The organism is Chryseobacterium sp. Marseille-Q8038, assembly GCF_965111995.1.
Window position 1 is genome coordinate 1,153,433 of record NZ_CBCOPN010000001.1, and the last position, 57,671, is coordinate 1,211,103.

Annotated in this window: 55 protein-coding genes and 1 pseudogene (2 of these 56 running past the window's edge); 27 read left to right on the forward strand and 29 right to left on the reverse strand. The window is 35.7% G+C overall.

Features of this window, described 5'->3' with window-relative positions; genetic code table 11:
• The 7 genes from ACWPWS_RS05365 to ACWPWS_RS05395 all read right to left on the reverse strand — a co-directional run.
• Nucleotides 1-20, reverse strand: the beginning of a protein-coding gene (locus ACWPWS_RS05365) for a catalase (protein ID WP_454045782.1). It extends 2,119 nt beyond the left edge of the window; only the first 20 of its 2,139 coding nucleotides appear in the window; its start codon is at nucleotides 18-20; the stop codon falls past the left edge of the window.
• Between the two features lie 59 nt (nucleotides 21-79).
• On the reverse strand, nucleotides 80-457 hold the full coding sequence (locus tag ACWPWS_RS05370) for a hypothetical protein (protein WP_209784478.1): 378 nt from the start codon (nucleotides 455-457) through the stop codon (nucleotides 80-82).
• Nucleotides 458-472: 15 nt separating this feature from the next.
• Nucleotides 473-775, reverse strand: a complete 303-nt coding sequence (locus ACWPWS_RS05375) for a hypothetical protein (RefSeq protein ID WP_209784479.1) — start codon at nucleotides 773-775, stop codon at nucleotides 473-475.
• A gap of 55 nt (nucleotides 776-830) precedes the next feature.
• Entirely contained in the window at nucleotides 831-1,418 is a 588-nt protein-coding gene (locus tag ACWPWS_RS05380; protein ID WP_454045783.1) for a ferritin-like domain-containing protein, read from the reverse strand.
• Between the two features lie 359 nt (nucleotides 1,419-1,777).
• The gene (locus ACWPWS_RS05385; RefSeq protein ID WP_245169705.1) at nucleotides 1,778-2,392 is read right to left on the reverse strand and encodes a Crp/Fnr family transcriptional regulator; all 615 of its coding nucleotides are present in this window, start codon (nucleotides 2,390-2,392) and stop codon (nucleotides 1,778-1,780) included.
• Nucleotides 2,393-2,440: 48 nt separating this feature from the next.
• Nucleotides 2,441-3,037: a Crp/Fnr family transcriptional regulator gene (locus tag ACWPWS_RS05390; RefSeq protein ID WP_454045784.1), complete on the reverse strand. Its 597-nt coding sequence runs from the start codon at nucleotides 3,035-3,037 to the stop codon at nucleotides 2,441-2,443.
• 342 nt (nucleotides 3,038-3,379) lie between these two features.
• The gene (locus ACWPWS_RS05395; protein ID WP_209784482.1) at nucleotides 3,380-4,264 is read right to left on the reverse strand and encodes a DMT family transporter; all 885 of its coding nucleotides are present in this window, start codon (nucleotides 4,262-4,264) and stop codon (nucleotides 3,380-3,382) included.
• A 97-nt stretch (nucleotides 4,265-4,361) separates the two neighbouring features.
• Between ACWPWS_RS05395 and ACWPWS_RS05400 the strand changes: the two genes are divergently transcribed.
• Nucleotides 4,362-5,783 carry an aminotransferase-like domain-containing protein gene (locus ACWPWS_RS05400; RefSeq protein WP_454045785.1) on the forward strand — a complete coding sequence of 474 codons (1,422 nt, stop codon included), beginning with the start codon at nucleotides 4,362-4,364 and terminating at the stop codon, nucleotides 5,781-5,783.
• Nucleotides 5,784-5,922: 139 nt separating this feature from the next.
• On the opposite strand, the gene ACWPWS_RS05405 is transcribed toward ACWPWS_RS05400, so the two are convergent.
• The 5 genes from ACWPWS_RS05405 to ACWPWS_RS05425 form a co-directional block, all read right to left on the reverse strand.
• Entirely contained in the window at nucleotides 5,923-6,519 is a 597-nt protein-coding gene (locus tag ACWPWS_RS05405) for a Crp/Fnr family transcriptional regulator (RefSeq protein WP_089691886.1), read from the reverse strand.
• Nucleotides 6,516-6,896: a bacillithiol system redox-active protein YtxJ gene (gene ytxJ, locus ACWPWS_RS05410; protein WP_454045786.1), complete on the reverse strand. Its 381-nt coding sequence runs from the start codon at nucleotides 6,894-6,896 to the stop codon at nucleotides 6,516-6,518. The genes ACWPWS_RS05405 and ytxJ overlap by 4 nt, the downstream gene beginning before the upstream one ends.
• Nucleotides 6,893-7,354, reverse strand: a complete 462-nt coding sequence (locus ACWPWS_RS05415) for a DUF1569 domain-containing protein (protein WP_454045787.1) — start codon at nucleotides 7,352-7,354, stop codon at nucleotides 6,893-6,895. The genes ytxJ and ACWPWS_RS05415 overlap by 4 nt, the downstream gene beginning before the upstream one ends.
• Entirely contained in the window at nucleotides 7,348-7,884 is a 537-nt protein-coding gene (locus tag ACWPWS_RS05420) for a YfiT family bacillithiol transferase (RefSeq protein ID WP_209784485.1), read from the reverse strand. Before ACWPWS_RS05420 ends, ACWPWS_RS05415 begins: the two co-directional genes overlap by 7 nt.
• 220 nt (nucleotides 7,885-8,104) lie before the next feature.
• Complete coding sequence (locus ACWPWS_RS05425) at nucleotides 8,105-9,247, reverse strand: DEAD/DEAH box helicase (protein WP_454045788.1); 1,143 nt, start codon at nucleotides 9,245-9,247, stop codon at nucleotides 8,105-8,107.
• A 217-nt stretch (nucleotides 9,248-9,464) separates the two neighbouring features.
• Between ACWPWS_RS05425 and pncA the strand changes: the two genes are divergently transcribed.
• Nucleotides 9,465-10,070 (forward strand): bifunctional nicotinamidase/pyrazinamidase, encoded by a 606-nt coding sequence (pncA, locus tag ACWPWS_RS05430; protein ID WP_105682388.1) that lies wholly within the window; start codon nucleotides 9,465-9,467, stop codon nucleotides 10,068-10,070.
• 197 nt (nucleotides 10,071-10,267) lie between these two features.
• Here pncA and ACWPWS_RS05435 read toward each other — a convergent pair whose 3' ends face one another.
• The gene (locus tag ACWPWS_RS05435; RefSeq protein ID WP_454045789.1) at nucleotides 10,268-11,446 is read right to left on the reverse strand and encodes a pseudouridine synthase; all 1,179 of its coding nucleotides are present in this window, start codon (nucleotides 11,444-11,446) and stop codon (nucleotides 10,268-10,270) included.
• A gap of 101 nt (nucleotides 11,447-11,547) precedes the next feature.
• Here ACWPWS_RS05435 and aroB point away from each other — a divergent pair.
• From aroB to ACWPWS_RS05465, 6 genes and pseudogenes are all read left to right on the forward strand, one after another.
• Nucleotides 11,548-12,596: pseudogene (aroB, locus tag ACWPWS_RS05440) on the forward strand (3-dehydroquinate synthase).
• A 276-nt stretch (nucleotides 12,597-12,872) separates the two neighbouring features.
• Nucleotides 12,873-13,508 carry a porin family protein gene (locus ACWPWS_RS05445; RefSeq protein WP_105682390.1) on the forward strand — a complete coding sequence of 212 codons (636 nt, stop codon included), beginning with the start codon at nucleotides 12,873-12,875 and terminating at the stop codon, nucleotides 13,506-13,508.
• Between the two features lie 230 nt (nucleotides 13,509-13,738).
• On the forward strand, nucleotides 13,739-14,368 hold the full coding sequence (locus ACWPWS_RS05450) for a porin family protein (protein WP_454045790.1): 630 nt from the start codon (nucleotides 13,739-13,741) through the stop codon (nucleotides 14,366-14,368).
• Nucleotides 14,369-14,571: 203 nt separating this feature from the next.
• The gene (locus ACWPWS_RS05455; RefSeq protein WP_454045791.1) at nucleotides 14,572-15,156 is read left to right on the forward strand and encodes a porin family protein; all 585 of its coding nucleotides are present in this window, start codon (nucleotides 14,572-14,574) and stop codon (nucleotides 15,154-15,156) included.
• Nucleotides 15,157-15,590: 434 nt separating this feature from the next.
• Entirely contained in the window at nucleotides 15,591-16,289 is a 699-nt protein-coding gene (locus tag ACWPWS_RS05460; protein WP_209784491.1) for a porin family protein, read from the forward strand.
• Nucleotides 16,290-16,652: 363 nt separating this feature from the next.
• Entirely contained in the window at nucleotides 16,653-17,372 is a 720-nt protein-coding gene (locus tag ACWPWS_RS05465; protein WP_454045792.1) for a porin family protein, read from the forward strand.
• Between the two features lie 95 nt (nucleotides 17,373-17,467).
• Here the strand turns inward: ACWPWS_RS05465 and ACWPWS_RS05470 are convergent, their stop codons facing one another.
• The 7 genes from ACWPWS_RS05470 to ACWPWS_RS05500 all read right to left on the reverse strand — a co-directional run bounded on the left by ACWPWS_RS05470 (nucleotide 17,468) and on the right by ACWPWS_RS05500 (nucleotide 24,924).
• Nucleotides 17,468-18,415, reverse strand: a complete 948-nt coding sequence (locus tag ACWPWS_RS05470; protein ID WP_454045793.1) for a glycerophosphodiester phosphodiesterase family protein — start codon at nucleotides 18,413-18,415, stop codon at nucleotides 17,468-17,470.
• Nucleotides 18,416-18,557: 142 nt separating this feature from the next.
• Entirely contained in the window at nucleotides 18,558-20,057 is a 1,500-nt protein-coding gene (purF, locus tag ACWPWS_RS05475; protein WP_209784494.1) for an amidophosphoribosyltransferase, read from the reverse strand.
• 66 nt (nucleotides 20,058-20,123) lie between these two features.
• Nucleotides 20,124-20,483, reverse strand: coding sequence for a four helix bundle protein (locus tag ACWPWS_RS05480; RefSeq protein WP_454045794.1), 360 nt, complete (start codon nucleotides 20,481-20,483; stop codon nucleotides 20,124-20,126).
• 35 nt (nucleotides 20,484-20,518) lie between these two features.
• On the reverse strand, nucleotides 20,519-21,241 hold the full coding sequence (gene purC, locus ACWPWS_RS05485; RefSeq protein WP_065397805.1) for a phosphoribosylaminoimidazolesuccinocarboxamide synthase: 723 nt from the start codon (nucleotides 21,239-21,241) through the stop codon (nucleotides 20,519-20,521).
• Between the two features lie 36 nt (nucleotides 21,242-21,277).
• The gene (locus ACWPWS_RS05490) at nucleotides 21,278-21,973 is read right to left on the reverse strand and encodes a DUF3307 domain-containing protein (protein WP_105682396.1); all 696 of its coding nucleotides are present in this window, start codon (nucleotides 21,971-21,973) and stop codon (nucleotides 21,278-21,280) included.
• Nucleotides 21,974-21,975: 2 nt separating this feature from the next.
• On the reverse strand, nucleotides 21,976-22,581 hold the full coding sequence (locus ACWPWS_RS05495; RefSeq protein WP_454045795.1) for a SatD family protein: 606 nt from the start codon (nucleotides 22,579-22,581) through the stop codon (nucleotides 21,976-21,978).
• Between the two features lie 429 nt (nucleotides 22,582-23,010).
• A complete protein-coding gene (locus tag ACWPWS_RS05500) occupies nucleotides 23,011-24,924 on the reverse strand; it encodes an endonuclease (RefSeq protein WP_454045796.1) in 1,914 nt (637 codons plus the stop codon).
• Nucleotides 24,925-25,114: 190 nt separating this feature from the next.
• Between ACWPWS_RS05500 and ACWPWS_RS05505 the strand changes: the two genes are divergently transcribed.
• The 11 genes from ACWPWS_RS05505 to ACWPWS_RS05555 all read left to right on the forward strand — a co-directional run bounded on the left by ACWPWS_RS05505 (nucleotide 25,115) and on the right by ACWPWS_RS05555 (nucleotide 36,941).
• Nucleotides 25,115-26,254 carry an acyl-CoA dehydrogenase family protein gene (locus ACWPWS_RS05505; RefSeq protein ID WP_454045797.1) on the forward strand — a complete coding sequence of 380 codons (1,140 nt, stop codon included), beginning with the start codon at nucleotides 25,115-25,117 and terminating at the stop codon, nucleotides 26,252-26,254.
• 24 nt (nucleotides 26,255-26,278) lie between these two features.
• Nucleotides 26,279-26,776, forward strand: a complete 498-nt coding sequence (locus ACWPWS_RS05510) for a DinB family protein (RefSeq protein ID WP_079241617.1) — start codon at nucleotides 26,279-26,281, stop codon at nucleotides 26,774-26,776.
• 369 nt (nucleotides 26,777-27,145) lie between these two features.
• Nucleotides 27,146-30,076: a reprolysin-like metallopeptidase gene (locus tag ACWPWS_RS05515; protein ID WP_454045798.1), complete on the forward strand. Its 2,931-nt coding sequence runs from the start codon at nucleotides 27,146-27,148 to the stop codon at nucleotides 30,074-30,076.
• A 189-nt stretch (nucleotides 30,077-30,265) separates the two neighbouring features.
• Nucleotides 30,266-32,494: a reprolysin-like metallopeptidase gene (locus ACWPWS_RS05520; RefSeq protein WP_454045799.1), complete on the forward strand. Its 2,229-nt coding sequence runs from the start codon at nucleotides 30,266-30,268 to the stop codon at nucleotides 32,492-32,494.
• Between the two features lie 470 nt (nucleotides 32,495-32,964).
• Complete coding sequence (locus tag ACWPWS_RS05525; RefSeq protein WP_454045800.1) at nucleotides 32,965-33,678, forward strand: hypothetical protein; 714 nt, start codon at nucleotides 32,965-32,967, stop codon at nucleotides 33,676-33,678.
• 10 nt (nucleotides 33,679-33,688) lie between these two features.
• Nucleotides 33,689-34,099, forward strand: coding sequence for a hypothetical protein (locus ACWPWS_RS05530; RefSeq protein ID WP_454045801.1), 411 nt, complete (start codon nucleotides 33,689-33,691; stop codon nucleotides 34,097-34,099).
• Between the two features lie 105 nt (nucleotides 34,100-34,204).
• Nucleotides 34,205-34,942 (forward strand): hypothetical protein, encoded by a 738-nt coding sequence (locus ACWPWS_RS05535; RefSeq protein WP_454045802.1) that lies wholly within the window; start codon nucleotides 34,205-34,207, stop codon nucleotides 34,940-34,942.
• 98 nt (nucleotides 34,943-35,040) lie between these two features.
• Nucleotides 35,041-35,508, forward strand: a complete 468-nt coding sequence (locus tag ACWPWS_RS05540) for a pyrophosphohydrolase domain-containing protein (RefSeq protein WP_034694493.1) — start codon at nucleotides 35,041-35,043, stop codon at nucleotides 35,506-35,508.
• A 3-nt stretch (nucleotides 35,509-35,511) separates the two neighbouring features.
• Complete coding sequence (locus ACWPWS_RS05545) at nucleotides 35,512-36,075, forward strand: TlpA family protein disulfide reductase (protein ID WP_454045803.1); 564 nt, start codon at nucleotides 35,512-35,514, stop codon at nucleotides 36,073-36,075.
• Between the two features lie 3 nt (nucleotides 36,076-36,078).
• Nucleotides 36,079-36,684 carry a DUF4230 domain-containing protein gene (locus ACWPWS_RS05550; protein ID WP_454045804.1) on the forward strand — a complete coding sequence of 202 codons (606 nt, stop codon included), beginning with the start codon at nucleotides 36,079-36,081 and terminating at the stop codon, nucleotides 36,682-36,684.
• A gap of 71 nt (nucleotides 36,685-36,755) precedes the next feature.
• Nucleotides 36,756-36,941 (forward strand): hypothetical protein, encoded by a 186-nt coding sequence (locus ACWPWS_RS05555; protein ID WP_209784507.1) that lies wholly within the window; start codon nucleotides 36,756-36,758, stop codon nucleotides 36,939-36,941.
• Nucleotides 36,942-37,035: 94 nt separating this feature from the next.
• On the opposite strand, the gene leuB is transcribed toward ACWPWS_RS05555, so the two are convergent.
• Genes leuB through ACWPWS_RS05575 form a run of 4 tightly spaced genes read right to left on the reverse strand, consistent with a single transcriptional unit; the run spans nucleotide 37,036 to nucleotide 41,345 of the window.
• Nucleotides 37,036-38,160: a 3-isopropylmalate dehydrogenase gene (leuB, locus tag ACWPWS_RS05560; RefSeq protein ID WP_454045805.1), complete on the reverse strand. Its 1,125-nt coding sequence runs from the start codon at nucleotides 38,158-38,160 to the stop codon at nucleotides 37,036-37,038.
• Nucleotides 38,141-38,749: a 3-isopropylmalate dehydratase small subunit gene (leuD, locus tag ACWPWS_RS05565; protein WP_454045806.1), complete on the reverse strand. Its 609-nt coding sequence runs from the start codon at nucleotides 38,747-38,749 to the stop codon at nucleotides 38,141-38,143. The genes leuB and leuD overlap by 20 nt, the downstream gene beginning before the upstream one ends.
• Before the next feature lie 15 nt (nucleotides 38,750-38,764).
• Nucleotides 38,765-40,153, reverse strand: a complete 1,389-nt coding sequence (gene leuC / locus ACWPWS_RS05570; RefSeq protein WP_454045807.1) for a 3-isopropylmalate dehydratase large subunit — start codon at nucleotides 40,151-40,153, stop codon at nucleotides 38,765-38,767.
• A 28-nt stretch (nucleotides 40,154-40,181) separates the two neighbouring features.
• Nucleotides 40,182-41,345 (reverse strand): 2-isopropylmalate synthase, encoded by a 1,164-nt coding sequence (locus ACWPWS_RS05575; protein ID WP_209784511.1) that lies wholly within the window; start codon nucleotides 41,343-41,345, stop codon nucleotides 40,182-40,184.
• Between the two features lie 148 nt (nucleotides 41,346-41,493).
• Between ACWPWS_RS05575 and ACWPWS_RS05580 the strand changes: the two genes are divergently transcribed.
• Nucleotides 41,494-43,038 carry a hypothetical protein gene (locus tag ACWPWS_RS05580; RefSeq protein ID WP_454045808.1) on the forward strand — a complete coding sequence of 515 codons (1,545 nt, stop codon included), beginning with the start codon at nucleotides 41,494-41,496 and terminating at the stop codon, nucleotides 43,036-43,038.
• 189 nt (nucleotides 43,039-43,227) lie between these two features.
• On the opposite strand, the gene ACWPWS_RS05585 is transcribed toward ACWPWS_RS05580, so the two are convergent.
• Entirely contained in the window at nucleotides 43,228-44,202 is a 975-nt protein-coding gene (locus ACWPWS_RS05585; RefSeq protein ID WP_454045809.1) for a dipeptidase, read from the reverse strand.
• A gap of 244 nt (nucleotides 44,203-44,446) precedes the next feature.
• Here ACWPWS_RS05585 and thrS point away from each other — a divergent pair, with 244 nt between their 5' ends.
• Both thrS and infC read left to right on the forward strand, forming a co-directional pair.
• Nucleotides 44,447-46,366, forward strand: a complete 1,920-nt coding sequence (gene thrS / locus ACWPWS_RS05590) for a threonine--tRNA ligase (RefSeq protein ID WP_309512071.1) — start codon at nucleotides 44,447-44,449, stop codon at nucleotides 46,364-46,366.
• 165 nt (nucleotides 46,367-46,531) lie between these two features.
• The gene (gene infC / locus ACWPWS_RS05595; protein WP_027372223.1) at nucleotides 46,532-47,032 is read left to right on the forward strand and encodes a translation initiation factor IF-3; all 501 of its coding nucleotides are present in this window, start codon (nucleotides 46,532-46,534) and stop codon (nucleotides 47,030-47,032) included.
• 152 nt (nucleotides 47,033-47,184) lie between these two features.
• Here the strand turns inward: infC and ACWPWS_RS05600 are convergent, their stop codons facing one another.
• Complete coding sequence (locus tag ACWPWS_RS05600; RefSeq protein WP_454045810.1) at nucleotides 47,185-47,745, reverse strand: hypothetical protein; 561 nt, start codon at nucleotides 47,743-47,745, stop codon at nucleotides 47,185-47,187.
• A 160-nt stretch (nucleotides 47,746-47,905) separates the two neighbouring features.
• Between ACWPWS_RS05600 and ACWPWS_RS05605 the strand changes: the two genes are divergently transcribed.
• A complete protein-coding gene (locus ACWPWS_RS05605) occupies nucleotides 47,906-48,976 on the forward strand; it encodes a resolvase (RefSeq protein ID WP_454045811.1) in 1,071 nt (356 codons plus the stop codon).
• A 124-nt stretch (nucleotides 48,977-49,100) separates the two neighbouring features.
• On the forward strand, nucleotides 49,101-49,667 hold the full coding sequence (locus ACWPWS_RS05610) for a hypothetical protein (protein ID WP_309512073.1): 567 nt from the start codon (nucleotides 49,101-49,103) through the stop codon (nucleotides 49,665-49,667).
• 76 nt (nucleotides 49,668-49,743) lie between these two features.
• On the opposite strand, the gene ACWPWS_RS05615 is transcribed toward ACWPWS_RS05610, so the two are convergent.
• The 3 genes from ACWPWS_RS05615 to ACWPWS_RS05625 are packed head-to-tail and all read right to left on the reverse strand — an operon-like array spanning nucleotide 49,744 to nucleotide 55,112.
• The gene (locus tag ACWPWS_RS05615) at nucleotides 49,744-50,373 is read right to left on the reverse strand and encodes a response regulator (protein WP_454045812.1); all 630 of its coding nucleotides are present in this window, start codon (nucleotides 50,371-50,373) and stop codon (nucleotides 49,744-49,746) included.
• A gap of 2 nt (nucleotides 50,374-50,375) precedes the next feature.
• Nucleotides 50,376-52,583, reverse strand: coding sequence for an ATP-binding protein (locus ACWPWS_RS05620; protein WP_454045813.1), 2,208 nt, complete (start codon nucleotides 52,581-52,583; stop codon nucleotides 50,376-50,378).
• A gap of 60 nt (nucleotides 52,584-52,643) precedes the next feature.
• Nucleotides 52,644-55,112, reverse strand: coding sequence for a tetratricopeptide repeat protein (locus ACWPWS_RS05625; RefSeq protein ID WP_454045814.1), 2,469 nt, complete (start codon nucleotides 55,110-55,112; stop codon nucleotides 52,644-52,646).
• A gap of 997 nt (nucleotides 55,113-56,109) precedes the next feature.
• On the opposite strand from ACWPWS_RS05625, the gene ACWPWS_RS05630 reads away from it, so the two are divergent.
• From ACWPWS_RS05630 to rplT, 3 genes are all read left to right on the forward strand, one after another.
• Entirely contained in the window at nucleotides 56,110-56,931 is an 822-nt protein-coding gene (locus ACWPWS_RS05630) for an alpha/beta fold hydrolase (protein WP_209784520.1), read from the forward strand.
• A 221-nt stretch (nucleotides 56,932-57,152) separates the two neighbouring features.
• On the forward strand, nucleotides 57,153-57,350 hold the full coding sequence (gene rpmI, locus ACWPWS_RS05635; protein ID WP_002979658.1) for a 50S ribosomal protein L35: 198 nt from the start codon (nucleotides 57,153-57,155) through the stop codon (nucleotides 57,348-57,350).
• A gap of 119 nt (nucleotides 57,351-57,469) precedes the next feature.
• On the forward strand, nucleotides 57,470-57,671 hold the 5' portion of the coding sequence (gene rplT, locus ACWPWS_RS05640; protein WP_034694451.1) for a 50S ribosomal protein L20. 143 nt of this gene lie beyond the right edge of the window; 202 of the gene's 345 nt are visible here — the first part of the coding sequence; it begins with the start codon at nucleotides 57,470-57,472; its stop codon lies off the right edge, out of view.

The following is a 57,671-nucleotide window of genomic DNA, read 5'->3' on the forward strand; positions in this document are numbered from 1 at the left end:
TCGTTGGTGTTCATATTCATAATCTTTTTGTAGTTGGTGTATTTTCTTTCAAAAGCAGTTAAATAATGGGGCGCAGAAATTACTCTGTCTTATTTCCCAGAATTTCAAGAAGCCTGTTGATATATTCTTCCTCCTTCAGGACTTTATAATAAGCTGTTTTAGCATACAAGGTAAATGCAGGTGATTCAAATCTTATTTCAGCATCCATATCTGTAGTTTTCGTTGTGTTGTTAGAATGAAACTCCTGGATATTGAGGATATATTCTTCGAGATAAGTATCTATAACTCCTTTCAGAACTTCACAGGTAGCATTGTTTTTAATCTTTTCTAAAGACTTAATCAGAAAAGCTGTTACTCCGTAAGAATTCATAATAGACGGAAATAATGACTCATTTTCTATTGCATTATTTTTGTTATTCAATTCGGAATGTTGCAAAGTGTCGTTTTCAAATGTCATAGTCAAAAAATGGTATTAGTTATTGGAAACTTTCAAATATTGTTCAAAATAATGAAGGTCATTTTTATCTTTTATGGATAAATAAAACATGATCTGTTCCGGTTCTTTTAATCCGATACTGCCGAAACAGTCGAAATGAGCAATTAATGCCTGTATATTTTCAATATCAATATCTTTCAGAATGATAAATAAAAGAAAGATATTTTCTCTGATCTCTTTTGCATAAATTGCGGCTCCGTCCTCGAAGCACTTTCCTGTATGGGACACTTTTACAAAATCTTTGTGTCTCAGTGTTTTTATAATTTTCTGACAGTCCATATATTTTGATTTCATGATTAAATAAGCCATAAAGCTACATGGCTTATTGTATAGTTTAGTCTTCTTGTTCTGCATCAAAGTTGATGGATGTTTCTGCAATATCTGTAAGATAAGAATCGGTGTCTTCTTCTTCCTGAAGGGTTCTTTCAAGAAGATCCGCAGCTTTATCATGTCCCATGGTTATGGCTAGCTGGGCCAATCCGCCATAAGTGGCAATTTCGTAATGTTCTACTTTCTGTGCGGCAATAATTAATGCTACATCTCTTGTTGCAGTACCGTCTTCTGTAGCTTTGATAACTTCTTCCCCTTCTTCAATAATCCCTTTGATGGCCTTACATTCTTTCTTTTCAGGCTTTTCATCAATGAGCTGGAATACTTTTTCCAGTCGTTCAACATGTTTTTGGGTCTGAAGATGATGATCTTCAAAAGCATCTTTCAATTCCTCTGCAGTAGCGGCATCCTGCATTTTTTCCAGGGCTTCAAGAATGGCATTTTCCGCATAATAAATATCTTTAAGCGCACTCACAAAGAACTTGTGAAGTGGGGAGCTTTTCATTTCATCCCTGTTCAATGTAGGCTTGTCTGCTTTTCCTTTTTTGGTGGCAGGAACTGCACTATTAGTTTCTAATATTTTATTGGGCATGGTGTGAATGGTGTTTGTTATTAAAGGATTACCTCTTTATACTTGATTAAAGAAACAATCCTTGAAAAAGAATTATGAATTACGTCTCACTCCAAATAATGAGACTTTATTGTCCTTAGTTTCCTGAATTTCTAGTGTTCATAACTGATTTTTTTATATTAATATTAGTGATACGTATTCCAGCCCGTGACTAGTATTAGACGGCAACAGTTAGGTATCGGTAATTTTAAACGATAATAAAAGCAAAATGCTTTTTGCGTGCCTTTTACTAAGGTCTTAAGAATTGTATGGAAAGAATGAATGTCAAATGTACGACAGAATAACTCACTATTTTATGATCTGAGTCATCAAAATGAATATTAATATAAAATTTTTCGATCTTTTAAAGAAAGCATTCCTTCTTTTTCCATCTTTTTTAAGTTTCTGATCACTGTTTCTACACGCAGACCCGTAAGATTGGCAATCTGCTGCCGCGTAAATGCAATATGGTAACACTGATGACAGTCTTCATCGTGATAGCTTTTAAGATAATCAAGTAAGCCTTTCAGCCTCTGCATAGGGTTTTGTGATGCCAGACTCTGCATCATTTTCAATTTATAAAAAATTTCCTGGGAGAGGCAGGCATTCATTTCGAGAGAAAGATCAGGATTCTGCGTGATCATTTCAAAGAAATTATTTTTGGGAAGTCTGATAATCCGCGAATCTTCAAGACATATGGCATTGATTGGATAATTCTGATTAAGGAAAAGCATGGCTTCTCCAAAGCTTTGTTTTTTGCCAAGAATATTATGAATGAATTCTTTTCCGTTTTCATTATAATTATTCAGTTTTACTTTTCCTTCACTGATCTGAAAATAATAAAGCGCATGATCCTCTTCTCTAAAAACCGACTCCCGTTTTTTATAATCCCTGTTTTCTGCACCAAAAGAGTACAGAAGGCTTTCATCAATATTCATGCAGCTTATTGTTTTCATACTTTACTAGGTTTTTCAATGAAAAAAATTACAAATAATATGCCTAAGTTAATACAAAATTTTACGATTTTCAATTCTTACAATTTTATCTCTTTCCATATGTTTAATGGTCCTTATAGCAGTTTCCACACAAAGACCTGTAAGGCTTGCCATTTGCTGCCTTGTTAACGGAACCAGAAATGAATAAGGGCTCAGATCCTTTTGAGAACTTTTAAGATAATCCATCAATCCTCTCAAGCGTATGGAAGGGTTTTGTGAGGAGAGACTCTGCATCATAATGAATTTATAATAAAGGCGTTCTGAAAGAAAGCTGTTTACCTCCATATATAATTCCGGAGATTGATTCAACAGATTAAAAAAAGAAGATTTATGAAGTCTGAGAACACTACATTCTGTAATAGTTTCTGCATTCATAGGATAAGGTTTTTCTATAAATAGAATGGATTCTCCACAGCTTTCCCCGTCAGATAAAATGTTCTGAATAAATTCTTTCCCTTCCTCATTGTAATTGTTGAGTTTTACTTCCCCTTTAACAATCTGATAATAATAATTAGGAATATCCCCTTCACAGAATATAATTTCTGAAGGGGTATAATATCTTGTTTCTGCTCCCGCTGAAATCAAAATGTTTTCGTCGATAACCATAATAGCCTTTTTTTGGAATTGTTTTCTTCTTCCTATCCTCTTAGTCTCAGTAAAAATAGTATTGGCAATCGATTGTAGGTTGCATGCAAAAACCGCACCTTAATTATTGATCAGAATGTTAAATAAAGTTAAATAAATTATTAATTCCAATCACTTTCAAGCTTATTGCTCTAAACTTATCAAAGAATCCGCTTTATATGCATTTTTTTGCAATTAAAAAAAGTCTGATATTCATCGCAACATTTTGATTATTAAAGCAAAAGCCCGGTTTCTGTATGAAACCAGGCTTTCTATAAGGAGTTCCCAAAGGATTATTGGGGTATTATTCTCAATATATTTTAATTATTTCGCAAATTTCTTAGTTCCTGCAACACATAAGATCACTCCTACCGTTACCCCAAGCATTCCCATACTCACCTGCTCATGAAGAAGCCAGGCAGCCAATGCCAGACCAAAGAAAGGCTGAAGCAGCTGCAGCTGTCCCACAGTAGCAATACCACCCTGTGCCAATCCTTTATACCAGAATATAAATCCAATAAACATACTGAAAAGAGAAATATAGCCCAATCCAAACCATCCCTGGAAACTAACATGGCCAATATCCTCAGGAAAATAAATAAAGAATAAAGGAATCATAACAGGCAATGCCAGTACCAAAGCCCAGGAAATCACCTGCCAGCCACCTAATGTTTTAGATAATTTCGCGCCTTCAGCATAGCCCATACCACATAAAATAACTGCCAGCAACATCAGAATATCGCCAATTGGTGACGCTGATATCCCTTGTGAAACAGCATATCCAATCACTAAAAGACTTCCTACAATTGAAAAAAACCAAAATATAGGATGAGGCCTCTCACCCCCACGGAAAACTCCAAATATAGCAGTTGCCAAAGGCAGCATTCCCAGAAATACAATGGAGTGAGCCGAAGTAAGATACTGAAGAGCCAGTGCAGAAAGAAGCGGAAAACCTACCACACAGCCAAGGGAAACCAGAAGCAAAGGAACGAATTGTTCTTTCACCGGTCGCTTTTCTTTGCCCACCCATAATACGATTAACGCCAATACTCCGGCAACAGCTGCACGGACTACTGTTACAAAAGTTGGGCTCATTTCCATTACCGCTAATTTGGTAGCAGGCAGCCCTCCACTAAATAATACAACACCAATGAAGCCATTGATCCATCCGCTTATATTTTCATCTTTTGTTATCTGATTTGTCATCATTGTAAGAAAGGTTTTAATTGATGGTTCAAAATTAGAAAGGATAATTTGATAAACACAGTATCAGTTTTGTATATTTGCATGAGCACAGTTTGAAAATATGAGCAAAGAATTTTTATACACAGAAATTGCAGACGGAATTGCAGGACAGATCAGAAATGGTATTTTAAAGACCGGCGACAAGCTTCCTTCGGTAAGAATGCTATGTCAGGAACATCAGGTGAGTATGAACACCGCTAAACGTGTTTTCCTCGAACTGGAATCACAATCTTTGATAGAATCAAAACCACAGTCGGGCTATTTTGTAAGCCAGCTGCTCTCTGCAAAACTTCCTTTACCCGAAGTAAGCCGTCCGTCATTGATTGCCAATAATGATGAACCGGATGAGCTGATCAGTAAAGTGTATGAAAATATGGGCAAAAAGGATCTTACTTTTTTCTCTATCGGTATTCCGTCAGGAGATCTTTTACCTCAGGCAAAACTGAAAAAAGAAATAGTGAATGCCACCAGAGAATTAAAAGACGGAGGTACTGACTATGAAGAACTTCAGGGAAATCTGAAGCTCAGAAGAATGATTGCTATACGTTCTTTGCAATGGGGAGGAAACCTGAGCGAAAATGATTTGATTACTACCAATGGCGGAATGAATGCTCTTTCTTTCTGCTTAATGGCTCTGGGAAAACCAGGAGACACCGTTGCTATTGAAAGTCCCTGTTATCCGGGTATTTTACAGCTGGCAAACGGATTAGGCCTAAAAGTACTGGAACTTCCCACCCATCCTACTACCGGAATAGAAATTGAAGCCTTAAAAAAAGTAATTCCCAAAATAAATCTGTGTCTGTTGATTCCCAACTTCAATTCTCCGCTGGGAAGCTGTATGCCTGACGAAAATAAAAAAGAAATTGTAAAAATATTGTCGGAAAACAATATTCCGCTGATAGAAGATGATGTGTATGGAGACCTTTATTTTGGTTCCAGCCGTCCAAAATGCTGCAAATCTTTCGATAAAGACGGAAATGTACTGTACTGCAGTTCGATTTCAAAAACACTGGCTCCCGGCTATCGTGTTGGCTGGATTGCTCCTGGGAAATATAAAGATAAGATCATGAAATTAAAACTCCTGCATTCCACATCTTCTATTTCTATTGTGAATGAAGCTGTTGCCAACTTTCTGAAATCTGGGAAATACGAAAAACACCTTCAGCAGCTTCGCAGAACCTTACAGTTCAACTATCAGAATTATGTTCAGACTATTGCAGAATCATTCCCTGAAGGCACTAAAACCAGTCGTCCACAGGGAGGATTATCATTATGGGTAGAATTTGATAAAAAAATCCGGACCACAGAATTATATGATCTGGCCATCAAGCAAAACATCAGTATAGCTCCCGGAAGAATGTTTACTTTTCAGGAGCAGTTTGAAAACTGTATGAGACTTTGTATAGGGCTTCCCTGGTCGGAAAATACACAGGCAAAGCTCAGACAGGTAGGAAATCTTGCCAGAAAAATTTATTTAAAGTAAGGAGGCTGGAAAATGGAAATTATTATGGTTTTAAGAATAGATTATGCCGATTCTTATTAAGGATCTTTGAATAATAACTGTCAAGTTCTTTTGTGTTTACCAGAGCTTCAAGCTTCCCTCTCCCATCTTCCAGCCTTCTTTATTTATTATCCGGAACGAAGTTTTTTCTTGCCAGCTCTTTTCTTACACGGCTAAGACTCTCAGGAGTAATCCCCAGGTAAGAAGCAATCATCCATTGTGGAACTCTCAACAGTAAATCCGGATACATTTTAATAAATTTCATGTATCTTTCTTCTGCCGTCTCTCCCAATAAAGAATTGATCCTGTTTTGAAGACTTCTGATATGTTTCTGCAGCAGAAAATCACTTCTCTCAATACTGTTTGGGAACTGTTCCACCAATTTATTAAAGAAATCAGGATGTAAAAACAGAACTTCTGAATCTTCCACTGCTTCTATATAATAAATGGATTTTTCATTGAAATAAAGACTGCTTCGGTCAGAAATCAGCCAGCTTTCCGGGGCAAACTGTATAATATGTTCTTTTCCGTTTTTATCAATAGAATACATTTTTATCAGTCCTTTTTCTACAAAGAATATATGACGGCATATTTCGCCATACTGAAGAAGAAACTGGTTCTTAGGAATTTTCTTTACTTCATAATGCAGGCTGCAGGTGTTCACGTTTTGAAGCGGAACATTTAAAACTTTAGCTAAATAATTATTTATATTCTTCATGATACAATCTGGCTTAAAGAAATATCCTGGTGTGAAGCATTGTTTATGGACTTTCCGTTCTCAATTACAATGAGCTGCGGGCTTTCGTGTCTGATGTCAAAATCTGCTGCTATTTTATTAGAAACAGGACGCTGAGCCAGAAGATCCAGATAATAAACATGAACCGGCTGATCTGAATTCTCCACTTCTTTTTCAAAGTTTTTCAGTACTGTCTTACTGATGAAACAGCTTGTTGAATGCTTGAATATAGCAATTTTATTCTGAAAAGAGTCTTCTATAGCCTTTGTAAGGTCTTCCTCAGACTCTATCTTTTTCCAGAATGATTTTTGATCAGGGGTTTCGCTTTTTCCACCAAATATTTTATCAAAAAAACTCATACATTAAATTGTTTTAGATGGTGATCAAGATGTTTATATTCTAAAAATGTCCAGTCTTTTTCAGTCATATTTCCGAATAATCTGTGATGATCCGGCAGCCTGTTTTTTTCACAAGCTTCCCGGAATTCTTCCAGCGTTTTCAGCAGATTGGTTTTTGATACATCAAAATCACACTCAAAATTAACGATTAGTTTTTGAAAAGTAGGCATGTTTCTGGGAATTCCATTATTGAAAACATACATTTCTACTTTTGTAATGATTCCTATTGTCTGGAATACCACATTAATACGGGGAAGTTCAATTTTTTGCAGGGCTACCTGAAGAACTAGATCACAATGCTTTACCATTTGGCATACGCTCATTTTCCCCCATTTTCCTATGGAGTTTTCAGATAACAAAGAAATTCTCTTTACAATTTCGTTGTAGTATATGGGATTATCAAGACGCTTTCTTACCAACCTTTTTCTTTCTTCAGATTTTCAATATGAGCAAAATGATGATTACAATGCCAGGCGTACAAAGCAAGGCTTTCTCTTAAATCATAATTTTTATTGTGCTCAGGATGATGAAAAGTTCTTTCAAACTGTTTATTGGTAAGGCTTTTAAGAAGTACCACCCATCTTTGGTGTGTTCCTTTCAACATTCTCATGGCCGGCTTTACAGGCATATGGAAACTGTCCTGAAGTTCTGCCCATTTCGCTTCATCATAGGGTTTTATTGTAGGATTATCTTCCGTAAGAGCTAGTTTAAAACGGATAAAACTGTTCATATGACTGTCTGAAAGATGGTTCACAAGCTGTCTTACCGTCCAGCCACCTTCTCTGTAAGGAGTATCCAATTCGTCGTCTGTAAAATGTTCAATGAGATTTTTTAGTCTGCCGGGAAAGTCTTTAATCACTTTGATATAAGTATCCAAGGTGGTGTCACAGATGCTTTCAGGAGCTTCAAACGGTCCTATTGGAAATTTTTTTTTCTCTAAATCACTCATTGTTCAAGGGTTTTAATTTTTAAATATTGCCGATTTGTCCGATCATTTTCTTTTCAGACAATTTTTCAAATATCACTGGATGTAAATTTATCAAAAATTCAAGAATCTAAGGTGAATAAAGCATTAATTGTACAGATAATGATTTTTGTGGTACCAATTTTTCACTAAAAAAGGCTTCAAGCGTATCAACTGAAGCCTTTTTTTTATTTTAAATCAAGCATTAATAACCGTGTAAATCAATACCTTCTGTCCTTTGCAGCGTTACTTTTCTTCCCATTTTCTTTTGAATGACTCTGAAATGCTGCAATTCGTCATCTGTTAGAATGCTAATTGCTGTTCCTTTTTCGTTGGCACGCCCTGTTCTACCAATGCGGTGGATATAATCTAAAGGAGAACGCGGTAATTCGTAATTGATAACACATGGCAGAGATTCAATATGAATTCCACGGCCAATCAGATCTGTAGCCACCAGAATCTGAGCTCCATTTACTTTAAACTCTTCCAGATTATTTCTACGGGCACCCTGTGACTTTTGACTATGAATCGCCACAGCTTTAATTTTATTCTTTTTAAGCTTCTCTACCAAATTGTCTGCAGATCTTGTGGACGAGACAAAAATAAGAGCTTTTTCAACTTTCTTTTCCTTAATTAAATACCTTAAAAAAGGACCTTTATTTTCCGGAGAAACATGATAGGCCAGCTGTTCGATATTATCTATCTCAACTTCTTCTTTTTTAATTTCAATAATGGTAGGATTAATGGACAGACGTTCTTTCATCTCAGAAACTTTATCATTTAAAGTTGCTGAAAATAAAGTGGTTTGTTTGGCTACCGGCATCATTGCAAAAAGCTTATTCATCTCTTCACCAAAGCCAAGCTGAAACATTTTATCTGCCTCGTCAATCACCAGATGTTTAATTCCTGAAATACTCAGGGCATTATGATCAATTAAGTCTAATAAACGCCCCGGAGTTGCAATCAGAACTTCCACCCCAAATATTCCTTTCATTTGCGGATTGATAGAAACTCCTCCATAAACAGCCATTGTTCGGACTTCTCTTTTCAGATTTTCTGTAAAAGCTCTGAAGACTTCATCAATCTGAATAGCCAGTTCACGGGTAGGAACCAATATTAAAACCTGAACATTACGGTCTTTTTTAACTTCCGAATTCTGTAGTTTTTCTAAAATCGGCATCACAAAACAAGCTGTTTTACCAGAACCTGTCTGTGCAATTCCCATCAGATCTTTCCCTTGTAAAATTACGGGAACGGCCTGCTCCTGAATTGGAAATGGTTTTAAATACCCCAATTTGTTAACAGAACGAATAATATTGTGTGATAATCCTAAAGACTCAAATGACATAAAAAATACTTATTTCCTGCAAAGATACGTTATTGATATTTGGTGTATGTCCCAAAAATGCCATACTTTTCAAAGAAAATACAATTATTTTAATTGTAAACCACTCATTTCGGGAGTATTGAAAATTTACATTGCCGATTTGTCCGATAATTATGTTTTGGACAAATTTTTGTGGTTTAGTTTTTTTAAATTTATCAAAAATTCGAGAAATCAAAATATGAAAAAAGCGTTAATAATAGTCGATGTACAGAATGATTTTTGTGAAGGCGGAGCACTTGCAGTCCCTGGAGCCAACGAAATTATTCCTTATATCAATCTTCTGATGGAGGAAAATGAATATGATCAGGTGGTTTTGACGCAGGACTGGCATCCTGCAGGTCATAAAAGTTTTGCAAGCAGCAATGGCAGAAAGGTAGGAGAAAGTATTATTTTGAATGGTGTTCCACAGTTTATGTGGCCGGATCACTGTATTCAGGGAACTTTCGGAGCAGAATTTCACAAAGATCTGAACAGAGATAAAGTAACCCACATTATACAAAAAGGTAAAAATATTGAAATAGACAGCTATAGCGGATTCCAGGATAATAATCATTTTATGAAAACCGGATTGGATGACTTCTTGAAATATCACGACATTCAATTGGTTGAAATCGTAGGATTAGCATTAGATTACTGCGTTAAATTCACGGCTCAGGATGCTGTGGCCAACGGATATGTAACCTGCCTTCATTTCAACGGAACACGTGCTGTAAACGTAAAACCTGACAATGCAAGAGATGCCATTTACGACATGATTGAAAAAGGAGTAACCGTGTTAGGATAATGATGAATTATAAATGATGAGTTATGAATTAAGAAATACTTTAATAATAGACTTCATCACCATATAAAACAAAAAGCGCAGAACACAATTCTGCGCTTTTTTATTCTTTACACTTAAATGTACTGTTTAAAAGAATGAAATTAAGTTACAAACTGAATCTGTCATTCATCATTTATAACTCATAATTCATCATTATTCTAAAGCATTTTAAGGTTATTCACTTCCAGTTCTGTAAGGATTCTCCAGTGTCCCCTCTTGATATTCTTCTTCGTTAATCCGGCAAACATCACTCTGTCTAAAGCTTCCACTTCGTATCCTAATCTTTGGAATATTCTTCTGATAACACGATTCCATCCGATATGAATCTCAATTCCGATCTCATTTTTAGGCTTTCCTTCAATGTACGAAATCTGGTCAACAACTGCTACACCTTCATCAAGACGGATTCCTTCTGCGATAAGACGTAAATCTTCACCCGTAAGTTTTTTATCTAACGTTACATGATAAATCTTTTTAGCATCAAAAGATGGATGCGTTAATTTTTTAGTCATGTGCCCGTCATTCGTCAATAAAATAACACCCGTTGTAGAACGGTCTAATCTTCCAACCGGGAAAACTCTGTAAGGAGAAGCATTCGCTACAAGATCCATTACTGTTTTTCTAGCTTTGTCATCTTTCGTTGTAGAAATGTAGCCTTTTGGTTTATTCAAAAGTACATAAACAGGTTTTTCCGGAGTAATACTTTGTCCGTCAAAAACTACTCTGTCGGTCTTCTGTACCTGATAGCCCATTTCATTGACTACCTTTCCGTTTACTTCTACAAGTCCCTGAGTAATAAGCTCATCAGCTTCTCTCCTACTGCAGATCCCTGAATTGGCAATATACTTATTGAGACGGATTGTGTCTTTATGAACATCTTTGTCAATTTTGTTTAACCTTCTTTTTTGTACAAAAGATTTTGCTCTGTCTTCTCTTTCATCTCCATTAGAGGGTCTTCTGCCATATTTCAGACTACCTCTTTCATATTTATCTCTTGCATCAAAGCTCTTTCCTCCTCTCTTTGGTTTTCCGAAAGATTTTTTCTCATAACTCTCACTTTTGTTCGTGATGTATGGTTTTCTTTCAGATTTTGATCCCATCTCATCGTTGGAACCTTCGGAGCTGTCTGTATTTCTTTTGAAAGGTTTCTTTTCAAATCTTGAAGTGGATCCCTGATGTTCTGCCCCTTTTCTTCCCCCGTCTTTAGAGAACGGTTTCTTAAAAGGCTTTGATCCTGAAGAATTTCCAGATCTGGAAGCACGAGAATCATCAGAACTTTTCTTGGTTGAAATTCTTGGTCTCTTTGGTCTGTCTGAATTATTATTATCTCTGCTCATTCTAAAAATTTCTGCAAAGATAGTAATTTAGTTACGAGTTAAAAATTAAGAATCATAACTTTGCACTATAGTTTACATTTTAACTTTACATAAATTTGAAGATGATAACAATATTAAACGATAATTTTTCACAGCTAAACGAGTTTCTTCACGAAAAATCTTTCAGTAAAATTTTCATTCTTGTAGATGAAAACACCCATGAATACTGCCTTCCTGTTCTTTTAGGAAATATGGAAACTGATCTTGGTTTTGAAATTTTAGAGATTAGATGCCGGAGAAGAAATGAAAAATATCCAGACAGCCAATCAGCCTTTGGGAAATTCTTACGGAAATGCAGGCGGATAGAAAAGCATTGGTTATCAATCTTGGTGGCGGTGTCATTACGGATATGGGCGGATTTGTTGCATCTACTTATAAAAGAGGAATACAGTTTATCAACATTCCTACTACCCTTTTATCCATGTGTGATGCTTCCATAGGAGGAAAAACAGGGATTGATCTGATGCACTTTAAAAATATGGTGGGAACTTTTGCTTTTCCTGAACAGATCTTTATTTTCCCAAAATTCTTAGAAACATTACCTTTTAAAGAATTAAGAAGTGGCTTTGCTGAAATGCTGAAGCACGGATTAATTGCTGATAAAAATCATTGGGATCAGCTGATTCAGATCCGTAAGCTGGAAGTGGAAACGGTAACCCCACATATTCAGGCTTCAATGAATATCAAGCAGAATGTGGTAGATCAGGACTTCCATGAGCAGAACATCAGAAAAACACTTAATTTCGGGCATACAATAGGCCATGCTGTGGAAAGTTTGTGCTTACAACAGCAAAATCCTATCCTTCACGGTGAAGCAGTTGCTATGGGAATGATTGCAGAAGCGCATCTTGCCTGGCTTGAAAATCTTATTTCTGAAGAAGACGCAAAAATGATCATTGAAAATATCCAGAGATATTATCCATACCTTGATATCAGCGATTTCAAAGATGAAGATATCACAGCACTATTATTAAATGATAAAAAGAATACAGACAGTAAAATCAACTTTTCTCTGCTTTCAGGAATAGGTTCTTGTACGTATGATCATCAGTGTAGCCAGGAAAATATCCTTGAATCTTTATCTTTTTATAGAAAATTAAATGATGCTTAACGTTTTTTGGAGAAACAAATTCCCTTTAAAAGCTATTTTTGACAAAATTGTCAATTTAGATTTCTTCTAAACAAATGTTTATTTAAATTCATAATTAATTGTAAATCAATTATATATTTCAAAAATCACTTAAACACTAAGTGATTTTTTTATTGATTTTACTCATAAAAAATATTTTTGGCAAGCAATTTGAAAGATACTCTGCGTTCAACTGAAAATGCTGAACAGTAGTAAAATTTAAAATTAAGAAAGAGTAAAATTAAAAAAATTAAAGTTATGAAAAAGTTAATTTTAGGATTAGCGTTAACTGCAGGAACATTCGCATTCGCTCAACAGACAGGAAATACATCTTCCAATCCAGTAACATTTGGGGTAAAAGGGGGAATGAACGTATCTTCACTTTCAAAAGACAGTGGTCTTGATGACCAGAAATCTAAAATAGGATTTAACGCAGGTGTATTTGCTAATATTCCATTGGCTGCATCATTCAGCGTTCAGCCGGAGGTTCAATATTCACAATATGGTAATAAATCAGATTATACGTTAGGAGGAACAAAGTTTTCAGCTTCTACTAAATTAGATTATATTACTGTACCTGTAATGTTCCAGTACAACCTGATTCCAAATCTTTATGTGGAAGCAGGACCGGAATTCGGTTTCATGGTAAGTGCTAAAAACAAGTTCAAAAATGAATCTAACGGAGATTCTAACACTACCGATAACTACAAAGACAATCTGAATACATTTAACTTTGGTATTGGTCTTGGTGCTGGATATTATTTCACTCCAAACTTAGGACTTACTGCAAGATATGTTGCAGGTTTAACAGATGTAGCGAAAAACAGACCTAGTGGATCTGATGCTACAAGAAACAACCTATTCCAGGTTGGATTAGCTTATAAATTTAAATAAGCTATACATTCACTAACAAATTTTATATTCAATAGAAAAGATCAGATTAATTTTTTAATCTGGTCTTTTTTTATGTTAAAATAAGATGGAGTTAATAATTCACCATAAATACATCCCATATAGTTGATTTCTTCATTCGTTAAAAACATATAAAGTCTTTATTCATGAGGGTTGACGGCATGTTGTTTGTTGCTTACCCAGCGTTAAACAATGTAAAATAAAACTAATCTATGAAAAAGATTTTTTTAGGCCTGGCACTTGTCGCAGGTACTTTTGCTTTTGCTCAAAGCACTTCCACTTCCACTGATGCAGCTACTCCATCTACATCTTCTTCCAAAATCAAATTCGGTTTAAAAGCAGGTATGAATGTATCCGCTCTTTCTCATATGGATATGAAAGCAAAAACAGGATTCTATGGTGGTGTATTTGTAAATATTCCTGTGGCAAAAGATTTCGCTATCCAGCCGGAAGTATTATATAGTGCTGTGGGGGCAAAACAAAAAGGAGACGGTAATGCAAAACTTAATTTAGAATACATTTCCGTTCCTGTAATGTTTCAGTATAAAGCACTTCCTAATTTTTATGTAGAAGCAGGACCTCAATTTAATTTTCTTATGGGTGCAGAACTAAAAGATGATGTCGGAAGTTTGCAACTTAAAAATGCAACCAAGAGTTTCGATTTCGGAATCGGACTGGGAGCTGGGTATAATATTACCAAAAATATTGGTGTGAATGTAAGATATACCACAGGGCTATCTGATATTGTGAATGCAAAACAACAGCGATATCTTTATGGGTATGGCAGGCCGGGATCTGTAAGAAACAGTGTATTTCAGGTAGGAGTACATTACAAATTCTAAAGCACGATCACCTTTCTTGTCAAGTTTTTATAATTAAAGTGGAGCCGGATTAATTTTAATCCGGCTTTTTTTAGTTTCAATCGAAAATTATTCTTCGTAATATATAGTAAACAGTAGATTTCCAGCACATTTCAATTTTGGCACGCCGTTTGATTCTTAATGAAATGTTAAATAAAACTTAAAAACTATTAAAATATAAACTTATGAAAAAGATTTTTTTAGGCCTTGCGCTAGTAGCAGGTACTTTCACTTTCGCTCAGAAGACTTCAACTTCTACTGCTTCATCTTCTCCAGTTAGATTTGGGGTAAAAGCAGGTCTTAACATTTCTACTCTTTCTAACAGTGAATTCAACTCTAAAGCTGGATTTTATGGTGGCGTTTTTGCAAACATTCCAGTAGCACAGGACTTCTCTGTACAACCAGAAGTATTATATAGTGGTATGGGTGGTAAAGCTAAGACTAACAGTGATATAAAACTGAATATGGATTATATCGCAGTACCAGTAATGTTACAGTACAACCTGATTCCTAATCTATATGTAGAAGCAGGTCCTCAGTTCGGGTTCCTTATCAGTGCTAAAGGAAAAGGTAATGGTGCCTCTGTAGACGTTAAAGACAATTTGAAAACTTTTGATTTCGGACTAGGTCTTGGAGCAGGATATTATTTCACACAAAATATCGGAGTGAATCTAAGATATACAGCAGGATTATCTGATGTTCCTAAAAACAATAACGGTGATGCTGCCAGAAACGGAGTATTCCAGTTAGGTTTAGCTTATAAATTCTAAGTAAATTTTCTATTCAATACAGAGCCGGATTATATTTAATCCGGCTTTTATATTTTATTGATATTTTGGCAAGAAATTTGCGTACTGAATATTGATTGTACTTTATTCCGGAATTTCCAATTTACAGTTCCTGTTTTTACAATGAATAGGTATTGATTCAGTTGATCATTCAATTGATTTTCAAGACTGAAACTAACTATTACCATTAATTTTTAACGAGAACTTCAACAAATTGGCTGGCATTTAGAGTGCATTGCAGAATACCGGAAAGTATTTTGTTCCATAATTTAGATACATTTTGATTTCAATAGAAAAAGTCAGGTTTATTAATTTAGGACTGACTTTTTCGATTTTAGTATGATTTTTATCACTTATACACTTTATGGTAGATATTTTGTCACAATGAAGAAAAATTAAATTAAACTTTTAAATCCATGAAAAAACTCTTTGCAGTCCTTGCAGTTGCGGGTAGCCTTTTCGCAAATGCACAAGAAAAAAATCAGTCAAAATCTTCGTCTCCTGTTACTTTTGGTGTTAAAGCCGGATTGAATGGGTCTACCCTTACCAGAGGAGACGGTTATGAATATGACAACAATGAGAAAATGAAAGTAGGTTTTCATGCAGGAGTATTCGCGAATATTCCGGTTTCTGAAAAATTCAGCATCCAGCCCGAACTTCTTTTCAGCCAGCTGGGATCAAAATCAGATTATAACTACAGAACAAGCTCTGGGAACTACAGAAGAACACAACACTATGATTATAGTACAACCTTAAATTATCTTTCTCTTCCTGTGATGGTTCAATATAATATCCTTCCTCAGCTTTATGTAGAAGCAGGTCCTGAATTTGGATACCTGCTGGGAGGAAGAACAAAAGGAGATTTAACGACTATTGAAACTACCGGAAATTCAATTACTGTTGATCATACAGATCATATTTCGCAGAATATTTCAACAAGCCTTTTTAATCGTTTTAATCTCGGACTAGGAATTGGCGCCGGATATTACTTTACTAAAAGTTTTGGTGTGACCGCCAGATTTACTGCGGGTCTTACTGAGGTTTACAAATACAATGAGGGTGACAAAGTAAGAAATAATGCCATTCAGATTGGCGTTGCTTATAAGTTTAAATAGCGATATTTATTATTTTCAAAACGGATACCGGGCTTTTTAAAGTCCGGTATTTTTACTTCTACTCATAAAAATAGCCCAGATAGCTTATAAATTTTCCTAAAAACTCATTTCTGATTTTAAATTTTCATCATTTTAATTATCAACAAGAAAGCATTTTTAACATTAAACTCTTTTCAAAAATATAGAGATTAGCAACACATTTATTCATTAAAAAGGGATAAATGATTAAAAAAAACCTTTAGCAAAACCACTTTAAAACCTTTATAAATAGGCATTTTTCAAGTTTGGCAAGCAATTTGCAAAATAATTCGAGTCTGATTGGGAAATCATTCGACACAAATAGTAAAATTAAAAAATAAAATTATGAAGAAGTTATTTTTAGGATTAGCATTAACTGCTGGTGCATTAGCTTTCGCTCAGGAAACAGAGACTAAGACAGAAACAAAAACAGTAAGTGCATCACCACTAAAAAAAGATGTTCAACCCGTTAGATTTGGGATCAAGGCAGGAGGAAACTCCGCTTATTTCAGTCAGCAAAAGTTCGGAATCAACACTCAACAACTAGGTTTCCACGCGGGTGTATTTGTTAATATTCCAATTTCAAAACAATTCAGCTTCCAGCCAGAGGTATTGTATAACCAAATGGGTGCAAAAGATGTAATGTATTCTACAGAAACTGACAATGGTGTAACGAATGTAAAAACTAAGGTACAGAGCAGAGTAAAAATGGATTACATTTCAGTTCCGTTAATGGTTCAGATGAGACCTACTGATAAGTTTTATATCGAAGCAGGACCTGAGTTCAGTTATTTCATCAACGGAAAAAATAAAGGAGAATCTACTGTAGCAAGTACTACAGGAGGTGTTACAACTACCACTGCAAGTTCTCACTCTACAGATATCGACAAAGATATGATCAACAAATTCAACTTTGGTTTAGGCCTTGGTTTAGGATATGACATCACTTCCAACATCGGTATCAATGCAAGATATGTAAACAGCTTAACAAAGATTGATAAAAGCATGTCTGCAGCTGAAAACAACAACAGAGTATTTCAGTTAGGACTGAATTATAAATTCTAATCAACGACCAATTTTTTAACCCTAAGTGCAGAGTAATCTGCATGCATAAAATAGCCGGAAGTTTTTCTTCCGGCTATTTATATTGAAAAAAGGTTTTATTCGAATATTCTCGGATCATCGCTGATAACGCCGTCTATTCCCATATCTTTTAATTCTTTCAGCCTTTCTTTGGTATTCACAGTCCATGGGATTACTTTCATTCCTAATAAGTGGCATTCCTGCACCAATTTGGACGTAACAAGGGTGTGATCCGGACTATAAATGGTTGGAGTAAAACTTAGAAACTTCATATCTCCGGCTACTCCACTCAGATGATTGGGATACATTTTGAACTTTTCTACCGGAATATTTTTAAAATAAGCCTGTTGCTGAGCCAGCTTTTTATCATCTACTTTTTCTACCAGTAAAGCAATCATCACCTTAGGATATTCTTTATGAATAATTTCAAGAGTTCTGGGGTCAAAAGACTGGATAATAACTCTGTCCTGAATCTTTTTTTCGATAATGATCTTCATCATCAGATCTACAAATTCTTTAGGTTCCGGATGGAAAATATTGTCAGAGAAAGGGCGTGTTTTTGTTTCTATATTATAAAAAGGCAATGGTCTCTTCAATTCGCGGGCATAGGTTTCACAAGCATCTATAACATCCGAAAAAAGAGGTTTTTGAACCTTCATTTTCTTTTGGTCCGGATAGTTATTCAATTTTTTTAAGCCTGCATCAAATGTTTTGATCTTTGCGTAAGGCATTTCATAAATTTTGTAGTAAAAACCTGAGTCTTTGGGGATATAAGTTCCATCTGGCTTTGTAATGAGTTCAGGAGACAGAAAAGCATCATGAGAAAGAATAACCTTTTTGTCTTTCGTTATAGCCAGATCCATTTCAAGGGTTGTGACATTCATTTTTAAGGCATTCTTCATGGCCGGAATTGTATTTTCCGGGTAAAGTGATTTTCCTCCCCGATGTGCCTGTTTATCGAATGACTGTGAAGAATAAAGTTGGGCAAATACCAGAAAAATACCCGTAAAAAATGCGTTTTTCATATCCTGACGTTTTAATCTGACAAAATTAAAATTCCATTATATACTGTATAATACAGGAATATTAAGCTTTTGCTACATTTATAAAACAAAAGACCCGGGCTATTAACCCAGGTCTTCTATTTTTACTATTTCAAGAAAGAGATTAATTGAATAAATCTACCTCTTCTCCTTTTCCAACAGGATATTCTTCAGTAAAGCATCCGAAACAGTGATTAGCAGATCCTAAAATAGTTTTCAGATTATCAATACTTAAAAATTCTAAAGAGTCTACTCCCAGATAGTTTTTAAGTTGTTCTGTAGACATATTTGCAGAGATCAGATCATCTTTAGACGGCGTATCAATCCCCAGATAACATGGTGCAATAATAGGTGGAGAAACACTTCTGAAGTGGATCTCTTTCACCCCTGCATCTTTTAAAATTTTAACCAGTCTTTTAGAGGTAGTTCCACGAACGATAGAATCATCAATGATTACCACTCTCTTATCTTTCATCTCCGAGATAATTGGGTTTAGCTTAAGGTTCACTACCCTTTCTCTCATTTCCTGTGTAGGAACGATGAAACTTCTTCCGATGTATCTGTTTTTGATTAAAACAGGACGGAAAGGTATTCCTGAAGCCTTAGAGAAACCAATGGCAGCAGGAACTCCGGAATCCGGAACTCCGATAACCAAATCAGCATCTACAGGAGCCTGTTCCCAGATTTTCTCACCCGATTTTTCTCTGATTTCATATACATTGATATTTTCTAATGTAGAGTCAGGTCTTGCAAAATAAATATATTCAAAAGAACAGATTCTCTGCTTTCCTTTCGCTTCATCCATCATATAAGAATGAAGTTTTCCAGGTTCGTTTTCATTGGTATAAATGATCTCACCAGGAAGGATATCACGTACATATTGAGCTCCTACAGCATCCAGTGCCACAGATTCTGAAGCAACCACGTAAGATCTTTCGTCGATAGCTCCTAACACCAATGGACGGATTCCGTTGAAGTCTCTGAATGCAAAGAATTTGTTTCTTGTCATCCCTACAACAGAATAAGCTCCTTCAATTTTTTCCATGGTAGCTTTGATGGCTCCACGAAGACCTAAATCAAGGTTTTTCTGGATCAGTCTCAGGATCACCTCAGAATCGGAAGTAGCTCTGAAAACTACGCCTTCAGCCTCTAATTCTGTTTTTAATTCTTTTGCATTGGTAAGGTTACCGTTGTGTGCTATAGAAAGTATAATCTGGTCATATTCGTTTTTCGCGAAAAATGGCTGGAAGTTATATTTCTTTTTATCTCCTGCAGTAGTATAACGGGTATGCCCGATTGCAGAATTTCCCATAAAAGTTTCAGGTTCCTGAATGTCTTTATAAACATCTAAAACCAGTCCTTCATCTTTCATGTTTGTGATTCTTCCATCTTTTAAAACGGAAATCCCACAAGCCTCCTGACCTCTGTGCTGTAAAGCAAAAAGCCCGAATTGTGAAAGAGAGAAAGTATCCAGATCATTATCCGAATACAATCCGAAGATCCCACACTCTTCATTAGGAGCATCCAGTCTTTCCTCTTCCTGAGTTCTGAAAAGATTCCTTCCGTAAGTCTGGGTCTCAAACTGTTTTAAATATTCACTTTTATGAATGTCTAAACTTTTCATTTCTATTTTTTCTAATGATTAGAAGTTAGATATTAGATGTTAGAAATTAGTCTAAGTTAACTTCAATTATAATTTTAAACTTGCTTTTAATGAATAGATCATTTTCTGAATTTCAGATAAAAGTTCATTTAAGGGAGCTATTTTAGTTTCAGAAATAAAATTCAAATTAACCAATAACTGAAGTTGGGTTTGCAGTTCATAGGTAGAACCAAACGCAATTCCGAGAAACTGGTAAAATTCATTTTTATTATTTCTTCCGGCTCCTTCCGCAATATTAGACGGTATTGAAACAGCACATCTTCTGATTTGAGATTGTAGTCCAAATTTTTCTTCCATGGGTAATTCAGCTGAGATCAAATAAACCTCTTTAACTAAAGCCATTGATTTATTCCAGACCTTCAAATCTTCTATCCGGTGCGATTTCATACTAATTTCTAATATCTAACTTCCAATTTCTGAAATTATTTTGCAAGTAAGTTCTTCAATCGGTTGTAGATTTCAACATACGCCTCAGTAACTTCTCCTAAGTCTCTTCTGAATCTGTCTTTGTCTAATTTCTTCATGGTATCTTTATCCCAAAGTCTGCAAGTATCAGGAGAGATTTCATCAGCAAGGATAATTTCACCGTCTGAAGTTTTACCCAATTCGATTTTGAAATCTACCAGGATGATATTGATTTTGTCAAACAGGTCGATAAGGATTTCGTTGATATCTGAAGTCAGCTCATACATTTCGTCAAGCTCTTCATAAGTAGCTGCTCCTAAGAAAACGGCATGGTGGTCATTGATAAGCGGATCTCCCAACTCGTCTTTTTTATAGCAGATATCGAAGATGGTTACCGGAGATTTAATTCCTTCTTCCACTCCTAATCTTTGTGCCATGCTTCCTGCAGAGTAGTTTCTTACTACCATTTCCAAAGGAATGATAGATACTTTTCTTACCAACTGCTCTCTTTCGTCCAATTGTTTGATGAAATGAGTTTTGATTCCTTTTTCATTTAAGTATTCAAAAATAAGGGTTGTGATCGCGTTGTTCATTTCACCCTTCAGATCAACCTGACCTTTCTTTTGAGCGTTAAATGCTGTAGCATCGTCTTTGAAACGTACTACTACTTCATCAGGATTATCAGTTGCAAATACCTGTTTTGCTTTCCCCTCGTACAACATTTCTTTCTTTTGACTCATAATTTTACTTTCTAAATTGTAGTTAGATTTATTGATTTATTTTATTATTATTCCTGTTAAGACAGCCAGTCCAAAACTTAGCAGTGTACCAATTAATACATATTCTGTAAGTTTTCTCTGTTTTGCCTGTGCAAGGTCGCTGAACCTGAAAACAGATTTGGCAGCTACCATGAAACCTACGCCTTCCCAGTGATTCACCATAATAAAAGTGAAAACCAGCAGACGTTCTAAAATTCCGATATATTTTCCGGCACTTGATAAAGATTCGGTTTGAATAGTGTTGGCGCCATCCGGAGCAGGAGTCCAGGATGACAGTAAGATTTTAATAAAAATAGAAGCAGGCGTTGTCAGAAACAATGCTGCCATAATTATTTTTAAAAACTCCTGATTCTGTAGAAAGCTGAAGCTGAATTCCTGAAAATAAAAAGAGACTCCGGCAATCACCAAAACATGCAGCAGCTGATCAATAAAAAACCATCTTTTTTTAGTCTTTACATTCTGAAATGTAAGTTTTGCTGCATCAATAATGAAGTGAGTAACTCCTACTAAAACGGCGACCCACCAAAGCTGAAGATCCCAAAGAAAGAGAAGGCTTAAACCCGTGTGAATCAGAATGTGAAAGTATAAAAACTTACTTTTTAGTTTATAGTTCTCCTTATCTGCAACCCATGAATTTGGCTGAAGTATAAAATCTCCAAGTAGATGTGCCAATATGAGTTTGATAAAGATCATGCTTACAATTCTGAGATTTTCTTTCTGAAATACTGATTGGTCTCCACAATGAGCTCATAGTTGGCTCGCTTCAGTCTCTGGCTTACCGAAGACTGTGAAATAGCAAATCTCTTAGCAAGATCTTCCTGAGTAATATCCTGATTCATGATCATCTCATGAATAATCTCTGCTGTAGCCATGGTCCAGTTATCAAAGTCCTTAGAAGACCATCTCAACAAAATATTAAGATCTCTGTCAACCGGCTCACTGGAGGTTTTAATGGCAACGGTATGCCCGTCATTTTTAAGATCGTTAAGCAATCTTCCGGAATTTACATAAGCTGTACCATTAGATTCAGTGATTTTCTCAGAAGAGAAACTTTCTTCACCAATACCTATGGCCATCCTTACATCTAAATTTTCCAGGCTTTTAATAAGAGATTTTATGGCTAGAAAACGCCAGAAAACGTCATCAATTTTGCATTTGAACTGAAACTCATCTCCTCTGTAGATTTCCCATGTGTCAGGAGCGCTTCCCCATTTTTCGAGAAGATGTTTAAGCCTGGTAATCCAAACTTCAGTATCCGCATGCTGTGAATTTATAATATCACCGGTAATGACCGCTATCATACTGCAAATATAAGCATAATTACTTATATATAAAAAATATAAGCAGAAACACTTATAGATATTGATTATTAGCGAATCAGCTTATATCAATTATGCAGTAAACATAAGGTTTTGAAGGGTTTATAGTAAACGGCAAAATTAAGAAAAAACAAAAATCAGTTGAAAATTTTATTATTACATTAAGTTTAACTCTACTTTTTTACCTTTTTTTAGGCAAGAAGCTATTGCTGCTATCCACTCATACTCCTCGCGCCAAGCTATCCCAGCCCTTTAACCCTCCAACTCTTCCACCTATGCTCCGGGGTAACCGCTTCTATCAGGGCTAAAACAGTCATTGCGAGCAAAGCGAAGCAATCTCATGATCTATAACACCTAAAAATACCCCTGGCAGATCTGTCAAGGGTACTATTTGTTCCTCTTTTAATAGTATTATCTTTTAATAAACTGATGGGCTTTTTCATCAAGTTTTAAAAAATATACACCCACAGGAATCCCCTGCACCGAAATATTTGTCTTATTTCTGAACGGATCTTTCTCCGAATAGATCACTTTTCCGGAAAGATCTATGATCTGAGCCATTTTTACTTTTTCCCTTTCTCCATTTACATACAGATGATCAGAAACAGGGTTCGGATAAATCGTAAACTCATTGTTTTCAGCAATCAATTCTGCGGTAGACAATGTGCCGCCCAGGTTCTGGCAGTAATTGGACGGATAAGAATCCCATTCACCTATACTAAATGTATCAGTGGGCTGACTGATGGTACTCTTTCTATACAAAGATACATTTCCGTTATTATTGAGGGTATATTTTACCCCGATAGCATCCACAGTTACGGTCTTATTATAAGCAAGCTCTACATAATTTTCTCCTGCAAACATCAAAGGATCAGAGGCCGTTACAAATTTCGCCTGATTACTGGTAAAACATGACAAAGTACCTTTTGGATTCAAAATCACAAACGTTTCATTGTTTCCTACTTTGCCCTCTAATTCATAAGTATCTCCATTATAGATTGCTCCGGAACTATTGTTTTTAAACTGAATATTGATTCTGTAATTATTTAAATTAACTTCATGTCCCGTTTTATTAACGATTTCCAATGCATTATTCTTAATGAATTCCGTATTCGTTCCGGAAATATATTTTGTAATCATAAGATCCGGAGCATAGGAATCAGAAGCAATCGTTGATGTGGTAATTGTATTACTGAACGGTGATTCCAGATAGGCTTTATCAAAAGCTTTCACTGTAAACGTATAAGTTGTTGAAGGATTCAGATGGTCAATACTTATAGAAGTTCCTTTTGTAACCGCAACAGGTGTTGTGGATCCGTTCATATAAATCCTGTATCCTAAAATATCAGCATCAGGAGAAGCAGTCCAGTTTAAATTAACAAAATAAGCATTCTGCTGTGTTGAAACCAGCGTTCCCGGAGCTGCAGGAGCAATACTATCAGGTGTTTCGGACCAGATCATATCAATCCACTCAGGATGATCGATAAATGGGTTTCTGTTTTTTTGTATTGTATAGATGGCATTATTTCTGTCGATTTCCCTTTGTGAAACCGGATCTGCCGTACTCCACTGTTTCAGCATGGCAATATAAGCAAGATCAACCGCTCTTTCTTCAGTTCCATCCAGCGGACATTGGTCTGTAGCAGGAGTAAGATTCACTGATGTGGTATATGCCGTATTGAATGAACCTAACTTCCCTTCATATCGTACCGCAAAATATAATAAGCTCCTGGCAATATCACCTTTGAATTCATTAATAGGTTCATAAACTCTTCCTGTATAAGGATAATTCGGAATGGCCGCATTGGAGATCCTTGAAGTATTGCTGAAGATATAATGATTCGTATTGTTTCCTATTCCATAAGGATAATTGCTCCTTCGTTGGTTGATAAATCCGTCAACAGGAATAATAAAGTTAAGATCCGAATACATAGGATAATCACTGATTGAAGAACTTGTACTGAAGGTACTTTGCGGCATCATATGTTCCCTGTTGTATCCCTGACCTTCCATACCCACTCCTGCTACCATCTGATCAACTGTATATTCATAAGCATCCGGCCCCAAAGGAATTTCGGAATAGATATCCAGCAGATATTGAGTATTCGATGCATCGTGATCATAATATCTATCAAGATCAGTCTGCCCATATAACACTTTAAGATCGTTATAATGCCAGTTGACCATTTTTTCTGAAATAATATCGTGGAGTTTTGATTTCAGGGCATACCCCGTAAGCCCAGCTGTTCCATTATAATATCCCGCAGGAGCCTGAGCAGAAATATAAGAGGAAATCAAAATAATAGGAAGTAGAATTTTTTTCATACCTTAAAAATTGGAACCTAAAATAGTGAAATAAAAAACGTAAAAGACTGTATCTTTTCTTAAGAAAGTATTAATTTTCAAAATATAAAAATTTGAAAATTAAATGTATTACCGCTTACTGTTGTCAATAAAATAATTTTTCTTTAGCATTCCATCAATTTGGTTATCTTTGGGAACTAACTATTATTATATGAATACAGAGACTATTGACAACATCAAAATGATAGCGGAAACGGCTAGAGAATTTGCAGAAAAGAACATTAGACCGAACATTATGGAATGGGATGAAAGCCAAACATTTCCAAAAGACTTATTCCACCAATTGGGTGAGATGGGTTTTATGGGAATTGTAGTACCTGAACAATATGGAGGTTCTGGCTTAGGTTATCATGAGTATGTTACTATTCTGGATGAAATTTCTCAGGTTGACCCATCTATCGGTCTTTCTGTAGCAGCACACAACTCACTTTGCACCAACCATATTTATGAATTTGGAAATGAAGAACAAAGACACAGATGGCTTCCTCAGCTGGCATCCGGAAAAGTAATCGGAGCCTGGGGACTTACAGAACACAATACAGGTTCTGATTCAGGAGGAATGTCTACTACCGCTGTAAAAGATGGTGATGAGTGGATTATCAACGGAGCTAAAAACTTTATTACTCATGCTATTTCCGGAGATATTGCCGTAGTGATGACAAGAACTGGAGAAATAGGTGCTAAGAACAACTCTACAGCCTTTGTTTTAGAAAAAGGAATGCCTGGATTTACTTCCGGAAAAAAAGAGAATAAATTAGGAATGCGTGCTTCTGAAACAGCAGAATTAATTTTTGACAATGTACGTGTACCGGATTCTCACCGCTTAGGAGAGGTAGGTGAAGGTTTCAAGCAGGCAATGAAAGTATTGGATGGTGGTAGAATTTCTATCGCAGCTCTAAGTTTAGGTACTGCAAGAGGAGCTTACAAAGCGGCTTTAAAATATGCAAAAGAAAGACATCAGTTTGGAAAACCTATTGCAGATTTCCAGGCAGTCAACTTTATGCTAGCAGATATGGCTACAGAAATTGATGCTGCTGAACTTCTTATCCAAAGAGCTTCTACTCTTAAAAATGCAAAACAAAAAATGACAAAAGAAGGAGCTATGGCAAAACTATATGCTTCTGAGGCTTGTGTAAGAATCTCGAACAATGCTGTTCAGATCTTCGGAGGATACGGTTATACAAAAGATTTCCCAGCTGAAAAGTTCTATAGAGACTCTAAGCTTTGTACAATCGGTGAAGGTACTTCTGAAATCCAGAGACTGGTTATTGGAAGAGATATTACAAAATAACCTTAATTTTAAAAACATATACAAATGATTAAACAGGCACTTTTAGGTGAGTTTCTGCACGAAGCTGAAAACACTAGAAAAATTTTACAGGCAATCCCTGACAGCGCATTAGACTGGAAACCTTCTGAAAAAAACTGGACAACCGGTCAGCTGGCCTCACACATTGCCGAAGTATACAATTGGTACGAATCCACTTTCAATCAGGATACTTTTGATATGGGAGCGTACAAGTATGATAAAGGAGATATTTCCAAAGCGGAAAATATCCTTGCGAAATTTGAAGAAAATGTTGCCAACGCACAGAAAGTTCTGGAAAACTCGGATGAAAACACTTATTTTAATGAGTGGAAAATGGAAATGAACGGAAATGTACTTTTCCCGCCATCTCCAAGAATCCAGGTGGTAAGAGGCTTTCTTTATAATCATTTGTACCATCACAGAGGTGAACTGGTGGTTTATTTAAGATCTACCGGGAACAAAGTCCCTGGACTTTACGGTCCTACTGCTGATGATAAAATGTAAGTAAGGATTATATAAATATACGAAGCTGTTTCATTTTGAAACAGCTTTTTTTGTAGTCATGATGTAGAGCATTTAACAACAGTTGCCAAAATTCAACTTACTAATATTATTTACATATAATTAAATAATTAGTAATTTTTATTGTCTCATTTTAATAAATTAATAAAAAAATACCTCTATTTTATTTTTTTGAAATTAAATTCCATTTCTTCGCTTTCAATTTTCTTTTATTAATAAGGTTTTTCAATTATACTTAATGTATTGCATAACATTTTAAGGTGATATTCCAAATTTCTCTTAAAAAATTTTGTTTTTGATAATATATTTTTCATTAGCTTTGATATTCCACAATCAAATTTAATATTTAATATGAAAAAACAATTAACGCTGATTGGAATGCTCCTTATTTCGGGTATTTCTTTCGCACAGACTGACCGTCTTTGGTCTGAAGGTTCCAGAAAAACTTCATCAGAGATCTTTGAAAACAAAACAGGCATCAGCAATCCAAGGGTGTACAACCTGAACATCGATGGATTAAAGAATGCTCTGGCAAAAGCTCCCAAAAGACTGGCTGCAGGCGAAAAATCAGAACTCATTATTTCTTTTCCGAATTCTGAAGGCAGAATGGAAAGTTTCAAAGTGAGGGAAAATTCCAATTTTGCCCCTGAATTGGCAGCAAAATATCCGGATATCAAATCCTATGTAGGGCAAGGTCTGGATGATCCTAATTCCACAGTCTATTTCAGTGTTTCTCCACTAGGACTGTCATCTATGGAAATTTACGGTGATAAATCTGCAGTATTCATCGAACCTTATACTAAAGATCTTTCTTCTTACGTAGTGTACAGAAAGTCCGACAAAAAAGATGATCTTAATAAGTTTGAATGTACAGTCGTTGACGCTGCACAAAAAGGAGTTTCCAACTCTGCTCTTGCGGCAAGACCTAACGCTGACGATGCCAAACTAAGAACATTCAGACTGGCATTATCCTGTACCGGAGAATACACCACTTATTTTGGAGGTACAAAAGCTCAGGCTTTAGCTGCAATGAATACCACAATGACTCGTGTAAACGGTGTTTTTGAAAAAGATTTCGCAGCAAGAATGGTTTTGATCGCCAACAATGACGCTGTTATCTACACCAATGCTTCTACAGATCCTTATTCTGCAGCTTCAGGAATGAGCAGCTGGAATTCTCAATTGCAAAGTACTTTAACTTCGGTAATTGGCGAAGCTAATTATGACATCGGACACTTGTTCGGAGCTTCCGGAGGTGGTGGAAACGCAGGATGTATCGGCTGTATCTGTACAAACGGATCTAAAGGAAGCGGTTATACTTCTCCGGCAGATGCTATTCCTTCAGGAGATAATTTTGATATCGATTATGTGGCTCACGAAATGGGACATCAGTTTGGTGGAAACCATACTTTCTCTATGAGCAATGAAGGAACAGGCGTAAATATGGAACCGGGATCTGGATCAACAATTATGGGATATGCCGGAATTACCAGCCAGGATATCCAACCTCATTCTGATGCCTTTTTCCATGCGGTAAGCATTCAGCAGATCACTAATAATATTAAAGCTAAAACCTGCTCTGTTAATACCAATACAGGAAATTCAATTCCTACTGCCAGCGCAGGCTTAGATTATACCATTCCAAAAGGAACTCCATTTGTTCTTACAGGAACAGGAACAGATGCCGACGGAGATTCTTTAACCTACATCTGGGAACAAATGGACAATGCTTCTTCTTCTCAGACAGGAGCAAGCTCAGCAGCAAGCGCCACAAAAACTTCAGGTCCTAACTTCAGATCATGGACTCCTACCACTGCACCTGTAAGATATTTCCCAAGAATGGCTTCTGTTTTAACAGGTGCAACCACTACTGCAGGTTCTGAAATTACCGTAGAAGCTCTTTCTTCTGTTGCCAGAACATTAAATTTCAGATTTACCGTTCGTGACAATAAAGCTGGAGGTTCAGGAAACAATTCTGACGATGCGGTAATCACAGTTAACGGAACTGCAGGACCATTCAATATCACTTCACAAAATTCAGCAACGACTTACGCTGGAGGAAGTTCTCAAACCGTTACATGGAACGTAGCAGGAACTACAGCAAACGGAGTGAATGCTGCCAATGTAGATATCCTTTGGTCAACAGACAGCGGAAATACCTGGACTACCCTGTTAGCAGGAACTCCAAATGATGGTTCACAGGCTGTAACGATTCCTAATTCTACTACCACTACAGGAAGAATTATGGTAAAAGGATCAAATCACATTTTCTTTGATGTCAACAATGCCAACATCTCTGTAAATGCAGGTTCCGGAACTCCTGACACGGTTGCTCCTACAGCTCCTACCCTTGCCGCTTCAGGAACTACTGCTACTACAACCAATCTTTCATGGTCAGGTGCTACAGACAATGTAGCGGTAACCGGATATGATGTATACCAAGGTGCTTCCTTAATCGGTTCTACAGCTTCTGCTACCTATACTGTAACAGGGCTTACTCCAGCAACAACTTATTCTTTCTCTGTTAAAGCAAAAGATGCTGCAGGAAATGCTTCTGTTTCCAGCAATACCGTAAGTGTTACTACTCTTTCCGGTGGAACCGTTACCTATTGTTCTTCTTCGGCTTCCAACACTGCTGATGAAAGAATTGGAAACGTAACATTTGGATCAATTAACAATACATCTACAGGAACTGCAGGGTATGAAAACTTCACTTCAGTTTCTACAAATGTTACAAGAGGAAGTGCTTATACGATTTCCATTACTCCGGTTTGGACTTCTACAAAATATAGCGAAGCATATGCTGTTTATATTGATTACAACGGCGATGGAGACTTTACAGACAGCGGAGAATTAGCTTGGACAAAAGCAGGTTCTACAACCAGCCCGGTTACAGGATCTATTACCATCCCGGCTACTGCTACAGTTGGATCTACAAGAATGAGAGTTATGATGAAGTATAGCTCAATCCCTACTTCTTCATGTGAAGCATTCACTTATGGACAGGTTGAAGATTATACTCTTAATATTGTTTCTTCAGGAAAAGGAGATCTTCAGAATACAAAAGACCTGATTACAGATGTGAAATTGTATCCAAACCCTGTAAGAGATATCCTTTATATTTCAAATACAACTTCGGAAGACTACAGAATCTTCGATATGGGTGGAAAACTAATTGACTCAGGAAAACTCCAAAGAGGATCCGTGAATGTCAGCAACCTTATCAAAGGGGCTTATATGATTCAAATCGGAGAATCAGCTAAGAGATTCATTAAAAATTAGTAACTAATAAACTTTTTAAAATTAAACGATGTGAAAAACTGTTCTGTATAGAACAGTTTTTCTTTTTTATTGAATTTTATAAAATATTTTTAACACCCCCTTCTGTCTAAGGGAATACTGACAAAAAGTATACAGATAAAATATATTTTCAGGCATTTTTTTTACTATTTTTGATAAAAATACATTTGCGTGAAAAAACAATTATTGATGATGGCGATGCTCGCATTGTCGGGTATTACATTCGCACAGACAGATCGTTTATGGACCTCGGGTTCCTCAAAAGTATCTTTACCGATTTTAGAAAGCATGTCTCGTTTTGAAAATCCCCAGCTTTATCATCTGAATATAAGCGGATTAAAAAATGCATTGGCTAAAGCCCCAAAAAGATCAACACAGAAATCTGAAACAATTATCTCTTTTCCCAATTCAGCTGGGAAAATGGAAAATTTCAAGGTAGCAGAAAATTCTAATTTTGAACCTGAGCTGGCTGCTAAATATCCAGATATCAAATCTTATATAGGTGTAGGTGTGGAAGATCCTGCATCAAAGGTTTATTTCAGCATTTCTTCGCTGGGACTTTCTTCTATGGAAATATATGGTGACAAATCCTCTGTTTTTATTCAACCTTATACCAAAGATCTTTCAACTTATATCATTTACAAAAAATCAGATAGTAAAGACAATCTGAATAAACTTGAATGTAAAGTTTTAGAGGGAGCTCAAAAAGAAAATCTCAAAGCCGTATCAAATAAAAATGCAGATGATGCCATATTAAGAACGTTCAGGCTTGCTCTTTCTTGTACAGGAGAATATACCTCTTATTTTGGGGGAACAAAAGCTCAGGCTTTAGCAGCTATGAACAATACAATGACCCGCGTAAATGGTATTTTTGAAAACGATTTTTCAGCAAGAATGGTTCTTATTGCCAATAATGACGATATCATTTATACAAATGTATCCACAGATCCCTACTCTCCATCTTCACAAATGAAGAATTGGAATCTGGAGCTCATGAACAATTTAAGCACTTCTATCGGAAATAATAATTTTGATATTGGTCATCTTTTCGGAAGAGATGGAGGCGGTGGCAATGCAGGTTGTATCGGATGTATTTGTGATAATGATATGTCCACTTATCAGGATCAGGGGATAACCTATCCCAGCAGCTACAAAGGAAGTGGATACACCTCTCCGGCAAACGGCAATCCTTCAGGAGATACTTTTGACATTGATTTTGTAGCTCATGAAATGGGACATCAGTTCGGAGGAAACCACACATGGTCATACGAACCACAATCTGGATTAAAACCCGTAGAACCAGGTTCAGGATCTACCATCATGGGATACGCCGGGGTCACCAATTATGATGTTCAGAAAAATTCAGATCCGTTTTTTCATGCTTTAAGTATTGAACAGATTACAGATAATATCAAAACAAAAACCTGTTCTGTAAATACCAATACAGGAAACTCAATTCCTACAGCAAATGCAGGACTTGATTATATTATTCCTAAAAGCACGCCTTTTATGCTTACCGGATCCGGAACTGATGCGGACGGAGATCTGCTCACCTATATCTGGGAACAAATGGATAAAGGAACCTCTTCTGAAACAGGAGCTAATTCTGCAGCAAAAGAAACAAAAATTGCAGGCCCTATATTCAGATCATGGACTCCTTCAAGTTCTCCTGTAAGATATTTTCCAATAATGTCTTCTATTTTAGCAGGCGCTCTTAAGACAACAGGAACGGAAATAGATGTTGAAGCTCTTCCTGCTGTTGCCAGAACTTTAAATTTCAGACTCACTGTTCGCGACAACAAGGCCGGAGGTGGTGAAAATAATTCGGATGACACTAAGATCACTGTTAATTCAGCAGCAGGGCCATTTGCCATAACCTCGCAAAACACAGCAATTTCCTACGTAAAAGGGAGCTCGCAAACAGTAACATGGGATGTAGCAGGAACTACAGCTAATGGAGTGAATACAGCCAATGTAGATATTCTATGGTCAACAGATAATGGAATTACGTGGACAACATTATTGACAGCAACCCCTAATGACGGATCAGAAACAATTACAATCCCTAATATTTTAACCAGTTCTGGAAGAATAATGATCAAAGGAAGCAATCAGATTTTCTTTGATATCAATAATGCCAATATTTCTGTAAAAACTTCTGACGACAAATCAACAGATGCAAATTCATCATCTACAGAAATCAAAATGTATCCTAATCCCGTAAAGGATATTCTTACTCTTACCAATACAAGCAATGAAGAATATAAAATCTATGACATGTCCGGAAGACTTGTCAGCGCAGGAAATCTTGAAAGCGGAACAGTGAATGTCAATAAACTAACCAATGGAATCTATGTAATCCAGGTGGGAGGATTTGCAAAACAATTCATTAAAAAGTAACAAAAATATATTTCAATCAGAAAGCTGCTCATTCGGACAGCTTTTTTTATTTGATAAAATGAAAATATAAATTCAAATACGTTTATTATTTAATTAAATTTTACAATAATGTTTTATTTAAAACAAAATAACTAATATTTAAGTTTTTTAATTTAAATTTATCACATAGCAATATTTCATTGTGCCGTTTACCCAGATTGTATTTAAGGGAGCTACAAGCCGTTTTTTGACGTCTGATGCAGTTGCTTCTTTTGACTCTATTTTGATATAAATTAGTATTTCCAGCAATTTATAGCCAGAAAAGTATATTATTAAATCAAATTCAGGCACTCAAAAATTCTGTTATTGACTGGAAAAATAGTAATACTACCATATCAGTATTTCCATTTAAGATTTCTGTAAAAATAATGTTTCAAAAAGGTACTCCTTCTAATACCTCAATAATTTAAAAATAATTTAAAATTTTTTATATGAAACATTTATTTAAGTACATTTTTTTTTTAGCAATCACTTCTTTCTCGGTTGCCTGTAGTTCGGACAATGATGACGTAATAGATATCAATCCTGACGTTACTTCTGTCTTCTACAAAAACGCTGATGAACTGGCGGTAACTTATGACCCCAATAATTCGGTAAGCCAGGCAATCAGAAATCAGGCGTATGACCTTTACAAAAGAGGCAAATGGAGTGAACTGGAATCTCTTTTTAAAGCAAATAATTTAAATGGCAGCTGGCCGCCTGCAAACGGAGGGTATAATATTGTGGATGATGTTGCTTTACAGGTTGGACAGAAGTTTGACAGATACAGCGGCGCTGTAGGCAACTACAACGGTACCGGGGTTCCTACATTAGGAGGAAGTTTCACAAGCCCAATCATCAATGGATATACCTATACATTTACTCAAAGAGCGTTAAATCAGCCTGAAGACAAATACGATTTCTATTATGAAATTGATGTATTGAATAACTCCATGCAGTTTAAAACCCAGACCGCAGACATCATTCCTTGGTTCGGCCAGGCAGGAAAAGGAAAACAAACCATGTGGAAAATCCCTCTTGATATCAATACAGGATACCAGAAAACCTGGAATAAGCTGGCAGAAGAAGGTTATATAAAAGTTACCATCAAGAAAAGCCCTAGCGGAAAATATCCTAACTTAGTAGGCACAGTTATTCAGCCATAAATCTACCCAGATGTATTCAATATCAGAAAAAATAAACATTACCGAAAAAGCTTCTGTTGAAAAAAGCAGCTTTATCAATGATGAAGCTCTTCCATCAGCCATAATAACTTTCAGCTGCTGCCATTGCGGCCACAAAAATACAGTTGAAATCGTTCCCTATGAATCAGGATTTCCTATCTTTCAAGTATATAATGAAAATAAAGTACTTTCCAGAGAAGAATTATTAAAACACGGAATAGTAAACGAAACCTCTCAGAGAATGCTTCACTTTGGAGAATTGACCGTCAATGACCAACCAACATTATATTTTGGCACAGACTGTACTTCCTGTCATTCAAAATACATCTGTGTATTCAGCTTTGGAGAGAAACAGCCGGGATTGATGATATTAAATATATCCGGCGTTTGGAAATATGAATAACTGAAATCATTTCTACCCATACAATAAAAGTCTACAGCCTGAAAGTTGTAGACTTTTTCTTAATTTAGCGAACAAACTAATTTAAACCGTGAAGCACATCTAAAAATGAAAAAAATAACACTGTTCCTATTTACCCTATACTTTGGCTCAGCATTTTCACAAAAAACACTGGCACAATATCCGGACGGCCAGTTTCCATACCAAGGAGGTTCCATCCAATTATTCTCAGACATGCAGAACTATTTTCTGACAACCGACGCAAAACCATGTGATAAAAACGAGATGTATTTTGTAACCTTAAAAATTGATAACACCGGAAAACCTTCTTTGGTAAAGAAAAAGAGTGATGAAAATGCCATAGAAAGAAATAAATGTGCTTTCAATCTTGCTGTCAAATCTTTAGGGAGCTTAAAAAACTGGCAGCCTGCAGAAGAACAGGGAGAAAAAGTTACCGCATATTTTGATTTTCCTTTTTTAACAGAAGATTTTTTTGAAAATTATAAGTCTGATTATGATATTTCAAAAATATATCAGCCTGCTGAGCTACCCGGTGGAGTGAAAGAGCTAAGAAAAGAAATACATAAAAAACTTGAAGGATATTTAGATTCGGAATCTTACAACCCAAAAGGAAAATTTATTATATCCTTCATCATAGATACAGATGGCAGCATTTCTACTGTAGATATCGAGCCTAAAGTAGATAATAGCGAACAGTTTTTTGAGGATATAAAATTTATTTTGAAAAAAATAAAAGTAAAATGGAATCCTGGAAAAATTAAAGGACAATCTATAAAATCAAAATTCAGAATGCCTTTTAATTTCAAATCAGCAGATTTAGATTAAAATTCTCAAAAAGCAGTTCTTTTGTGCTCTGCATTTTATTCCTGTACATTTCACATTTTACAAATCCTTTTCTATCTTTGTGGGAAATAAAAAAATTCATGGATAAAATTGATAGTCTGAACCAAGTAGCAGAATTCCATACTACTTTCAAAGCCCCTATTTTAGATACCCCACAAATTCCTTCTCCGGAAAGATGCAATCTTAGAGTGGAGCTTTTACAGGAAGAATTGAACGAACTGAAACAAGCCATTGCAGATAATAATATTGTAGAAATTGCAGATGCATTGTGTGATCTTCAGTATGTTTTGAGTGGAGCTGTACTGGAATTCGGACTTGGCAACAAATTTGTAGAGCTATTCAACGAAGTTCAGCGCTCCAATATGTCGAAAGCATGTGACAATGAAGAACAGGCAAAGGAAACTGTTGAATTTTACAAAGAGAAGGAAGTAGAATCTTTTTATGAAAAGTCCGGAGAAAAATTCAATGTTTACAGACAGGCAGATCATAAAGTATTAAAAAACAAATACTACTCTCCTGCTGATTTAAAATCAATTATTGAAAAATAGCATATGAAAAAATTTATTACCAATATTATTGCCTTTTCAAGTTTATTTTTAGCTGCACAACAGTTTAATGCTCAAAAAGTAGTAGTAAACCGTGAAGTTGAAACTCAGAAAGATGGCAAAATGCTTTTAGGAAACCAACTGAAAGAGCAGTTTTTAAAAGCTCCTTATGCAGATTGGTATGTAAAAGAACATGATGAGTATGTTCTTGACCAAAAAGCCGTCAGTGAATTAAAAAAAGAGAAAATCGGGACTTATGATATTATTGTATTCATGGGAACCTGGTGTGAAGACAGCCACAGAGATTTTCCAAGACTGATGAAAATATTGGAAGCCGTAAGCTATCCGGAAAATAAATTGAATATCATAGCAGTAAACCGTAAGAAAGAATCTCCTACCGGAGATGAAAGTCTTTACAATCTTCAAAAAGTTCCTACCATTATCCTGAAAAGATATGGAAAAGAAGTGGGAAGAATTATAGAAATGCCTACTACAGGATATATCGAGAGGGATTTAGTTGAAATTCTTAAAAAGAATGATTCGTCTGTCATCAAAGAAATTTTTAAATAGATTTTGAGAAATTATAGAACAATATTATCCTTTGCAGCCGGTGCCGGTGCCATGGTTCTTCTGTTTTTTGGACTGAAGTCCTGCCTGAACCTTGGAAATAAAACTGAAAAGTCTGATTATTATATCCTGACCAATCAGATTTCCAAGATGAATAAAATGGTGGTGATGGAGCAGAATACTTCCAGCATGCAGAAAACCAAGATGGGTTATGAAGTATTCGGGAAGGAAGTCTCCAGCAACAGCATTATAACTTATACAAAGACCAATGCACAGGTTTCTTATGACCTTAACAAAATGAAGATCGAAGTAGATTCTATCAATAAAAAACTGATTATCACCGAGCTTCCTGATGCCGACATAAGAATTACGCCAAGCGTTGAAATTCAGTCTTTGGATGATTCTTTTATTAACAGAATTTCAGAAAAAGATATTAAAAATGTTACCCAGAAAGCTAAAGAAACAGCCGAAAAATCAATTGATCAGAATCAACTGAGAAGTGAAGGCCGTAAACAGCTGATAGAAAATCTTAATAATATCTTTGTTTTAGCTAAGGCTTTAAATTATGAAATAGAAGATAAAACAGGAAAAATTGGTATTTTAGGACTTTAAGGTAAAATATTTCCGTTTGGCAAACCCTTTGAATGATACTATCATATTGTTGAAATTTAAAATTCAAAGTCATGAATACAAAAGGAAACACCAAAAAGAATGAATCTGCCAATACCGCAGAAACCCAAAAGCAAAACCAGGATTTCCCCAATATTCCTGCGGCATCAAAAAAGACCAATCCGCCTGATATTGATAAAGAAGATGTTCAAAAGTCTTCAAAAAATAAATCAGGAAAAACGGATAATACCAAAAAATAAGAATAATATCCCTTACAGGTTTAAAAAATTGAAAAGTTCCGTCTCATATGAGGCGGAACTTTTCTTTCTAACTATCTAACTGAACTTTTTGTTTCTATACAATGGTAGATTTCCCGATCTTGATATTTTCAAAATTATAATATGATTTCTCGGAATATCTGATATGGTCTGCAATAAAGCTTCCCACTTCACTCGTTGAATAATATTGTTTGGTATTAAGATCAATGGTGACATACTTGTTTTCAATAGCATGTTCTACAGATTGTCTCAACTTATCTGCTGCTGCCTTTACATTAAGATGATCCAGCATCATGGCCACACTTAAAATAGAAGCAATAGGGTTGGCAATTCCTTTTCCTTTTGCCTGTGGATAAGATCCATGGATAGGCTCAAACAGGGCATTCTTCTCTCCTACTGAAGCAGATGGCAGCAGTCCGATAGAACCGCCAATCACACTGGCTTCATCAGAAATAATATCGCCAAACATATTTTCGGTCAAAATAACATCAAAATGTTTAGGATTAAGAATCAACTGCATGGCTGCATTATCTACAAACATATAATCAAGCTGTACATCCGGATATTCAGGGGCAATTTCCTGACATGTTTTTCTCCACAATCTTGAAGTATCCAGAACATTAGCTTTATCAATAAGGGTAAGCTTTTTCTTTCTTTTCTGAGCTTCCTGAAATGCCATATGGGCGATAGGAATAATATCTTCACGGCTGTATTTGCAGATATCATAAGCATACGCTCCTTCCGGGTCTGTAAATTTTTCACCAAAATAAATTCCACTTACCAGCTCTCTGAAAATCTGGATATCGGCACCTTCGATAATTTCTCTTTTAAGTGGACTTTTATCAATTAATGATGCATACGTTTTCAAAGGACGGATATTAGCAAACAACCCCAATTCTTTACGTAGTTTTAATAATCCTTGTTCCGGTCTCACTTTCGCTTCCGGATTGTTATCAAAAACCGGATCCCCGATAGCTCCGAAAAGTACGGCATCAGAATCCTTACATATTTTCAACGTCTCCTCAGGTAAAGGATTTCCTGTCTTAAAAATAGCTTCTGCCCCAATCAATCCATAGTCAAAATGGAATTTACATTGAAAAGCTTCCGCAATAACATCTAATATTTTAATGCTTTCACTGATGATTTCCGGGCCAATCCCATCTCCGGGAAGAACTGCGATTTTAAAATAATTGTTGCTCATTTACTTTTTGTGTTTTTAATTCAAATTCTGTGATGGTTTGTTTTCTGCTGATTAGAAAATCAATATCGTCATAGCCGTTTAACAGGCATATTTTTTTGTAAGAATCAATTTCGAAAGTTTCAGTGGTATCTTTAAAGCTTACAGACTGCAATTCCACATCAATGGCAATTTCATTGTCTGGATTTTCATTGATTCCTTCCAGGATTTCTTTTAAAAATTCTTCGGAAACCTTTACAGGAAGAAGCCCGTTATTTAAGGCATTCCCTTTAAAAATATCTGCAAAATAGCTGGAAATAATTACTTTGAAACCATAATCAGTTAATGACCATGCTGCATGTTCACGGCTGCTTCCACATCCGAAATTGTTTCCTGCCACCAAAATTTCTCCACTGAATTTAGGATTATTCAACACAAAATCAGGATTTGGTTCTCCTGTATGAATATTGAACCTCCAGTCTCTGAACAGATTTTCTCCGAAACCTTTTCTGTCTATACTTTTCAGGAATCTAGCCGGAATAATCTGGTCTGTATCTATATTTTCTGCCGGCAACGGAACTGCGCGGGATTTTAAAACAACTAATTTTTGCATGTACTTTTAATCTGTTTAGTTTACACTTTCAAAAGCTGAAATTTTACCTTCTATGGCTGCTTTTGCTGCGGTAAGCGGGCTGGCAAGAATCGTTCTCGCACCTTGTCCCTGTCTGCCTTCAAAGTTTCTGTTGGAAGTGGAAACACAATATTCCCCTTCCGGAATTTTATCATCATTCATCGCCAGACATGCTGAACATCCCGGCTGACGAATCTGAAACCCTGCCTCATTGAATATTTTATCCAATCCTTCTTCATAAATCTGTTTAACAACCTGCTGAGATCCGGGAACAATCAGAGCTTTTACAGCCTCAGATTTGCTTTTTCCTTTGATATATTGAGCCGCAGAACGGAAATCCTCTATTCTCGCATTGGTACAGCTTCCTATGAAAACATAATTAACCTTGATGCTGTTCACAGCCTGTCCGGCTTCCAGCCCCATATATTTCAGTGCTTTCTCTTCAGATTCATTCTGTGGTACCGGAATCACTTCACGGATTGAAATACCCATTCCCGGGTTGGTTCCGTAAGTAATCATTGGATAGATATCTGAAGCATCAAAGCTAAGTTCCTCATCAAATGCAGCTCCTTCATCTGTTTTCAGAGTGCTCCAATAGGCTACTTTTTCATTCCAGTCTTCTCCTTCAGGAGCAAATTTTCTGCCTTTTACATATTCAAAAGTTGTTTCATCAGGAGCAATCATTCCGCCTCTGGCACCCATTTCAATACTCATATTGCAGACAGTCATTCTTCCTTCCATCGACATTTCTTCGAACACATTTCCTGCATATTCACAGAAATATCCTGTTCCGCCATCGGTTCCTATTTTTGAAATGATATAAAGAATAACATCTTTAGGCTGAACATTTTCATTCAGTGTACCATTAACGGTTATTCTCATGGATTTTGGCTTGTTAAGCAACAAACACTGGCTTGCAAATACCTGAGCAACCTGACTTGTTCCGATTCCAAAAGCAATAGATCCAAATGCTCCATGGGTAGAGGTATGGCTGTCTCCACAGACAATACTCATTCCCGGCTGGGTAATCCCTAATTCCGGAGCGATGATATGAACAATTCCCTGATATTGATGTCCCAATCCGAAAAGTTCAATATTGTTTTTCTTACAGTTTTCTGTAAGCTGCTCTACCTGATTTCTTGAAAGTTCATCTTTAATAGGCTGTTCCTGATGCAATGTAGGTACATTGTGATCCGCAGTGGCTACAATCTGTTCCGGTCTGAAAATTTCCAGATTTCTGGATTCAAGTTCTGCAAAAGCCTGAGGGCTGGTTACCTCATGAATAAGATGTTTGTCTATATAAATGATCTGAGGCCCGTCCGGAATGGTTTCTACCACGTGAGCGTCCCATACTTTATCAAAAAGCGTCTTTTTATTGTTGTTCATTTTACTTTTATCTTGATTTAAATCAAACCTATCCTATTTTTCTGCTGAAAGAATCCATCATCATGCTCAGATCATCATTTCCTATTTCCTTTTTAAGATCTGCAATTTTTAAAAACTCCTGATACAGATAATCCAATTCATTTTTGGTAACCTCATATCCGATATGTTTGAAACGGTAAGCCAAGGCTGAACGGCCGCTTCTGGCAGTAAGAATAATTGAAGAAGCATTTACCCCTACTTCTGCAGGATCAATGATTTCATAAGTTTCTCTGTTTTTAATCACACCATCCTGATGAATTCCTGAGCTGTGAGCAAAGGCATTGGCTCCTACAATAGCTTTGTTTGGCTGTACAGACATACCCATAAGATCAGACACCATTGTACTCATTTCATTCAGCATTCTGGAATTGACATCGGTATGAAGATGCAAATCTTTATGCTGCTTTAAAATCATAACCACTTCTTCCAAAGCCGTATTACCTGCTCTTTCTCCCAATCCATTGATCGTACATTCAATCTGGCGGGCTCCGTTAATCGCTCCCGCAATGGAATTGGCAGTAGCCAGCCCAAGGTCATTATGACAATGACAAGAAAGTACTGCTTTTTCAATCCCTTTTACATTTTCTCTCAGGTATTTTATTTTCTGACCATATTCTTCAGGCAGACAATACCCTGTTGTATCAGGAATATTTAAGACGGTTGCTCCTGCTTTGATAACAGCCTCACAAACCTGTGCCAGATACTCATTGTCTGTTCTTCCGGCATCTTCCGCATAAAATTCTACATCTTCCACATACGTTTTGGCATATCTTACCGCTTCGGCAGCTCTTTCAATAATATCCTCTCTTGTTGAGTTGAATTTGTATTTAATATGAGAATCAGAAGTACCGATCCCGGTATGTATTCTTGGTCGCTTTGCAAACTTCAGTGCCTCTGCCGCTGTATCAATATCCTTTTTATTCGCTCTTGTCAGTCCGCAAACCTTAGCATTTCTTACCAGTTTTGAAATTTCTGAAACAGATTCAAAATCTCCAGGACTGGAAATTGGAAATCCTGCTTCAATGATATCAATTCCCAATTCATCAAGCCTTTCAGCAATAATCAGCTTTTGTTCCGTATTCAGTTTGCACCCCGGAACCTGCTCCCCATCTCTCAGTGTTGTATCAAAAATTTCAATTTTTTCGGAATTCATAAATGAAGTTTTTTACTTAATTTTGGCTCAAAACTACAGCTTGCAATATTTTTTCATTTTCACTTTTTCTGAAAATTACAATATTCAATAGCTGAAAAAATAGCCGTATTTATTTGTTAATCAATAATTTAATTTCTAAAAATATACAATGGCAGAATTGCAGAAAGATTTTTTGTTTGTATTGGTAAAGTCATTGACCACCTCTGAAAAAAGACAGTTTAAGCTCTACGTAAACCGTCTCGGAATTAATGTAGATGCCAAATTTCTTTTATTATTTTCTGAGATGGATAAAATGAAGGAATACGATGAAAGTGTGATTATTGAGAAGAAAATTTCCACAAAACAGCAGCTTTCCAACCTTAAAGCCCATCTTTATAAACAAATTCTGGTGAGTCTCCGCATGAACCCGAGTCATCAGAACTACAGAATCCAGCTTCGGGAGCAATTAGATTTTGCCAATATCCTTTATCAGAAAGGACTTTACAAACAGGCTTTAAAAATATTAGATAAGACCAAACAATCCGCACTGGAACTGGATGAAAAAAGTATTGCTTCTGAAATTATAGATCTTGAAAAAGTAATTGAATCACAATTTATTACACGAAGTATTGAAGGCCGTGCCGAAGAATTAATCAAGCAATCTCAGGAGATCAGCAAACAGAACCGCTATACTACAAAACTATCTAATCTTTCGCTGAAATTATACAGTGAAATGCTAACTCATGGTTATGTAAAAAATGATGCAGACCGACAAGAAGTGATGGATGTTTTTAATGCCCAGATTAAAAATATAAACCCTGAGAAACTGAATTTCACAGAAAAACTATGGTATTATAAAGCCCATGTCTGGAAAAACCAACTTTTACAGGATTACAAATACACACTGAAATATGCCTATCAATGGGTAGATCTTTTTCATAAAAAGCCTGAGATGATCTACAGCCATCCTGTATGGTATATTAAAGGGAATACGTATCTGCTGAAAATCTTGTTTTTATATGGAAATATTGATATTCTGGAAGAACATTTTCAGAATTTCAATACAATGGTGCATGCGGAGAATTTTGTTCAGAATGAAAATCTTCACTCTCTTCTTTTCCTTACGCATTACAATACGCTGATGAATATTCATTTTGTAAAAGGGGAATTTTTTACCGGAACAAAGCTTATTCCTGAAGTGGAATTAAAAATGGAAAAGCTCCGGGAAAGAATTGATGAACACCATTTCATGATTCTCTATCTGAAAATGGCCGCTATGTTCTTCGGCAGTAAAATGTTTGACAAATCCATTGAATATTCCATGAGAGTTATAGAATCTAAGGGAAATGTACAGGAAGATCTATTATTTCATACGCGGATTCTGATTTTAATGGCCAAATATGAGTCGGGAAATGATGAAGACTATGATGAATTTATTGCCTCTACTTTAAAGTTCGCCAAGAAAATGAAAAAACCGGAAGAGTTCCATTTTGAAAGCATTCAGTTTTTTAAGAACCTTAATAATCAGGTGTTGGATCAAAGACAGAAAGCATTTGAAAGCTTTGATAAAAAGCTGGAAGAATTTTCTAATAATGAATATTATCGTCGTTCATTATTCTATATTGATATCCATGGATGGATTAAATCTAAAGTACAAAATGTTGACGTGATTGAGATTATCAAGCAGAAAGTAAAGTACAAAAGAAAACATTAAATAAAAACACATAATACACTATATTACAATGTTTTACAACACTTTATTTAATCTAAAATAAAACGTATAAAAAACATATAATTTCTTTTAAAAATAATCTCTTCCAGATTTAGCTGATTTCACCGATCATATAAGAAACCGGATTAATTTGCTAAATCTGGGAGAGCAAAAAATCATCTCACTTCTGTTTTATTTATACATATTCTCTATAAAATTCAAAGCATTTTTATGGCTGATCTTTTCTACCAAATCGGAAGAAAAGCGCTTTTCAATTTCTTTGTTGATGGAATTAAAAGCAGATGCATCATCATATCCTTCAAAAAAGAAAGGATGACGGGATTTGTCCGGATGGTTTTTGCAAAAGAAAAAATCAGCACCATAGGCAATAAAATCTTCTCCACCTAAATCAAGGCCATGCTGAATATGTTCATATAGTACCTCAGGATTCTTCTCATCAATACAGTTACGGATAAAATTGAGTCCTATTAATCCTTTTCTTTTAATAACTTCTTTTGCCAGTTCATCAGGAAGGTTTCTTTTTTTGTCATGTATAGGTCTGTAGTTAGAATGGCTTGCCATAATAGGGATCTTATAATTCTTTTGGTCTATATAATTAAGAATTCCATAGGCAAGCTGATCACTGGTATGGGCCAGATCAATGGCAATATTTTTTTCTGAAAAGTAATCAAGCAGAACTTTTCCGTCCTCTTTCAGTCCAACATCAGAATCATTTCCTCCTCCAAAGCGGTTTTCAGTATGATGGGTTATTCCCAGATAAAGAATTCGCTGTGTTTTTTCAATGATCGCTTCCAGATTTTTAAAGCCAGATTCTAAGGTTTCATCTTCACTACAAAAGCCAGATGCGTTTTCAATAGAAGCAATAACCCCTACTTTGTCTGTATTATCGGTATTTTTATAGTTCTCCCCTTCAAACAAGAAAAAATTTTCATTTCGCAGAAGATTTGAAAATATTTCGCTCTGTTTTTTTCCATAAACAGTACTATTTTCACCTGTTGCTGAGTATATAGCCATCACCTGAAGCTTCACATTTCCTTCTTTTAAATAAGGAAGTGAACAACCAAGTTCTTTATCATCAATTAATGAACCCAGCTCAAGTAAATAACATAATAAGTCGCAGTGCAAATCTACATTTATAGCATTCATATTGAATTGTAATTGGTTTGTTTTTAAATACTTTCGAAAAGAAAATGAGCTTTACTACCAAGAAAATAAATACCCGGAAATTCTGAAGTATTTTTCTGGGATAAAGTGAATATGGAATTCAATGAGACAAAAACCACCCTCGTCTTTTTCATTTTTAATATTAATTCTCATTCTAAATATATGCTAATATAGTATTTTATCTAAAAATTCCGTATTTTTGCCTCTTAAAATTTCTTAGTAAACAATGATAAAAATTACACTTCCAGACAATAGTGTCAAAGAATTCGAAGGAGCAGTTACTGCTCTAGATGTGGCAAAATCTATAAGCGAGGGATTGGCTAGAAATACCATTTCCGCAATCGTTAATGACCAACAAGTAGAAATAACCACACCTATAACCACGGATTCTACGGTACAACTTTTGACCTGGAATGATGATCTTGGAAAGAAGGCTTTCTGGCACTCTTCTGCCCACCTTTTGGCGCAGGCAATCCTTGAGTTTTATCCTAATGCTAAGTTGACGATTGGTCCTGCCATTGAAAGCGGATTCTACTATGATGTGGATTTCGGGGATGAAAGCTTATCTGAAAAAGATTTTGAAAAGATTGAGAAAAAGATCCTTGAAAATGCAAAGAAAGGTTCTACATTCTCTTTATATCCGGTTTCAAAAGAAGATGCTTTAAAAACCTATGCTGATAACCCTTACAAAGTTGAATTGATTTCAAATCTTAATGACGGAGAAATCACTTTTGTAACGCATGATAACTTTACAGACTTATGCCGTGGTGGTCACATTCCAAACACCGGAATCGTAAAAGCGGTTAAGATATTAAATGCAGCAGGAGCTTATTGGAGAGGTAATGAAAAGAATCCTCAATTGACAAGAGTATATGGTATTTCTTTCCCTAAGCAGAAAGATCTTACTGAATATCTTGAAAGATTGGAGGAAGCTAAAAGAAGAGACCACAGAAAATTAGGTAAAGAGCTTGGAATTTTCGCATTCTCTGAAAAAGTAGGTGCAGGGTTACCACTTTGGTTACCAAAAGGTACTGCTTTAAGAAGAAAACTGGAAAATTTCCTTTCTGATGCTCAGAAAAAAGGAGGTTATGAATTTGTAATGTCTCCACACATCGGAGCGAAAGAATTATATGTAACTTCAGGACACTGGGATAAGTATGGAGAAGACAGCTTCCAGCCGATTAAAACTCCGAATGAAGGAGAAGAATTCTTGCTGAAGCCAATGAACTGTCCTCACCACTGTGAAATTTACAAAACTTCACAATGGAGCTACAGAGATTTGCCTAAGAGATATGCAGAATTCGGTACTGTTTACAGATATGAGCAAAGTGGAGAGCTTCACGGATTAACCAGAGTTCGTGGATTTACTCAGGATGATGCTCACCTTTTCTGTACTCCGGATCAGCTTTCTGAAGAATTTGAAAAGGTAATTGACCTTACCCTTTATGTTTTCAAATCTTTAGGTTTTGAAGATTTTGTAACTCAGGTATCCTTGAGAGATCCCGAAAACAAACAAAAATATATCGGTTCTGATGAAAACTGGGAGAAAGCAGAAAGTGCAATCATCAATGCAGCTCAGAAGAAAGGCTTAAAAACAGTAGTAGAATATGGAGAAGCTGCATTCTACGGTCCTAAACTTGACTTCATGGTGAAAGATGCTTTAGGAAGAAAATGGCAGCTGGGAACTATCCAGGTGGATTATAACCTACCGGAAAGATTTGATCTTCATTATATTGGAAACGATAATGAAAAACACAGACCGGTAATGATTCACAGAGCTCCTTTCGGTTCTATGGAACGTTTCATTGCTATTTTGTTAGAAAATACAGCAGGAGATTTCCCGTTATGGCTGAGCCCGGATCAGTTTATTATTCTACCGATCAGTGAAAAATATGTAGATTATTCAAAAAAAGTTTCACAATTTTTGGAAAATCACGATATTAGCGGTCAGATTGATGACAGAAACGAGAAGACAGGTAAAAAGATCCGTGATGCTGAATTGAATAAAATTCCTTTCATGCTTGTAGTAGGAGAAAATGAAGAAAATGAAGGCACGATTTCTGTAAGAAGACGTGGAGAAGGAGATCTTGGAGTGATGAAGCTGGAGGATTTCGTTGCTTACTTCAAAAAAGAAGCAGCCATATAAATTTAAAATTAAAAGATTGAAGGATTTAAAAATTAACAGAATCCTTCAATTTTTAAATATTTGAATCAATTAAATTAAGTAATTAACCAATAAAATTATAATACAATAGCACAAAGATTTAACAACAGGGGCCCACAGAGACGTCCGGTACAAGAGGACTTACACTTGATCAACGATAAAATTCGTGTGAGAGAGCTTCGTTTAGTGGGCGATAACGTAGAGCCAGGAATCTATCCAATTGACAAAGCAAGACAGATTGCTGCGGAACAAGAATTGGATTTAGTAGTGATTTCTGACAAGGCAGAACCATTTATTGCGAGAGTATTAGAATATAAAAAATTCTTATACGAGCAAAAGAAAAAACAAAAGGAACTTAAAGCTAAACAGGTAAAAGTGGTAGTAAAAGAGATCCGTTTCGGACCTCAGACTGATGACCACGATTACGAATTCAAAAAGAAGCATGCTGAAAAATTCCTTGAAGAAGGTTCTAAATTAAAAACCTACGTATTTTTTAAAGGACGTTCAATTATCTTTAAGGATCAGGGAGAAATTTTGCTTTTAAAACTTGCTCAGGAATTGGAGCACGTGGGTAAAGTAGACCAGCTTCCTAAACTTGAAGGAAAAAGGATGATTATGATGATGAGTCCTAAAAAACCAGCAAAATAATTAAATCATTATTTTACATATAAAACCTCAAATTACTTTGAGGTTTTTTTGTGTTCTTATTTTTAGGGAAAAATATTTAATGATTGTTGATCCGGACTACTCTACTGGCTGGATCAACAATCATTTTTAAGAAAGAAATTTACAGAGTTTTGTTATCCTTCAAAATCACCACAATCATGCTCTGTAAAAAGAGGTAAAGCTTTTTGGGTGGTAAAATATTTGGATATTCTTTTGTTTTTTAAATCCAGTTTCTGCCCTTCTACAGACAGTTCATAAACGGGTGCTTGATCTATTTGGGTTAAAATATAAGTTCTTTCTGAGGTTTTAAAAATGGCTTTATTTCCGTCATTGGAGAATGAGAAATCATTAATTTCAAAGGTGTCCTTTTCATCACAAACATTGGTCCATATTATCTGCTTCTTTGTTATGGACAGGCTTGCCAAATCACATGAATAACAATTCCCCGAGAACTCTATACCAAATTTTTCATACACCTCTGTACTCTTGCTATTCAATACATCAATAGGAACTAATGTTGAAAAATCATTGGGGATCTCTGATTCCACTACTTTATTCTTTGCCGGATCAACTCTAGAAATCTGATGTAGTTTTGCATTTGCAGAATCTGCCTTGTTCACTTTTTTTTCTGTTGAAGGTGAACAGGAAACTAACAACATCATCACCATTGAAAAGCTGGTTATTACGTTTTTCATCTTGTTTTTAAATAATTAATACTATCTGGGTTATCATTTTTGTAAAATTCTCCAAAATCTACCGTTCAATATATCCCTGTTTTCAGCCATTTATTGCCTATATCAGAAGGTTTTGTTGGCTACAGACCTGAATACAGATACATTTGCGGAAAAATATAAAATGAAAATCTTTCCAATCTTTATATCATCCGTGCTAGTTCTTGCAGGATGTAATCAACAGAATAAAACATCGGACGCAGATAAAACAATAACTGAAATTAAGCAAAAAAAAATAACACTGGCTGATTTCAAAAAAATAAAAGGAGTTGATAATGTTCTGGATGTACCCTTTCAATTATTCACCAAGCTAGATTCTATACAGTTTTTTGTAACTCCCGGTAAAGATGCAGCCCATTTGAAAATGGCCTATAATAAACTCGATAATTACTATGGATTTGAAGAGTTTGAGGACTTCTATTCTATTCACTACAGTATTAATAACAATATTTCGAACAGCATTGAAGCCTTTGTCCTGAAATCAGAATTTACGCCGGCATTTGCCCTTACTTTAAATGGTGTGGATCTTTATGAGATCAGAAGCAGCACATTTAAAAGGTCTAGTGATTTTAAGAATAAATCTTTTAAGAAATTCGGTACGATTGCTGAGATTTCAGAACAGGAATTTAAAGCCAACTCAAAAAACAGAATCAATGAAACATTGGTGAAGAATCCGAATATAACACTGCAGGATGACAACTGGGTATACAAAGAAAATGGCAGAGAAGAAGTTATTACCCAACATGAGAATATATCTACAGAAACCGGACCGCTTGCTAATGAATATGTAGGGCGATCCCCTCACTTAAACCTGGAGGTTTTCAAAGAAAATTCTGACGAAGCTGCAGATTCATTCTACTCTTTTTACCAAATAAAAAATGCCGTTATGTTTGAACTGGGCACAGATGGCTATCCCCAAATTCTCCCTACGAAAGGCTGGGTTACCTTTATCTCCTCCAATAATGATGTGGGAAGTGATTTTCTTATTTCTCAATATTTTCCGCAAACCAAAAAACAGGATAATCTTTTATATGTGAATTTCACCAACTTCAAAATAGCAGACGAAAAAAAGGCATTCTGGACAACTAATGATACCTTTTATGCGGAAGTCTATCCCCTTAATTCCGCTTCAGCCAATGGTAAAAAGCAAAAAACGGCTTATATAAAAATCCAGTTGAAAGCTGATCTGTTTTAGAAAATATTCTTTGAAGAACAAGAATGTAACTGAAGTTTGGAATAAGATCAAAAACCCCTGAAATCAGCCAGTGCATATGGAAATAAAGTCCGATATCTTTGCTGCAATTATTTAAAGAGATACAATGAAAAAATTAAGTTTGACCCTCCTTTTTAGTTTATTGAGTTTTATGACTTTCGCACAATCGTTAAAAGTGGTGATTAAACAGGACGGAAAAGTAATTCAGCCTGTCAATGATGTTTATGAACTGAAAAAGTCCCCTTTCCTATTCGAGATTACCTCTAACAATCTGGAAGGTTTTTTAGTGGGAGCTACCACAAATAAAGATATTTATGCCGGAGCACTGGGACTTTTGAACACTGAGGTTCCGTGGTTTCAGAATACAGGCATGGCGGAGGAATTGTATAATAAGGACAAAGAAATGTTTTTAATGGATTCTGCGCCTTCTTACTGGTATTTTACAGATGCAAAAGACCATAGATTTGATAAAAATCCTAAAGGCAGCGCAAAACAATGGACGGCTACCCGTACTATTACAAGGTTTTATGATATTATGGTGGATCAGCCTATCAATCTGAAGGATTTTGACGGCAGGGTTTTCCTATTAATGTATCAGCCCGAATATAATGATGAGTATGATTTAATAGGAAAGAAAAACCTGTTCCAGGCTGCACTCAAATTCAAAGATTAATGATTACACCAATTTTAAATTTATATAAAAAAGGTCTGCTTTGCGATGTAAGCAGACCTTTTTGCTGGTTGAATATTTATTCGATAATTAAACCGTATTCTATGGCTAATTTTATGGCCGAACTCAGATTGGAAGTCTGAAATTTTTCAATAAGATTCTTTCTGTGACTTTCTACAGTATGCGGACTGATGAAAAGCTTTTCCGCCATTTGATTGGTTGTCAACCCCTTTGAGGCTTCAGCCAGAATTTCTTTTTCTCTTCGCGTTAATTTCGGAACATGGTTTAATCCATTCGTTGATTTTTTCTCCAAAACAGACTTCGTTTGAGAGCATAAAAACCTGTTCCCGGCATATACAGCAGTAATGCCTTCCAGAATTTCGGAAACTGAGGCATTCTTTTGAATATATCCCAAAGCCCCTTCAGCCAGGGTACTGTTGATTACGGGCAGTTCATTGTGAACACTCAGGATAATAATCTGGAGGTTGCCGTACTTTTTCTTTAAGGGTTTAATCAGTTCAATGCTGTTGGTATCTACCAGATTGATGTCCAGCAATAAAATGTCGACCTCTTGTTTTGTAAGACCTGCATTCATCTCAGAAACATTTCTGAAGCAATCTACTACATCTATCGTATCACTATTTCCTAAAATATTCTTCAACCCTTCTAATAGAAGTGGATGATCATCTGTTATGGCTACTTTTATCATGTTTAATAAATAGGGATTTGAAGTTCTATGCTGGTACCAATATTCAATTCAGAAGTGATATTCATGGTTCCTTTTAGAAATTGGACTCTTAGTTCTATATTATGAAAACCAGCTGTTTTTCTGGCATTTAATCCTGTGGGATCAAAACCTTTACCATTGTCTTCTACGGTAAGGTTTAATAGATTTTCTTCTTCGCTGATCTGAATAATAATTTCCGATGTATTGGCATGTTTTATAGCATTGTTGACCAATTCCTGAATGATCCTGTAAATAATCAATTGCTTTTCCTTCGATAAGGAATTACTGTAATTAATAAACTCAGTGTGAATGTCTAATGCATTATTGGATATACGGGAAGCAAATTCCTTAATCGCAACTTCCAAACCATATTTCATTAATAAATCGGGCATTAAATTATGGGCAACCCTTCTTAGCTCTTCTACAGCGCCATCAATCTGATCAATTGATTTTGAAATTCCCTCCTCTATATTTTCGGACTGATGAGGATTTAAATAAGACAGTTGATGTTTCGTTCCTGAAAGCAGACCTCCTAATCCGTCATGAAGATCACGGGCAAGACGGCCACGCTCCTGTTCCTGCCCTTCAAGCAATGCGGTAAGCGTAGATATTTTTGAGTTTTGCTTCTCTTGTTCCATAGCTAAAGCATGCAGTTCATCTCTTCTCTTAATAGACTTTGCACGTTGTTGATAAGCGTAAAGCAATAAGAAGATCAAAACAATAAAGAAGATGATAAAGAAGATGTAATAAGTATTGATCTTCTCTTTGAATGCCAGTAACTTTTTAAAGGTATTAATATCGTTGTTCTTCTGTTGGGTTTCCAGTTTTGCCAACCGAAGCTGCTGTTCTTTTTTCTCGGATTCAAGTTCTGAAAACTTCAGTCGTTCACGTTGGTTTTCTTCCACCAGTTTTAAGTTGTTATATACCTGCTCCCGCTGTGCCCGAAGGATGTTGATCAACTTAATTTCCTGTGCTTTTTTATCACTTTCCAGCTGTAACTTGATATATTTCTGTTCCTGACGTTCTTTATCAAACTGGGATTCTAATCTTTTGGTAATATCCAGTTTTTCCTGGTCATAAACGCTTTTGTATTTATCCACATAACTTTTATAATAAGTGAGTGCTTCCTGGTAATTCCCCTGTTCTTCGCTAATTCTGGATAATGATTCAAGAATAGATAATTCAATATTATGATCACGCACCGGACTTTTCCCAATTTCCATAGAGGCTTTTAGAAAATAAGACTTCGCTAAATCATAATTTTTATCCTGTATGGCCAGCTCTGCCAGAATCCCGAATGAAGAAGCAATATGAATGGCGTCCCCAGTTTCCAGACTCACTTTATTAGCTAACTGGGCATAATGCATTGCCTTATCACTGTCAAAACCAGTATACAGATTGGCTAAATTGATCGCTGCATAGGAAAGACTGCTCCTGTTAAGCATCCTGTCTTTATTTTTATTGAAAGTTGTGATAGCCTGCAAATAATATTGTTCTGTTTTATCTCTCAGCTCCGTATTGGATGGTGTTTGCGTATATTTTTGTTCATACACATAGCCCATTCTCATATAGGCATCAAAGATAAGATTGGGATCATTTTGTTTCGATGCTAACAGCAGAAATTGTTTGCTGTATTTCTCTTCCAGCTGGTACTCATTAAGGTTGGAATAAATAGTGGACAATTCTTTCGCTACATTACCAAATCGTCCATACAATGTAGAGGTTGTTGGAGCATTTTCATAATATTCGATCGCTTTTAAATAAGCAGCAACGGCATCAGTGGTTTTATTATTGCGGATCAGAATCCAGCCTTTAGCGTAATTAAAATAGCCTTTAGCCTCATTATTATTCGTTTTTAAACTATATGCCTTTGCCATGTCAAGACTTTTTGAAGACTCTGCTGTTTTATTATCCAGCCGATAATTCATGGCTTGCACTGCGTATAATATAGTAGCATACTTTCCATCTGCCTGCTTTGCAGCAAGGGAAATGTTGGTGGCTAAAATCTGGTAAGACTTAGGTTTGAGGTTATGAAAAAATAAGGCGGTCGCATATTTGGGAGCCAGATTAAGCTGTTCAACCGTATTGTTTGAGGCATGGCTGTATTCCCTTTCTAACTTGCTTAAAACATCCTGTGCCTGAACAAAAAACGGAAAAACAAGTAAAGCAAATATCAATAATAACCTGTACATCAAACCCTTATCTTTATTAAGTTGTCATATTCTAAAGAACGCAAATATAGGTAAATACGGTTAATTGGTTTCAAAGCCATTTTCTTCCGCAAAAGATTTCCATTTCTGGAATTTCTTTTCATTTTTAAAGGTGGAATCGTTACCATAGTAATGCAGCAAACGTTGGGTAGCGTATTCGTAGGCATTGTAAGCATTGGCCTGTTCGTAGTATTTAACCGCTTTCTTCAAATCAATTTTTACTCCCATCCCATGTTCATAGATAATCCCATAATAGATGCCTGAATAAGATTGATCATAGTCCTTCTTTAAATACTCTAAAAGATTTTTATAATCTCTTAACTGATAATAGATTTCTGAAATTTTATCGTAATTGTAGTAATACTTTTTCTCTGCCTTCTGATAAAAAGCCAAAGCTTTATCAGAATCCTGTATTACATGTTCTCCAAAATTATACAAATCACCTAAATTGGTAAGAGCCATTCCATCCCCTAGTTCAGCGCCTTTTTCATATGCCTGAATGGCTTTTTTAATATTAAAAGAATAACCTATTCCATTATGATATAAGGTTCCGATATTGTTCCATGCCACAGGATGGTTGTACTGGGCAGCTTTTTCATAATACATAATGCCTTTTTGCGGATCAAACAGCATTTCAATGTCAGGATCAGTATGTAATATGCCCAATTCTACCCAACTATCCACATCATTTTTTTGAGCAGAAAGCTGAAACAGACGCATTGCCTCCTGATAATTTTGATTTTCCTTTGCATCAAAAGCCAGTTTTTTAATGACTTCTGTCTCCAGAAATTGTTCAGAATTGCTACCTGCCTGATTTTTCCATCGATTATAAAAGGAAATAAAGTGTTCCATATCTTTTCCTCTAAAGGAATATCTATCCAAATAAATCGTCCCATACCCGGAAGTTTCTACCTGCTGAATAGATTTATCTTCATTCATTCTCAACATACTTTCTCCTTTATACAAAAACAAAAGACCTTCTTCCGTTCTATAATTCAAAGGATTAGAGATATATTCATACTTTTCAGCTGATAAACCCTTTTCAAAATCATACAATTGATAGCCATTATTTTTTTGAACCGATAAAAATCCATTTTCCAAATAATGAATCTGCTTAATTTCAAATTGAGGAGCAATGAGCCAGATATCATGCTCAGCATCGAAAAGTCCTGATCCATTTTGGGTTTCCAGAGTAAAGACATTGTTTTTATATCCGACATTGGATATTGCTTTCACTTTAGTAATCCTTTCATTTTCTAATAAGAACTGATGTTTTGAAGTGTCATAGAGCTTCCAGCTTTTATCTTTACGAACTGCCAGTGTATCAAAATTATCTATTAAAATCAACTGATCTGCTTCGTCTATTATAGTATTACCATTTTCATCTATCAGCTTTCCTTTTTTATTGAATTTATTGGGTTTCACCCAGAAACAGGTGCTGGTTTTTAAAAGGCTGTCTTCTACAAAATCGCCCAGATACTTCCCTTCTTTTGTATAATATCTACGCTTACCGGTTCCTTTCTGTCTGCTAAAAAACAGCTCCGGAAAATAATCATATTCATAGGTATTTTCGCTTTCCACAGGAATAACCAGTCCGTTTTCATCGCTGTAAACGCCAAATCTTCCGGCGATTTCTACACCTAAAAATCCATACACTAGCCTTTCAACGGCATCATAATCAGCAGGAACCAACCAGGTATTTGAGTAAATTTTTAAAATACCCGACTTTCCATTCACTTTTACTTCACCAAATGGCTCCAGAGCAAAGTCAAACACCTCAAAGGCATCTTCATAAACGGGAGGAATCAGTTCTTTCCCATCACTTTGCAGGTAACCGAACAATCCCTCTTTTTGAATCACTGATATATTGTGATGATAGTCCGCTTCAAAAATCTCGTCATAAACAGGTGGCGCCAAAATAACACCCTTTGCATCCTTCAGTCCAAATTTCCCGTCCTTTTCAAATATTGAAGATGCTACCTTTTTATAGGCAAGTTCTTCAAAATATCCCAGTCCGTAATTAATCCAGTCGGTTTGTAAAATCTCAAGAAATGAGGAGTAACCTGTGTGTGAAAATAAAGAATCCAGCAAAGAGAGATTTTGGGTTTCAACAGCCTTCTTGTATAACTTTCTTTTCTGCTGAATCTCAACTAACCATTCTTTTGCCTGAACTTTGTGCTTTTCTTCGTTCATATTGAAAACATCTGTAGCGTTCAATACGAAAGAATCGTAGGGCAATGCTTCCAGGAACTCAAACATTGTGTTGACTGGTTCGTAGTAAGCTTTTTTGTAATGCAGCTGATAAGTGTCTGCCAGTAAATTGAAAAAATAACGCAGCTGGACGATTCCCTGTTCTTTATCAGAAATAAACTCAACGCCTTCCACTTTACTATTTTCTGCAATGAGAGGATACAGTAATAATGGTATTTCATAGTTCCACTCTCCCAGATGAGTATTAAATGATTGATTCGTTTTCTGATCGTAATTATATAAATAAATCCGGTGTGCCATTCTTTAAAATTACTATTTGTATTCCGTCTTTCCCATTTTTCCGCTTCAGGAATACTTCATTTTGAGACATTCATTCCTTTTACAGCTTCTCCTTCACTCCATTTTTGTTATTGTTTTTACCCACGCTTTGTGATTGTAATCTTAGTTCGAAATAAGAATTTATCATTTAATTATGGGTGAAAAAGAAAGCTATAAAAGTCATAAAATCAATATGTATCTAAGAGAAATGTGTGTCAGTCATTATCATTAACTATTGTTCTCTATTGCTGATAATTCATCAATTTTTCACAATATTATTTTTAATGAATTCCGGAACGAAGGTAATAAAAGAGGTTCCATAAAAATATCCCTGATATCGGCGGTTTTTTAAATTATTTATAGTTAGGGAATATTGTATTCAACCTGTTATAAAAATATCATATAACAATAGAACACTGCCAAAGCCACTCCGATGATTCCCGAAATCAGAAATACAAAAAAATAATACCGTACTTTTTTATTTTTCTTTAACAATGAGTTAATTATAAAAGTAATGAGCGTAACTAAAAATCCTGCTCCGAAAAATAAAATCAAAACAGCAAGAAACAAGGCTCGTTCTATATGTAAATCTGCAGATGAAAGCATATTTTAAATTAAAACTTTAAGTGTGAATACATTAAGTGGAGATTCTATAAAAAAGAAATTAAAAAAATCATCCATCAATAGTAGAGAGAATTGAACAATACTGCAATCCCCGTTATCAGCTATATTTCATCATTTACGTCATCATTCAGAGACTGTTTAAAAGTAATGCTGAGCCTTTTTTACAAGCAGCTCGTCATAAGATAAAGATTTCCAGCTCATTTGTATTTTAATTAATGTTATTTATATCTTATTATTATTTAAAAATTATTAATCAAATATTATCTTATATCAATATATAATAAAGATTTTCTATCTACATTTGTGAATACAAAAAAGACAAATTCACTAATTATTAATCATTAAAAAAGAAACAATGAGCACACTTACATTAAAAGACGGAACAGAAATTTATTACAAAGACTGGGGAAAAGGCCAACCAATTTTCTTTCACCACGGATGGCCATTATCAAGTGACGACTGGGATGCCCAAATGTTCTTCTTTTTAGAACAAGGCTACAGAGTAATTGCTCATGACAGAAGAGGACACGGAAGATCAGAACAGACTCCTTACGGACACGATATGGACACTTACGCTTCTGATGTTGCGGAAATTGTTTCAGCATTGGATTTAAAAGATGTCATCCATGTAGGACATTCTACAGGAGGTGGCGAAGTGATCCGATATGTAGCGAAACATGGTAACGGAAGAGTAGCAAAAGCTGTTCTGGTAAGTGCTGTAACTCCTATTATGGTACAAAATGAGAACAATCCGAATGGAGTTCCCATTTCTGTTTTTGATGATATCCGAAATAATACAGCCAAACACAGACAACAATTCTTCATTGATATCACCTTCCCTTTTTACGGCTACAACAGAGAAGGTGCTAAAGTATCTGAAGGAATCCAGAGAAACTGGTGGAGACAGGGAATGAGTGGTTCTATTAAAGCTCATTATGATTGTGTAAAGGCTTTCTCTGAAACAGATTTTACAGAAGATCTTAAAAGCGTGGATGTACCGGTATTGGTAATGCATGGTGAAGATGATCAGATTGTTCCTTTTGAAACCACTGGTAAAGTGGCTGCTACCCTGCTTAAAAACGGGCAACTCATCTCTTATCCAGGTTTTCCTCATGGTATGCCGACAACAGAAGCAGAAACAATCAACAGAGATCTTTTGGCATTCTTCAAATCTTAACAGATCAGGCTTATTGTAAAGCGCTTACCTATAAAAGGCAGACCTGTTTCAATACAGGTCTGTCTTTTCAATTTACAGATCATTGTTCTTCCCGTTTAAGCATATTAAAAAATCCTTTCATGTCTCACTTTTTTTTCTTAATTTTGCAGACTATTATTCCTAATGTCCTTAGGGATAACCAAAACAGATATTGATAACAAAAACAATAAAAAAGCAAAACAATGCCAAAATTAAAAACGAAATCAGGTGCTAAAAAGCGTTTTGCTCTTACCGGTTCTGGTAAGATCAAAAGAAAAAATGCTTACAAAAGCCACATCTTAACTAAGAAAGAAACTAAGCAGAAGAGAAATCTTACTACTACTTCTTACGTAGCTAAAGTGGACGAGAAAAGCGTTCAACGTCAATTAGCAATTAAGTAGTTTTTATAAATCTATATTCGGTTTATAAGAATTCAAAACAAATTCAACAATTTAACCCTGAAACGGTGCAAATAAGAGTAACATCCGTTGCCGCCCTTTTCAAAAAAACAATTTAAATTATGCCAAGATCAGTAAATGCCGTAGCTTCAAGAGCTCGCAGAAAGAAAATTTTTAAGCAAGCTAAAGGTTTCTTCGGAAGAAGAAAGAACGTTTGGACGGTAGCTAAAAACGCGGTAGAAAAAGCAATGCAATATGCTTACCGTGGTAGAAAAGAGAAAAAGAGAAATTTCAGAGCACTTTGGATCACTCGTATCAACGCGG

Coding starts and splice junctions, on each gene's coding strand:
- ACWPWS_RS05545 (WP_454045803.1), top strand. CDS start 35,512: ATGAAAAAATTTATTACCAATATTATTGCCTTTTCAAGTTTATTTTTA.
- ACWPWS_RS05605 (WP_454045811.1), top strand. CDS start 47,906: ATGAAAATCTTTCCAATCTTTATATCATCCGTGCTAGTTCTTGCAGGA.
- ACWPWS_RS05615 (WP_454045812.1), bottom strand. CDS start 50,373: ATGATAAAAGTAGCCATAACAGATGATCATCCACTTCTATTAGAAGGG.
- rpmI (WP_002979658.1), top strand. CDS start 57,153: ATGCCAAAATTAAAAACGAAATCAGGTGCTAAAAAGCGTTTTGCTCTT.
- ACWPWS_RS05510 (WP_079241617.1), top strand. CDS start 26,279: ATGATTAAACAGGCACTTTTAGGTGAGTTTCTGCACGAAGCTGAAAAC.
- ACWPWS_RS05580 (WP_454045808.1), top strand. CDS start 41,494: ATGGCAGAATTGCAGAAAGATTTTTTGTTTGTATTGGTAAAGTCATTG.
- ACWPWS_RS05620 (WP_454045813.1), bottom strand. CDS start 52,583: ATGTACAGGTTATTATTGATATTTGCTTTACTTGTTTTTCCGTTTTTT.
- ACWPWS_RS05525 (WP_454045800.1), top strand. CDS start 32,965: ATGAAACATTTATTTAAGTACATTTTTTTTTTAGCAATCACTTCTTTC.
- leuB (WP_454045805.1), bottom strand. CDS start 38,160: ATGAGCAACAATTATTTTAAAATCGCAGTTCTTCCCGGAGATGGGATT.
- ACWPWS_RS05535 (WP_454045802.1), top strand. CDS start 34,205: ATGAAAAAAATAACACTGTTCCTATTTACCCTATACTTTGGCTCAGCA.
- purF (WP_209784494.1), bottom strand. CDS start 20,057: ATGAAAAGTTTAGACATTCATAAAAGTGAATATTTAAAACAGTTTGAG.
- ACWPWS_RS05575 (WP_209784511.1), bottom strand. CDS start 41,345: ATGAATTCCGAAAAAATTGAAATTTTTGATACAACACTGAGAGATGGG.
- ACWPWS_RS05455 (WP_454045791.1), top strand. CDS start 14,572: ATGAAAAAGATTTTTTTAGGCCTTGCGCTAGTAGCAGGTACTTTCACT.
- ACWPWS_RS05530 (WP_454045801.1), top strand. CDS start 33,689: ATGTATTCAATATCAGAAAAAATAAACATTACCGAAAAAGCTTCTGTT.
- ACWPWS_RS05450 (WP_454045790.1), top strand. CDS start 13,739: ATGAAAAAGATTTTTTTAGGCCTGGCACTTGTCGCAGGTACTTTTGCT.
- ACWPWS_RS05625 (WP_454045814.1), bottom strand. CDS start 55,112: ATGGCACACCGGATTTATTTATATAATTACGATCAGAAAACGAATCAA.
- ACWPWS_RS05470 (WP_454045793.1), bottom strand. CDS start 18,415: ATGAAAAACGCATTTTTTACGGGTATTTTTCTGGTATTTGCCCAACTT.
- ACWPWS_RS05495 (WP_454045795.1), bottom strand. CDS start 22,581: ATGATAGCGGTCATTACCGGTGATATTATAAATTCACAGCATGCGGAT.
- ACWPWS_RS05405 (WP_089691886.1), bottom strand. CDS start 6,519: ATGAAGAATATAAATAATTATTTAGCTAAAGTTTTAAATGTTCCGCTT.
- ACWPWS_RS05515 (WP_454045798.1), top strand. CDS start 27,146: ATGAAAAAACAATTAACGCTGATTGGAATGCTCCTTATTTCGGGTATT.
- ytxJ (WP_454045786.1), bottom strand. CDS start 6,896: ATGAGTTTTTTTGATAAAATATTTGGTGGAAAAAGCGAAACCCCTGAT.
- ACWPWS_RS05610 (WP_309512073.1), top strand. CDS start 49,101: ATGAAAAAATTAAGTTTGACCCTCCTTTTTAGTTTATTGAGTTTTATG.
- ACWPWS_RS05490 (WP_105682396.1), bottom strand. CDS start 21,973: ATGATCTTTATCAAACTCATATTGGCACATCTACTTGGAGATTTTATA.
- ACWPWS_RS05460 (WP_209784491.1), top strand. CDS start 15,591: ATGAAAAAACTCTTTGCAGTCCTTGCAGTTGCGGGTAGCCTTTTCGCA.
- ACWPWS_RS05480 (WP_454045794.1), bottom strand. CDS start 20,483: ATGAAATCGCACCGGATAGAAGATTTGAAGGTCTGGAATAAATCAATG.
- ACWPWS_RS05585 (WP_454045809.1), bottom strand. CDS start 44,202: ATGAATGCTATAAATGTAGATTTGCACTGCGACTTATTATGTTATTTA.
- ACWPWS_RS05375 (WP_209784479.1), bottom strand. CDS start 775: ATGGACTGTCAGAAAATTATAAAAACACTGAGACACAAAGATTTTGTA.
- leuC (WP_454045807.1), bottom strand. CDS start 40,153: ATGAACAACAATAAAAAGACGCTTTTTGATAAAGTATGGGACGCTCAC.
- pncA (WP_105682388.1), top strand. CDS start 9,465: ATGAAAAAAGCGTTAATAATAGTCGATGTACAGAATGATTTTTGTGAA.
- ACWPWS_RS05505 (WP_454045797.1), top strand. CDS start 25,115: ATGAATACAGAGACTATTGACAACATCAAAATGATAGCGGAAACGGCT.
- ACWPWS_RS05630 (WP_209784520.1), top strand. CDS start 56,110: ATGAGCACACTTACATTAAAAGACGGAACAGAAATTTATTACAAAGAC.
- ACWPWS_RS05380 (WP_454045783.1), bottom strand. CDS start 1,418: ATGCCCAATAAAATATTAGAAACTAATAGTGCAGTTCCTGCCACCAAA.
- purC (WP_065397805.1), bottom strand. CDS start 21,241: ATGAGTCAAAAGAAAGAAATGTTGTACGAGGGGAAAGCAAAACAGGTA.
- ACWPWS_RS05600 (WP_454045810.1), bottom strand. CDS start 47,745: ATGAAAAACGTAATAACCAGCTTTTCAATGGTGATGATGTTGTTAGTT.
- ACWPWS_RS05420 (WP_209784485.1), bottom strand. CDS start 7,884: ATGAGTGATTTAGAGAAAAAAAAATTTCCAATAGGACCGTTTGAAGCT.
- ACWPWS_RS05435 (WP_454045789.1), bottom strand. CDS start 11,446: ATGAGCAGAGATAATAATAATTCAGACAGACCAAAGAGACCAAGAATT.
- ACWPWS_RS05540 (WP_034694493.1), top strand. CDS start 35,041: ATGGATAAAATTGATAGTCTGAACCAAGTAGCAGAATTCCATACTACT.
- ACWPWS_RS05465 (WP_454045792.1), top strand. CDS start 16,653: ATGAAGAAGTTATTTTTAGGATTAGCATTAACTGCTGGTGCATTAGCT.
- ACWPWS_RS05390 (WP_454045784.1), bottom strand. CDS start 3,037: ATGGTTATCGACGAAAACATTTTGATTTCAGCGGGAGCAGAAACAAGA.
- ACWPWS_RS05400 (WP_454045785.1), top strand. CDS start 4,362: ATGAGCAAAGAATTTTTATACACAGAAATTGCAGACGGAATTGCAGGA.
- ACWPWS_RS05555 (WP_209784507.1), top strand. CDS start 36,756: ATGAATACAAAAGGAAACACCAAAAAGAATGAATCTGCCAATACCGCA.
- ACWPWS_RS05370 (WP_209784478.1), bottom strand. CDS start 457: ATGACATTTGAAAACGACACTTTGCAACATTCCGAATTGAATAACAAA.
- ACWPWS_RS05395 (WP_209784482.1), bottom strand. CDS start 4,264: ATGATGACAAATCAGATAACAAAAGATGAAAATATAAGCGGATGGATC.
- leuD (WP_454045806.1), bottom strand. CDS start 38,749: ATGCAAAAATTAGTTGTTTTAAAATCCCGCGCAGTTCCGTTGCCGGCA.
- ACWPWS_RS05445 (WP_105682390.1), top strand. CDS start 12,873: ATGAAAAAGTTAATTTTAGGATTAGCGTTAACTGCAGGAACATTCGCA.
- thrS (WP_309512071.1), top strand. CDS start 44,447: ATGATAAAAATTACACTTCCAGACAATAGTGTCAAAGAATTCGAAGGA.
- ACWPWS_RS05500 (WP_454045796.1), bottom strand. CDS start 24,924: ATGAAAAAAATTCTACTTCCTATTATTTTGATTTCCTCTTATATTTCT.
- ACWPWS_RS05425 (WP_454045788.1), bottom strand. CDS start 9,247: ATGTCATTTGAGTCTTTAGGATTATCACACAATATTATTCGTTCTGTT.
- ACWPWS_RS05385 (WP_245169705.1), bottom strand. CDS start 2,392: ATGAAAACAATAAGCTGCATGAATATTGATGAAAGCCTTCTGTACTCT.